The sequence below is a fragment of the Verrucomicrobiota bacterium genome (assembly GCA_016200005.1).
GTDB lineage: Bacteria > Verrucomicrobiota > Verrucomicrobiia > Limisphaerales > PALSA-1396 > PALSA-1396.
Genome location: JACQFP010000087.1, coordinates 1 through 57,671, shown reverse-complemented (window position 1 = coordinate 57,671; position 57,671 = coordinate 1). Strand labels below are relative to the sequence as shown.

At 57.9% G+C, this 57,671-nt stretch carries 54 protein-coding genes and 2 pseudogenes (1 of these 56 running past the window's edge); 16 read left to right on the top strand and 40 right to left on the bottom strand.

Annotated elements, in window-relative coordinates:
* Positions 1–156 carry the 3' end of an NAD(P)-dependent oxidoreductase gene (locus tag HY298_27690; protein ID MBI3854026.1) on the top strand. 1,311 nt of this gene lie to the left of the window's left edge, so 156 of the gene's 1,467 nt are visible here — the last part of the coding sequence; the start codon falls outside the window, past its left edge; it ends in the stop codon at positions 154–156.
* Positions 157–180: 24 nt separating this feature from the next.
* Here HY298_27690 and HY298_27685 read toward each other — a convergent pair.
* Together HY298_27685 and HY298_27680 are read right to left on the bottom strand one after the other, a co-directional pair.
* Positions 181–306: pseudogene (locus HY298_27685) on the bottom strand (serine hydrolase).
* Between the two features lie 237 nt (positions 307–543).
* Complete coding sequence (locus tag HY298_27680) at positions 544–1,500, bottom strand: SGNH/GDSL hydrolase family protein (GenBank protein MBI3854025.1); 957 nt, start codon at positions 1,498–1,500, stop codon at positions 544–546.
* On the opposite strand from HY298_27680, the gene HY298_27675 reads away from it, so the two are divergent.
* Positions 1,487–1,870: a hypothetical protein gene (locus tag HY298_27675; protein MBI3854024.1), complete on the top strand. Its 384-nt coding sequence runs from the start codon at positions 1,487–1,489 to the stop codon at positions 1,868–1,870. The two genes, HY298_27680 and HY298_27675, sit on opposite strands and share 14 nt — an antisense overlap.
* A 170-nt stretch (positions 1,871–2,040) precedes the next feature.
* Here HY298_27675 and HY298_27670 read toward each other — a convergent pair whose 3' ends face one another.
* The 5 genes from HY298_27670 to HY298_27650 form a co-directional block, all read right to left on the bottom strand.
* Positions 2,041–3,420, bottom strand: coding sequence for a PD40 domain-containing protein (locus HY298_27670; protein MBI3854023.1), 1,380 nt, complete (start codon positions 3,418–3,420; stop codon positions 2,041–2,043).
* A 217-nt stretch (positions 3,421–3,637) separates the two neighbouring features.
* Entirely contained in the window at positions 3,638–4,501 is an 864-nt protein-coding gene (locus tag HY298_27665; GenBank protein ID MBI3854022.1) for a prepilin-type N-terminal cleavage/methylation domain-containing protein, read from the bottom strand.
* Between the two features lie 160 nt (positions 4,502–4,661).
* Complete coding sequence (locus HY298_27660; GenBank protein MBI3854021.1) at positions 4,662–7,796, bottom strand: protein kinase; 3,135 nt, start codon at positions 7,794–7,796, stop codon at positions 4,662–4,664.
* Positions 7,797–7,987: 191 nt separating this feature from the next.
* Complete coding sequence (locus HY298_27655) at positions 7,988–8,527, bottom strand: RNA polymerase subunit sigma-24 (GenBank protein ID MBI3854020.1); 540 nt, start codon at positions 8,525–8,527, stop codon at positions 7,988–7,990.
* A 6-nt stretch (positions 8,528–8,533) separates the two neighbouring features.
* Positions 8,534–8,743 carry a hypothetical protein gene (locus tag HY298_27650; GenBank protein ID MBI3854019.1) on the bottom strand — a complete coding sequence of 70 codons (210 nt, stop codon included), beginning with the start codon at positions 8,741–8,743 and terminating at the stop codon, positions 8,534–8,536.
* 160 nt (positions 8,744–8,903) lie between these two features.
* Between HY298_27650 and HY298_27645 the strand changes: the two genes are divergently transcribed.
* Both HY298_27645 and HY298_27640 read left to right on the top strand, forming a co-directional pair.
* Entirely contained in the window at positions 8,904–11,780 is a 2,877-nt protein-coding gene (locus tag HY298_27645; GenBank protein MBI3854018.1) for an aconitate hydratase, read from the top strand.
* Positions 11,781–11,842: 62 nt separating this feature from the next.
* On the top strand, positions 11,843–12,937 hold the full coding sequence (locus HY298_27640) for an RsmB/NOP family class I SAM-dependent RNA methyltransferase (GenBank protein ID MBI3854017.1): 1,095 nt from the start codon (positions 11,843–11,845) through the stop codon (positions 12,935–12,937).
* 10 nt (positions 12,938–12,947) lie between these two features.
* Here the strand turns inward: HY298_27640 and HY298_27635 are convergent, their stop codons facing one another.
* From HY298_27635 to HY298_27605, 7 genes are all read right to left on the bottom strand, one after another.
* The gene (locus tag HY298_27635; protein MBI3854016.1) at positions 12,948–13,358 is read right to left on the bottom strand and encodes a hypothetical protein; all 411 of its coding nucleotides are present in this window, start codon (positions 13,356–13,358) and stop codon (positions 12,948–12,950) included.
* Between the two features lie 53 nt (positions 13,359–13,411).
* Positions 13,412–14,437 carry a LacI family DNA-binding transcriptional regulator gene (locus tag HY298_27630; protein MBI3854015.1) on the bottom strand — a complete coding sequence of 342 codons (1,026 nt, stop codon included), beginning with the start codon at positions 14,435–14,437 and terminating at the stop codon, positions 13,412–13,414.
* Between the two features lie 24 nt (positions 14,438–14,461).
* Positions 14,462–15,202 carry an NAD(+)/NADH kinase gene (locus HY298_27625; protein ID MBI3854014.1) on the bottom strand — a complete coding sequence of 247 codons (741 nt, stop codon included), beginning with the start codon at positions 15,200–15,202 and terminating at the stop codon, positions 14,462–14,464.
* 127 nt (positions 15,203–15,329) lie between these two features.
* Positions 15,330–16,073: a TlyA family RNA methyltransferase gene (locus HY298_27620; GenBank protein MBI3854013.1), complete on the bottom strand. Its 744-nt coding sequence runs from the start codon at positions 16,071–16,073 to the stop codon at positions 15,330–15,332.
* A gap of 65 nt (positions 16,074–16,138) precedes the next feature.
* Positions 16,139–16,612, bottom strand: a complete 474-nt coding sequence (locus HY298_27615) for a hypothetical protein (GenBank protein ID MBI3854012.1) — start codon at positions 16,610–16,612, stop codon at positions 16,139–16,141.
* Positions 16,613–16,615: 3 nt separating this feature from the next.
* Positions 16,616–17,821 (bottom strand): PilT/PilU family type 4a pilus ATPase, encoded by a 1,206-nt coding sequence (locus HY298_27610; protein ID MBI3854011.1) that lies wholly within the window; start codon positions 17,819–17,821, stop codon positions 16,616–16,618.
* Positions 17,822–17,902: 81 nt separating this feature from the next.
* Positions 17,903–18,997, bottom strand: coding sequence for a type IV pilus twitching motility protein PilT (locus tag HY298_27605; GenBank protein MBI3854010.1), 1,095 nt, complete (start codon positions 18,995–18,997; stop codon positions 17,903–17,905).
* 60 nt (positions 18,998–19,057) lie between these two features.
* On the opposite strand from HY298_27605, the gene HY298_27600 reads away from it, so the two are divergent.
* The 3 genes from HY298_27600 to HY298_27590 all read left to right on the top strand — a co-directional run bounded on the left by HY298_27600 (position 19,058) and on the right by HY298_27590 (position 21,545).
* Positions 19,058–20,185 carry an SAM-dependent methyltransferase gene (locus tag HY298_27600; GenBank protein ID MBI3854009.1) on the top strand — a complete coding sequence of 376 codons (1,128 nt, stop codon included), beginning with the start codon at positions 19,058–19,060 and terminating at the stop codon, positions 20,183–20,185.
* Positions 20,186–20,404: 219 nt separating this feature from the next.
* Positions 20,405–20,803 (top strand): hypothetical protein, encoded by a 399-nt coding sequence (locus HY298_27595; protein MBI3854008.1) that lies wholly within the window; start codon positions 20,405–20,407, stop codon positions 20,801–20,803.
* Positions 20,763–21,545 carry an aspartyl/asparaginyl beta-hydroxylase domain-containing protein gene (locus HY298_27590; protein ID MBI3854007.1) on the top strand — a complete coding sequence of 261 codons (783 nt, stop codon included), beginning with the start codon at positions 20,763–20,765 and terminating at the stop codon, positions 21,543–21,545. The genes HY298_27595 and HY298_27590 overlap by 41 nt, the downstream gene beginning before the upstream one ends.
* A gap of 303 nt (positions 21,546–21,848) precedes the next feature.
* Here the strand turns inward: HY298_27590 and HY298_27585 are convergent, their stop codons facing one another.
* The 11 genes and pseudogenes from HY298_27585 to rpsT all read right to left on the bottom strand — a co-directional run bounded on the left by HY298_27585 (position 21,849) and on the right by rpsT (position 34,406).
* The gene (locus HY298_27585) at positions 21,849–22,604 is read right to left on the bottom strand and encodes a 16S rRNA (uracil(1498)-N(3))-methyltransferase (GenBank protein ID MBI3854006.1); all 756 of its coding nucleotides are present in this window, start codon (positions 22,602–22,604) and stop codon (positions 21,849–21,851) included.
* A gap of 98 nt (positions 22,605–22,702) precedes the next feature.
* A complete protein-coding gene (dnaJ, locus tag HY298_27580; GenBank protein ID MBI3854005.1) occupies positions 22,703–23,836 on the bottom strand; it encodes a molecular chaperone DnaJ in 1,134 nt (377 codons plus the stop codon).
* A 4-nt stretch (positions 23,837–23,840) separates the two neighbouring features.
* Positions 23,841–24,425: a nucleotide exchange factor GrpE gene (grpE, locus tag HY298_27575; protein MBI3854004.1), complete on the bottom strand. Its 585-nt coding sequence runs from the start codon at positions 24,423–24,425 to the stop codon at positions 23,841–23,843.
* A 1,800-nt stretch (positions 24,426–26,225) separates the two neighbouring features.
* Positions 26,226–28,412, bottom strand: a pseudogene (locus tag HY298_27570) (DUF2723 domain-containing protein).
* A gap of 399 nt (positions 28,413–28,811) precedes the next feature.
* Positions 28,812–29,360, bottom strand: coding sequence for a sigma-70 family RNA polymerase sigma factor (locus HY298_27565; protein MBI3854003.1), 549 nt, complete (start codon positions 29,358–29,360; stop codon positions 28,812–28,814).
* Between the two features lie 83 nt (positions 29,361–29,443).
* Entirely contained in the window at positions 29,444–31,870 is a 2,427-nt protein-coding gene (gene feoB, locus HY298_27560; GenBank protein MBI3854002.1) for a ferrous iron transport protein B, read from the bottom strand.
* Positions 31,851–32,105: a hypothetical protein gene (locus HY298_27555; GenBank protein MBI3854001.1), complete on the bottom strand. Its 255-nt coding sequence runs from the start codon at positions 32,103–32,105 to the stop codon at positions 31,851–31,853. The genes feoB and HY298_27555 overlap by 20 nt, the downstream gene beginning before the upstream one ends.
* A gap of 16 nt (positions 32,106–32,121) precedes the next feature.
* The gene (locus tag HY298_27550; GenBank protein ID MBI3854000.1) at positions 32,122–32,364 is read right to left on the bottom strand and encodes a ferrous iron transport protein A; all 243 of its coding nucleotides are present in this window, start codon (positions 32,362–32,364) and stop codon (positions 32,122–32,124) included.
* 2 nt (positions 32,365–32,366) lie between these two features.
* Positions 32,367–32,597, bottom strand: a complete 231-nt coding sequence (locus HY298_27545) for a ferrous iron transport protein A (protein MBI3853999.1) — start codon at positions 32,595–32,597, stop codon at positions 32,367–32,369.
* Between the two features lie 172 nt (positions 32,598–32,769).
* Positions 32,770–33,996 (bottom strand): fibronectin type III domain-containing protein, encoded by a 1,227-nt coding sequence (locus HY298_27540; protein MBI3853998.1) that lies wholly within the window; start codon positions 33,994–33,996, stop codon positions 32,770–32,772.
* 146 nt (positions 33,997–34,142) lie between these two features.
* Positions 34,143–34,406 (bottom strand): 30S ribosomal protein S20, encoded by a 264-nt coding sequence (gene rpsT / locus HY298_27535; GenBank protein ID MBI3853997.1) that lies wholly within the window; start codon positions 34,404–34,406, stop codon positions 34,143–34,145.
* Between the two features lie 157 nt (positions 34,407–34,563).
* Here rpsT and HY298_27530 point away from each other — a divergent pair, with 157 nt between their 5' ends.
* The 8 genes from HY298_27530 (at position 34,564) to HY298_27495 (ending at position 44,101) form a co-directional block, all read left to right on the top strand.
* Entirely contained in the window at positions 34,564–34,995 is a 432-nt protein-coding gene (locus HY298_27530; GenBank protein ID MBI3853996.1) for a rhodanese-like domain-containing protein, read from the top strand.
* A 2-nt stretch (positions 34,996–34,997) separates the two neighbouring features.
* Positions 34,998–36,146: a beta-lactamase family protein gene (locus tag HY298_27525; GenBank protein ID MBI3853995.1), complete on the top strand. Its 1,149-nt coding sequence runs from the start codon at positions 34,998–35,000 to the stop codon at positions 36,144–36,146.
* A 200-nt stretch (positions 36,147–36,346) separates the two neighbouring features.
* Positions 36,347–37,798, top strand: a complete 1,452-nt coding sequence (locus HY298_27520; GenBank protein ID MBI3853994.1) for a sulfatase — start codon at positions 36,347–36,349, stop codon at positions 37,796–37,798.
* Complete coding sequence (locus tag HY298_27515; GenBank protein MBI3853993.1) at positions 37,795–39,315, top strand: sulfatase; 1,521 nt, start codon at positions 37,795–37,797, stop codon at positions 39,313–39,315. Before HY298_27520 ends, HY298_27515 begins: the two co-directional genes overlap by 4 nt.
* A 97-nt stretch (positions 39,316–39,412) precedes the next feature.
* Positions 39,413–40,939 carry a sulfatase gene (locus HY298_27510; protein MBI3853992.1) on the top strand — a complete coding sequence of 509 codons (1,527 nt, stop codon included), beginning with the start codon at positions 39,413–39,415 and terminating at the stop codon, positions 40,937–40,939.
* A gap of 31 nt (positions 40,940–40,970) precedes the next feature.
* On the top strand, positions 40,971–41,645 hold the full coding sequence (locus tag HY298_27505; GenBank protein ID MBI3853991.1) for a DUF502 domain-containing protein: 675 nt from the start codon (positions 40,971–40,973) through the stop codon (positions 41,643–41,645).
* Between the two features lie 134 nt (positions 41,646–41,779).
* Positions 41,780–42,055, top strand: coding sequence for an exodeoxyribonuclease VII small subunit (locus HY298_27500; protein ID MBI3853990.1), 276 nt, complete (start codon positions 41,780–41,782; stop codon positions 42,053–42,055).
* Between the two features lie 63 nt (positions 42,056–42,118).
* Complete coding sequence (locus HY298_27495; GenBank protein ID MBI3853989.1) at positions 42,119–44,101, top strand: 1-deoxy-D-xylulose-5-phosphate synthase; 1,983 nt, start codon at positions 42,119–42,121, stop codon at positions 44,099–44,101.
* A gap of 30 nt (positions 44,102–44,131) precedes the next feature.
* Here the strand turns inward: HY298_27495 and HY298_27490 are convergent, their stop codons facing one another.
* The 13 genes from HY298_27490 to HY298_27430 form a co-directional block, all read right to left on the bottom strand.
* On the bottom strand, positions 44,132–44,569 hold the full coding sequence (locus HY298_27490) for an SRPBCC family protein (GenBank protein MBI3853988.1): 438 nt from the start codon (positions 44,567–44,569) through the stop codon (positions 44,132–44,134).
* Positions 44,542–44,907, bottom strand: coding sequence for a hypothetical protein (locus HY298_27485; GenBank protein ID MBI3853987.1), 366 nt, complete (start codon positions 44,905–44,907; stop codon positions 44,542–44,544). The genes HY298_27490 and HY298_27485 overlap by 28 nt, the downstream gene beginning before the upstream one ends.
* Positions 44,904–45,734, bottom strand: a complete 831-nt coding sequence (locus HY298_27480) for a class I SAM-dependent methyltransferase (protein ID MBI3853986.1) — start codon at positions 45,732–45,734, stop codon at positions 44,904–44,906. The genes HY298_27485 and HY298_27480 overlap by 4 nt, the downstream gene beginning before the upstream one ends.
* Before the next feature lie 3 nt (positions 45,735–45,737).
* Positions 45,738–46,847, bottom strand: coding sequence for an acyl-CoA dehydrogenase family protein (locus HY298_27475; protein ID MBI3853985.1), 1,110 nt, complete (start codon positions 46,845–46,847; stop codon positions 45,738–45,740).
* 9 nt (positions 46,848–46,856) lie between these two features.
* Positions 46,857–47,099, bottom strand: a complete 243-nt coding sequence (locus tag HY298_27470; GenBank protein MBI3853984.1) for an acyl carrier protein — start codon at positions 47,097–47,099, stop codon at positions 46,857–46,859.
* A complete protein-coding gene (locus HY298_27465) occupies positions 47,096–47,656 on the bottom strand; it encodes a hypothetical protein (protein ID MBI3853983.1) in 561 nt (186 codons plus the stop codon). The genes HY298_27470 and HY298_27465 overlap by 4 nt, the downstream gene beginning before the upstream one ends.
* The gene (locus tag HY298_27460) at positions 47,643–48,365 is read right to left on the bottom strand and encodes a hypothetical protein (protein ID MBI3853982.1); all 723 of its coding nucleotides are present in this window, start codon (positions 48,363–48,365) and stop codon (positions 47,643–47,645) included. Before HY298_27460 ends, HY298_27465 begins: the two co-directional genes overlap by 14 nt.
* Entirely contained in the window at positions 48,362–49,207 is an 846-nt protein-coding gene (locus HY298_27455; GenBank protein MBI3853981.1) for a hypothetical protein, read from the bottom strand. Before HY298_27455 ends, HY298_27460 begins: the two co-directional genes overlap by 4 nt.
* Complete coding sequence (locus HY298_27450) at positions 49,182–49,439, bottom strand: acyl carrier protein (protein ID MBI3853980.1); 258 nt, start codon at positions 49,437–49,439, stop codon at positions 49,182–49,184. Before HY298_27450 ends, HY298_27455 begins: the two co-directional genes overlap by 26 nt.
* Positions 49,436–50,542 (bottom strand): SDR family oxidoreductase, encoded by a 1,107-nt coding sequence (locus HY298_27445; protein MBI3853979.1) that lies wholly within the window; start codon positions 50,540–50,542, stop codon positions 49,436–49,438. The genes HY298_27450 and HY298_27445 overlap by 4 nt, the downstream gene beginning before the upstream one ends.
* A gap of 1 nt (position 50,543) precedes the next feature.
* Positions 50,544–51,485: a hypothetical protein gene (locus tag HY298_27440; protein ID MBI3853978.1), complete on the bottom strand. Its 942-nt coding sequence runs from the start codon at positions 51,483–51,485 to the stop codon at positions 50,544–50,546.
* Between the two features lie 316 nt (positions 51,486–51,801).
* Positions 51,802–52,137: a DUF5615 family PIN-like protein gene (locus HY298_27435; protein MBI3853977.1), complete on the bottom strand. Its 336-nt coding sequence runs from the start codon at positions 52,135–52,137 to the stop codon at positions 51,802–51,804.
* Positions 52,137–52,466, bottom strand: a complete 330-nt coding sequence (locus HY298_27430) for a DUF433 domain-containing protein (GenBank protein ID MBI3853976.1) — start codon at positions 52,464–52,466, stop codon at positions 52,137–52,139. Before HY298_27430 ends, HY298_27435 begins: the two co-directional genes overlap by 1 nt.
* Positions 52,467–52,620: 154 nt before the next feature.
* Here HY298_27430 and icd point away from each other — a divergent pair, with 154 nt between their 5' ends.
* Positions 52,621–53,982: an isocitrate dehydrogenase (NADP(+)) gene (gene icd / locus HY298_27425; protein ID MBI3853975.1), complete on the top strand. Its 1,362-nt coding sequence runs from the start codon at positions 52,621–52,623 to the stop codon at positions 53,980–53,982.
* A gap of 74 nt (positions 53,983–54,056) precedes the next feature.
* Here icd and HY298_27420 read toward each other — a convergent pair whose 3' ends face one another.
* Both HY298_27420 and HY298_27415 read right to left on the bottom strand, forming a co-directional pair.
* Positions 54,057–57,167, bottom strand: a complete 3,111-nt coding sequence (locus HY298_27420; GenBank protein MBI3853974.1) for a LamG domain-containing protein — start codon at positions 57,165–57,167, stop codon at positions 54,057–54,059.
* Positions 57,168–57,391: 224 nt separating this feature from the next.
* Positions 57,392–57,671: endonuclease (locus HY298_27415; GenBank protein ID MBI3853973.1), on the bottom strand; the 280-nt coding region annotated here is incomplete at its 5' end.

Here is a 57,671-nt window from a genome sequence, read left to right as displayed (position 1 = left end):
TTTGCGGGTGGCGACCTGGTGCGGGGTCCCAGTCTGGTGGTTCATGCCGTGCGGGATGGCCGGAAGGCGGCCCGCGCCATCCACAGCTATGTGTCGCAGCAAACCAAGGACATAAATCAGATTCAAGTGGCGGAGCCGTTAACCAACACGAGTTGAATCTGTCTCTCCCGGAAACGTCACCGGAATTTTAAAGGCTTTGAGATACGTGTTCACATCCGCCTTCAAATCGAGCTTGCCCTGCTCGGCCAGTTGCATCACCGCGGTCCAGGTGAACAGCTTGGTGACTGAGCCGATGCGGAACAACGTTGAAGTGTTAACATGAATGAACAAACAGTAGCAGAGAAGAGAACCCCCAGCCCCCCGAGGGGGGCTCGCGCCGCCCAAAATCGACGGCGCTACACCGTGGCCGAAAAGCTCAAGGCGGTCCGGCTCTACCAGGAGGAGCAGGCCGTACGGAACTGAACGCCGGCGCGGTCGAACTTCGCCGCGCCGGCGATCCAATCCTAATCGGACCACTCCGGCAGTGCAACCGTAGTCTAATCGTCACCTTTTGTCCCAGGCATTCACCAAGCCGTTAAGGGAGTTGATGAGTGGGGCGGGTGTTCCTTCGCCTTGACGCGGCGAGAAGTAGCTGATCAAGGAATCAGCGGCCACTTTGGCAACCACCGCGTGGCCTTTTGTGGTCGGATGGACACGGTCCCAGAACAGGAATTCGTCAGCATTGCCGCCAACCACAATGAGTTGATCCGTTACGTTCGTGAAGCCGAACTGGGCCGGCTGGGCGACCATTTCACGCAGCAAAGCAAAGGCATCCACTCGAATGGTTGGGATGCCCGCGGAGGCGAAGCTGTCCAAAGCCGAGTTCAGCACCTGGTTATAGGCCGCACTGAGTTGGGTTAGGGGGCTTCCAATGCCCAGGCCGAGCGCGAAAGGCGTGAGACCAAGGTCGGGCACATTGACCACCATGATGTGGCGCGCACCAGCTTGCCAGAGTTGTTGAATGGCTTGCACCGTGTTGCCCACACCGTTGCCGATTAGAACTGCCGGGGCCTGACCGGTCGCGAGCGCCAGGAAAAAGTCGTTGGCTCCCGCCCAGACCACGAACAACGCGCCTTGAGCTTCCGCCGCGCTTCGCGTGGTTGTGAAGCTGGCGATCTCATCAAGCAATCCTGGGTAAACCCGTCCGTTGAGACCATCATTCAAGTTGAAGTCGCCCGTCGTGGCCCCGAAGACCGCGTAATTGTCACCGGGGGCGATGCTCATGCCGAGGGCATCGGCCAACTGCTCCACCCAGAGACGGCCGTTGGAGGCCCGGCCCTCGAAATACGGTGGAGGCGGAAACCCGCCGCTGAGTCGGAAAAGGTTGCCGGTATCCGAGAGGCTGTCCCCAAAGACGAAGATCCGGCTGAACGGCGTCGAATCGTCGGCCCGCGTGATCGAAGTTTGGAACAGCAGAGCAATCGCCAGGGTCGCGAATGCGAGGTTTTTGATTGTCTTCATAGGTTCTGTCTTTTCGTTTTTGTTTAACTTTTTGACTACTGCGGAAGGCTGGGTTGAAGACGGAATTCCAATTCCGTCATGCCGCCATTCCGTCGCAGGGTGTTTCGCTGCACGTAATCACCGACTACAGCGCCTTGCCCGCACGAACTCCGGCACCCGCCTCCTTAATAAGCCGGAAATGGCTTCGGACATTACACCCGGAGCGGCGGTGCCCGGAGAGCACCTCAACGGATTCTCCACAAATGCCATTCGTGAAATATTTGGATCGCATTTGGAAATCCTTCGCCAAGCAGGGGCGAGCGGAATTGGTGTAAGTGCAGAAACTCCAGAAAGCGTTCATCGCCCTGGCGCCGCACTGTTTCCACCGTAACGAAACGAGACGGAGTTGCCTCGCCACGAAACGAATCGGCTGGTTGATCGTGATGTTCATAGGCGTTCAGCCTTTCGTGTTCAGTCTCCAGAACGGGCAGGCCTTGGCGCCCGCACGGTGTTGCCAAGACGCGCCCTCCGCTCACGCGAGCGGAAATGCACTGCGCCGCCTCAGTGGCTCAAGGCGCGGTAGAAACGGTGGCCTTCTGGAGCCGAAGCCGGGTCGGAAAGCTCCACGCGGTCGCTGGTGTTGGTCCTGACCCACGGCGTCCATGTGCTGAAGTCCGGCGAGACTTCAATGTCGTAGGTCGCCCCTGCGCGGCCCAGCAACTCGAACTGAAATTCGCCATTCGCGCTCACGCCCAGCGCGGTCAACGCGGGCAACCTTGTCACGCTGATCTGCCAGAGGTCCCAATTGCCCAGGCCACCACTGCGGTCAGAACCGAAGTAGAGTGTGGTTCCGTCAGCGGAAATGGCGTGCGGTCGCGCGCGGACAGTAGGTTCGGCGATGGCGCGAATCCGGACGGGCGGGCCGAACGGCGACGCGGTTGTGGCGCGTTTGGCAACCCAGGCGTTACCGGTCCCGGGGTTCGCGCGATCGGACATGAAGAAGAGCAACAAGCCGTCTGTGGAGAGGCACGGGAATACATCATAGTACGATGTATTCACGGGTGCTCCGAGGTTGCGCGCAGGCTCCCACGGTGCCGTGGAATTTGTCCGCGTGCTGATCCAGATGTCGCCCCCACCCAATCCGCCGGGTCGGTCTATGGCGGAGAAGAGCAAGGTGAGACCGTCCGCCGTAATCGAGGGTCCAAACTCCTCCGAAGCGCTGTTGACCTCCGGGCCAAGGTTCACCGGCGCACCGAATGGATCGGTGGGCGTTGGCCGGGTGGCGACCCAAATGTCGCCGCTCCCGGCGCCTCCGGCTCGGAAGCTCCCGAAGTAGAGCGACAATCCGTCCGGCGAAATCCTGGGACTGCCGTCGTCCGATGCGCTGTTGACGGGAGCACCCAGGTTAACCGGCGCGCCCCAAGGCGAAGCTGCTGTCGGCCGCGTGGACGTCCAAATATCAACCAATCCAGAACCGCCAGGTCTGTCGGACTCGAAAAAGATTGTAAGCCCGTCCGTGCTGATGCTGGACTCATCCTCCAAATAACTGGAGTTCAGCGATGTCAGGTTCGTCGGCACGCCAAAGCGCAGTTCAAGATCACCCAGATTCACGACGTTCGTGGGAAGCACCGAGAGCCAGGCCACCTGGCTGGTGAAAGAGCCGCCATCGTTGCTCACCACCACCGAATACGGGCCGGCGTTGGTGAATTGCACGTTGACCAGGCTGAGGCTGGTGTTGGTTTTGTCGAGGAGCTCGGTGCCGTTGAAGCGCCACTGGTACGTCGGCGTGGGCGAGCCACTGGCCGCGACGCTGAAGGTCGCGGTGCTGCCGACATAGGGCATTTGATTTGTCGGTTGCTGGGTGATGTCTGGTTGGCCAAAGCTGCTCATCGCCATGGCCAAGAGCGCGGCGGACATTAAAAGACTGTTGTTGGTTTTCATGTTCGAGTCTGTTCTGCGTTGTTCGTACTTGTGCGGGAAGCCATCGCTTCCATCTTCGTTCTTCAGCATAATAAGCCGCAAATAGCATCGGACATTACACCCAGAGCGGTGGAGCCCTGCGAGCAAACCAACGGATTCTCCCCAAATGCCATGCGTGAAACACAGTGAAACGCAGGTCGAATGAGTCGAGAAGCTGGGAGATTGGATGAAGCTGGCTCTATTGCCTTCCGGTCGCACGGTCTTGAAGCCACTTTACATCTGGGTTGTTTGGACTGGAGAAGGGGTGATCGAGGGGCTGGTTCGGGCGCAGCGGCGGCCTCGTGCGCGCGTCCAGCCAGCGTTTGGTTTCGGCGTGGCCGTCGGCGAACGACAGCCCGGCGGACCCGTTATGGTAGGCGGCCGGCAGATCAACCCAGTATGCAGTGCTGCCGCGCTGCCCCATGCCGACGTAGAACCCGCAGTCGCCGATGCTGTCCTCGCGCTCGTCAATGAACACGAACGTCTGCACGGGTGGCGGAACCGTGAGATCACTGAGCTTGACGTTGATGCGGTAGGCGCCGTCACCGAAAAAGGGAGGGCCTTCCGGAAAGCCTCCCAGACGGCCGTCGGGCAGGTAGCGACCGAGCCAGATGTTCATGGAGAGGCTGCGAACTCGCGGGTAACGAACGCCCCAGAGGGTCGCGGTGCTGCGGTCGCCGGGACATTTGAAGATGCCGAACGAACGAAAATACGGGAAGAGCAGGCTCTGTTTCAGGTAAAACGTGTTGGTGTTGTCGGCGTTATTGATCCGTTCGCCGTCCAAAGTCAGCCCGCCCATCATCCAGGTGTTGTCCGTGGTCAGGACCCCCTGGTCCTTGAAAAACAGGCCGAGGTTGGGCACCAGCTTGTCGTTGTGGTCACCCGCATACATGAACCAGGCGCGTTGGAGTTGGTTGAGGTTGTTGAGGCAGGCGATGCCTTGGGCCTTCTGCTTCGTCTTCACCAACGCAGGCAACAGCATCGCCGCCAGGATCGCGATGATGGCGATGACAACCAGCAATTCGATGAGAGTAAAAGCACCGGTGGATGATCTACCCGGCATCCTGGAGCCGAGTGAAACATTGCCGGCTTCTCTGAGTTCACCCCGAGCGGCGGACCGTGCAGGACAGTTTGTGCATGCTGTCTCGGCTGAAATGGGAAGCCGTTGTGGAATTCCTATGCCGCGGCGAGTTGTCATATTTCCAGCCTTTCTCATGCTTCATTCAAGGGTGGCTCAGATGTTCAGTCCCAGGGAGTGCGGGTGCGCGCCAGATTTGGATGTAGTGGCCCGCGCCGTCAGAGGTCAGCAGCGTGCTGCCATCGGTGGAGAAGGTCGTGAGAAGGACCCGCGCCGGCTGCTGGTAGGAAGCGACCTCCCGCCGGGTGGCCAGATTCCATAATTTCACCCATTGACGGCTGGCGCTCACGAGAGTCCGTCCATCCGGTGCAAAGGAAACGCGCTCGACGCCGGAAAGGTGGCCCAGCAGCGGGGCCGAAAACTTCTGTCCCGTTTGGCAATCGTAGAGTCGAACCTTCTGATCCCTGCTACCGGTCGCCAGCAACTTCGCGTCCGGTGAAAGGGCAATCGAACGATCACCCTGAATGGCGAATTGGCTGAGGCGTTGCTGCGTCCGCAAGTCCCACAGCAAAACATTGGTTCGTCCGCCGAGGGCCAGGATGTGCGCGACAGCGGCAAATGACACGGTCGCTTCGCTAGGCACCGGCCACGGGATCGAAGCAAGCTGCCGCCCGGTCGTTGGGTTCCATAGCGCTACCGCATCCGCAGATATCGGCGCGGCCAGGATTTGGCTGTCCGGCGAGAAAACAGCGAAGACGCGCCACCCCCCAATGCTGGGGAGTACTCGCAGTGTGCGTTCGCCTACATTCCAGAGCTGCGTCGGTTGATCGAGACGGACGACGACAAGCCACTTCAGATCGGGCGAGATGGTGAGGGTTTCCTCAGCGCGATCTGAATCAACTTGCAGTTCTTTGAATTGGTTTGCTTCCCAGCGGCGAGGGATCATTTCGCTGAACTCTCGCTGGCTCACATCCCAAAACTTGAGCGCACCCTCTGCCAGCGTCACCGCCACCTGACCGTCAGCAGACAAACCAACGGGCACGAGGCGCGGTTCCTTTTGCGAAAGCCATTCGCCCTGGTGCGCCGAACGGGCGGACCACTCGTTTATCGTCCCATCCTCGCTGACGCTGAAAATCTCGCCATTCGTGGTCAGCGCCATGGCCCGGAGTTCAGCCGTATGTCCCCGCAACGTCACCGGCCGTTCCGCAAGCTCCGTTCCCCAGAGGCGAACGCAGCGGTCCGAGCCAGCCGTCACGAGCTGGTGGCTGCCGGGCAGAAAAGCCATGTCCGCAATCCAACTGCGATGATGTTGGACGGATCGGCGATTCGGCAATTCGGTCCGGGTCTTAGCATCCCAAACGCGGACAACGCCATCCCAGGAGCCGGTGAACAACTGGCCCCCATCCGGCGAGAAGCTGATGCACGCGGCGTTCTTCACGGTGTTGGTCGGGAACGGCAGCGCTTTCAGCAAAGGCACCTCCCAGCATTGCAGTTCGCTCGCGTCTGTTCTGGCATCCCCGGCGGCGGTCACGAGCACCGACTCGTCTGGCGAAAAGGCCAGCGCCTTCGCGCCAAAGAGAGGGTCGAACCAGAGGCTCGTGTTGCAGCCGGTCAAGGTCCATGCGCGAGCGTCATACACTTTCAATCCCTGGGTTGGACCGCTGTCGCTCCCAATGGCCAGCCATTGCCCGGACTTTGAGAATGCAAACGCCGACACATTCGTTTCGCCGGGCAGAAGCATTCCTCCGTCACCCGTCAGCAAGTCCCGGCGCTTCAAACCGTCTCGGGCAGCGATGAGCAGAACATAGCTGTGCGGCAGAAAAGCCAAAGCTCTGTCTCCTTCGTCCAAGCTCTGGTCCAAAACCAGTTTCTGCGACGACGCATTCCACACGCGCCGGCCCGCCGCGACGAAGTGGCCGTCCGACGAAACCGCCAGATGGCGGACGTTCCTTACATCAGATTCAATCGTCGCCAGTTGATCGCCGCGGGCACGGTGACTGAAATAGCGCCATTCGAATCCGCGCAAGTCGGTTGCCGCCGCCGTGGGGACATGGTACGCGAGCAGTTCGCGAGCGCGGCCAAGGTCGCCTTCTTCAATCGCCTGTTGCACGACCCGCATGTCTGCCGCGTATAAGAGCTGCCGCGCCGTGCTCCGCTCACGGTTGATGCGGTAGGCGGCGATCGGCGCGCCCACCGCCACCACGATGAGCAGCAACAAAGCACTGGCGAGCGTGCCGGCCAGCGCGGGTTTACGCCGGCACCACCGCACCCCCCGCTCCACCACCCCTGCGGGCCGCGCCCGCGTGGCTTGGCCATCGAGGAACCGCCGCAGGTCCTCGGCCAGCTCCCTGGCACTCGCGTACCGTTGGCCGGCCAACTTCGCCAAACACTTCCCACACACCGCCGCCAAATCCATCGGCACGGCCGGATTCAGCAACCGCGGCGACAATGGCTCCTGCTGCAACACCTGCGTCAGCGTCTCCGCCGCGCTCGCTCCGACAAACGGCGCCCGACCCGTGAGCAGATGGAAAAGCAGGGCTCCCAATCCATACACATCCGCCGCCGGGCCCACCGTGCCGCCCCCTTTGGCCTGCTCCGGCGCGATGTAACCGGGAGTCCCCAACACCTGTCCCGTGAGTGTCAGCGAACTATCGTCATCCATTGGTCGGGCTAGGCCGAAGTCCGTCACCTGCGGCTCGCCTTGTGCATCGAGGAGCACATTCGAGGGCTTGAGATCGCGATGGAGCACGCCTTCCTGGTGCGCGTGCTGCACCGCCTCCGCCACTTTCTCGACCAACTCCGCGCCCCGGCGCGGTGGCAAGGGTCCATCTCGAGTCAACTCAGCGAGGTTCGTCCCCTTGATCAAATCCATCGCGAAGTAATGTTGGCCGCTTTGTTCGCCCACCTCATGCACTGGCACGATGTTCGGATGTTTCAACTTCGCCGCATTGGCCGCCTCGGCGCGAAAGCGTTTGACTTGAATCGGCGTGGCCAGCCAGGCGTCCCGCAAAACCTTGACGGCTACTTCGCGGCCGAGGCTGGATTGACGCGCGCGGAACACGACGCCCATGCCGCCCCGCGCGACTTCTTCCAGCAGTTCATAATCCCCCAAGCGCCGCAGAATTGGAGCCGGCGACGTTTCACCCGGCTCGGGTGTGTCGGGTGACAGAAGCAGCGCGGTGAGACAGCGCGGGCAATTGCCAGAAAGCTCCGCACCCGCCAGCGGCTCACCGCAGCGGCGACAAACTTTCGTTCCTGAATCTGAGGTGGCTGCCACCATCTGATTAAGCCGCAGCGAGGCTGCGGGATTACGTCGCGAACCAGTCTGGACGCACAGACGCGGCAAGTTGCGTCCGGCGCGCGGCGTTCACGCCGCTTCAGCATCCGAATGCCTACGAGCGACAATTTCAAGACGGACGCACGCACCAACCCGGTCGGACCTTGAAGCGGCGTGAACGCCGCGCGTCATGCTCAACGCGACCAGACTTCCAGCAAGTATTTCAACTCCTGCTCTTCCTCGGCGGCGGAAGCGCAAAGCTGCCGGACTTCGGCCCGCAACAGTTCGCGCAGCCGTCCCCGGAGGCGGTGAACCGCCACCGCCACGGCGCCCGGCGTCATGCCCAGTTGCGTGGCGGTGCGCTCGTATCCCTCCGATTCGGTGCCGTCGAGGTGCGGCGCAAGCGCGGCAAACATTTTCTCCTTGTCGCGGGCGCGATGTTCCTCGCGCAGTGTGGCGAAGGCGCGCGTGACCACGGCTTGGGCGAAGCGCCGATCAAAGGCGGCTTCGGGCGAGGTGGCCGTCAGGTCCGGCCCGCAAAGCCGCTCCGCCTCCTCGGCGTTGATCGAAATGGGAATCTGCCCGGCGCCGCGTTTGAGCGCCTTCTCGCGCAAGGCTTGCTTGATCACGAAATTTCGCAGCGAGGTGAGCAGAAACGTGCGGAAGCGTCCCTTCTCCGGCCCCACGCCCGCCAGGTCCTCACGCGCCAGTAAACGGGCCAGAAAGCCTTGCACCAAGTCTTAGGCGTCGTGCGGCGAACGGCCTTGCCGCAGGAGGAACGCATACAGCGGCGGCCAATAGGCGCGGCAAAGTTCCTCCAGTTCCGGCGAATCGCCCTGCGACGCGCATGCGCCCGCGCTCAAGATTCTGGACCAGTGGGTGGGTGGAAATTCCGCGTGCGTGCCCTGGCCCGGCAAGGCTGATTCCGCTTCTGAGCGCGCGACATTCATGCGACGGCGCGACCCTATCACGTTCTTCGCGGAAGGAAAAGCGCGATTCCGTGCAATCCCTGGTCGCTATCCACGGCGCAAGCACCTTGACACAGCTTCCTTCAAGCCGCATTTTTTTGCTTTCGCCGTCCCGAAAGGGCAAGGCAAGCCCAACGATTTTATGAACGAACCGCACAACCTGTTTAATTCACTTCAGAGTTTTGATCCCGGCAACGGCCGCCAGGGAAACTTCTATTCGCTGCCAGCTTTGGAAAAGGCTGGTGTTGGCCGGATTTCGCGATTGCCGGTGTCCATCCGGCTGGTGCTCGAAGCGGTGCTGCGGAATTGCGACGGTAAAAAAGTGACGGAGAAAAACGTCAAGGAACTTGCGCAATGGAAACCCAAGGGCGCGCGCACCGAGGAAATTCCGTTCATTGTCGCGCGCGTTGTGCTGCAAGACTTCACCGGCGTACCGTTGCTGGTGGACCTGGCGGCGATGCGTTCCGCTGTGGCGCGGATGGGCAAGGACCCCAAAATAATTGAGCCGCTAGTGCCAGTGGATTTGGTGGTGGACCATTCCGTGCAGGTCGATTTTGCGGGCAACGCCGATGCCCTGCGAAAAAATCTGGAGATGGAATTCCAACGCAACCGCGAGCGATACCAGTTTCTGAAATGGGGCATGCAGGCATTCGACACGTTCAAAGTCGTGCCGCCGGGAATCGGCATTGTGCATCAGGTCAATCTGGAATACCTCGCCAAGGGCGTGCTCTCAGCAAAATCCGAAATCCGAAATCCGAAATCCGAAATCTTCTTCCCCGACACCCTCGTCGGCACGGATTCGCACACGACGATGATCAACGGACTTGGAATTGTCGGCTGGGGTGTGGGTGGAATCGAGGCGGAAGCAGGGATGCTCGGCCAGCCGGTTTATTTCCTGACGCCGGATGTCGTCGGTGTTCATCTGACCGGGGCGTTACGTGAAGGTGTGACGGCAACTGACCTGGCGCTGACCGTCACTGAAATGCTGCGCAAGGCGAAGGTGGTTGGGAAGTTTGTCGAGTTTTACGGCCCCGGCGCCGCGGCTTTGCCGGTGGTGGATCGCGCGACGATTGCGAACATGGCCCCGGAATACGGCGCGACGATGGGATTTTTCCCGATTGACGGCGAGTGCGTGAATTATCTGCGCGCCACCGGTCGCAGCGAGGAACATTGCAAGCTCTACGAGAATTACTATCGCGCCCAAGGTCTCTTTGGCATTCCGCAAAAGGGACAGATCGACTACTCGACCGAATTGGAGTTGGACCTGGGTGGCGTCGTTCCCAGCGTGGCCGGTCCAAAGCGCCCGCAAGATCGCATCGAGTTGCCGAAGTTGAAAGAAGCGTTTCTCAGTTCGCTGACCAGACCGGTGACCGAAAGCGGCTTTGGCAAACGGGCGGAGGAATTGCACGTCATGGCGCGGGTCAACACCGCCCGCGAAGTGCATCCGTTCATTGACCACAGCTACGGCCATCGCAAGCTGGGCATCGACGCGAGCGAATCCGAGATGCGCGACCAACATCCCGTGCCGGACACGCCGGAGCAAGTGCCGGCCAGCGCGTTTCCAAAAGCCGAGAGCGAGATTCACCACGGCAGCGTCCTCATCGCCGCGATCACCAGTTGCACCAACACCTCCAATCCCAGCGTGATGCTCGCCGCCGGACTGCTCGCCAAGAAAGCCGTCGAACGCGGGCTGACCGTAAACCCGGTGGTGAAAGCCTCGCTGGCGCCCGGCTCACGCGTCGTCACCGATTACCTGAACCGCACCGGCTTGCAGCCGTTTCTCGACCGGCTTGGGTTCAACCTCGTCGGCTACGGTTGCACCACCTGCATTGGCAACTCCGGCCCGCTCGCCGCGCACATCGAGGACGCCATCAACAAATATGATCTCGTCGCCGCCTCGGTGCTGTCGGGCAACCGCAATTTCGAAGCCCGCGTGCATCAAAGCATCAAGGCGAATTTTCTCATGTCGCCGCCGCTGGTGGTGGCGTTCGCGCTGGCGGGTCGCGTGGACCTCGACCTGAACACCGAACCACTCGGCAACGGCAAGGATGGCAAACCTGTTTACCTGCGCGACCTCTGGCCCAGCCTGCGCGAAATTCGCGACCTCATGCAGACCGCGTTGCAACCGGAAGTTTTCCGCAAGCTCTACCAGGATTTCGCCGCGCAGAACCCGAAGTGGAACGAAATCCCTTCTTCGGTGGGTAATGTTTATGAGTGGGACAGCCAGAGCACTTACATTCAAGAGCCGCCGTTCTTCGAGAACTTCTCGATGCAGACGGGCGAAATCCGCGAGATCAAAGGTGCGCGCGCGCTGGCAATTTTTGGCGACAGTGTCACGACTGACCACATTTCACCCGCGGGTTCGATCAAGAAGACTTCGCCGGCGGGTGATTACCTGATCAAGCACGGCGTGCAGCCGGCGGACTTCAACAGCTACGGCTCGCGCCGGGGCAACGACCGGGTGATGACACGCGGCACGTTTGCCAATGTGCGCATCAAGAATCTCATGGTGCATGGTGTTGAAGGCGGCGTGACCCGGTTTCAACCCGCTGGCGAACAAATGAGCATCTATCACGCAGCCACCGAATACGCGAAGACCAGGACGCCGCTGGTGGTGGTGGCCGGGCAGGAATATGGCACGGGCAGTTCGCGCGACTGGGCAGCGAAGGGGACGGCGTTGCTTGGTGTGCGGGCGGTGATTGCGCAGAGTTACGAACGCATTCATCGCTCGAACCTGGTCGGCATGGGAGTGCTGCCGCTGCAATTCAAGGATGGCGTGACGGCGCAAACGCTGAAACTCGACGGGACGGAATTTTTCGATGTGCTGGGACTGAGCCAGAACCTCAAACCGCAACAAGACCTCACCGTTCGGATCACCCGCGCCAGCGGAAAAGCGGAAGAAGTTTCCGTGCGTTGCCGGATCGATACGCCGATTGAGATCGACTACTACCAGCACGGGGGCATCCTGCCTTATGTGCTGAGGCAATTGGTGGCGACGCCGACTCCGAGCCGGGGTTAGCCTTGAGCCCTCAGCCTTCAGCCTTCAGCCGGCAGACGCGCCTTCTGCGAATTGCTGAAAGCGTGGTTGGGCGGAGCGACCGCGCGCATCCGGCGGATGTCGTGCTGCGGGAGGAGTTGAGGCGAGCGGGTGGTCTTTCGCGCGCTGACAGCCGGGAGATCAGCCGGGCGGTGTTCGCTTATTACCGTTGGTTGGGTTGGTTGGATCAACAGGAGTCTGTGGTCGATCGGATCGAAAAGGCAGTTGAGCTTCGGGAGCGGTTCAGCGCGCAGCCGAATATTTTCACGGACCAAGAGTTGGCGGCCAAGGCGGTGCCGGTCTGGGTCGCCGATGAAATGGAAGTTTCACCCGCCTGGGCCAAGAGTTTGCAGACGGAACCGCCGCTTTGGTTGCGCGCCCGACGCGGTCAGGCGAGAATGCTGGCGGAACGATTGGGAGAGTGTTGGGTGGGCGACGGGGTGTTAAACGACGCAATTCGTTATGAAGGCTCGGAGGATTTGTTTCGCACGCCGGAATTCCACAATGGCGAGTTTGAGTTGCAGGACATCAACTCGCAAGCCGTCGGACTGCTATGTGATCCGCAGCCGGGAGAAACGTGGTGGGATGCCTGTGCCGGCGAAGGCGGAAAACTGCTTCACCTTTCAGACCTGATGGAGAATCGAGGATTGATCTTGGCGAGCGACCGCGTCGAGTGGCGACTGAAGAAGCTCAAACAACGTGCGGCTCGCGCCAAAGCTTTCAATTATCGGGTCGCGATATGGAATGGCGGCGAACGGCTGCCGACCAAAACAAAATTTGATGGGGTGCTGGTGGACGCGCCTTGCACGGGCGTTGGCACCTGGCAACGCAATCCACACGCGCGTTGGACGGTCACGCCGGACGATGTGAGGGAGCTCAGCGAAGTGCAAAAGCAGATGCTGGCAAATGCGGCGGCGGCGGTAAAGCCCGGCGGGAAACTGATCTACTCAGTCTGCACGATGACTCGCGCCGAGACTGACGAAGTGGCTGAGGTGTTTGGAGAACAATTTCCGCAATTCAAATCTTTGACTCTGGCGAATCCCTTTCGTGCGAAGGAGTCCGCGCCCCGGCTTTGGTTTTGGCCTCAGGAAACCCGCGGCAACGGAATGTTCCTGGCCGCCTGGCAGAGGAGAGGATGAGTTCACGGGCTCAGTTCGAACGAATATAGTCGTCCGCATTCAGGACAGTGGTGTCATCAAATCGTTTGTTGGGTCCCGCCGAGCGGATCAGGACGCCGAGGTCGGAAAAATAAATCCGCAGCGGGGTTCCCCACGGATCGACGAATTCACCCTTTTCGTTCAGCTCATTTTTACGCCCCACAAGAATAATGACATTCTTTGGGTTATGACCCAGCAGCGCCTTGGCAATTTCGGAGTTACTGCCACTGGGGTAAGTGCCCACATGCTCCTTGTATTGTTGCAGGCCGACGAAGAGATTCTCGACATCCTCGTTGAATTTGGCGGTTTTCAAATTGGTCTGCCACTTTGTCCAGGCTTGAACTGTCCAAGCCACACCGGCCAAACAGGCCACCAAACCGATCAATAAAAGTATTCTTTTCATACGAGGAGGTTTTAGCAGACCGGATGCCAAGACACTCGCGGCCGAGGTGCGGATCAAGACTTTGGATGCGCGCTGAGTGGCGGCGCGGTGCTCTCCCGAATAATCAAGTCAGCAGGCAACCGTTTCGGTTCCGGGCGTTCGCCGCGCAATAGTTTCAGCATGGAATCCATGGCGGCGGAGCCGAGGCGAAACTTGGGTTGACGGACCGTGGTCAAGGGCACCCGAAAGTATTCACTTGTCAGAATGTTGCCGAAGCCGACCACGGAAAGGTCCTGCGGGATTTTAATGCCCTGATTCAAAAACGTGTTCGCGGCACCGATGGCCACCAGGTCGTTGACGGCTTGAACCGCCGTGGCTTTCACATCCTCGTTCATCATCTGCAACGCCGCTTTGGCGCCGTCTTCAATCGTGTTGCCGGCTTGAAAAACCAGCCGGTCGTCAACCTCCAACGAGGCTTCGCGCAGCGCACGACGATAACCCTCAAAGCGTTCTTGACCCGAAGGATTGGCCAGCGGTCCGGCAAAGAAAGCGATTCGTTTATGCCCAAGCTGGAGCAAATGTTGGGTGGCCCGGTAGCTGGCAATCAAATCATCAGTTTCCACGTTTACAAACTGACTGCAAAACGCCGCGCAATGTCCGAGAATGACCGTCGGGACTTTGCGGTGCCCCAGCTCGCGATAAATCGGCGCTTCCGGCGACATCCGATAAACCGGCGATATGAAAAGTCCATCCACCCGACGGGACAGCAATCGGCGAATGCAGGCGTCCTCGCGTTCGGGGATGTTGAGGGTGTGGGTCAATATGATTTCGCAGCCCAATTCATGCGCCCGCTCTTCAAGCGCCAGCAGGACCCGAGAGAAGATGGGATCCGTCGGGCTTGATAGGACCAGCCCAAACAGTTTGGTGGTGCGGCTGCGCAAACTCTGCGCCATGGAGTTGGGAACGTAACCCATCTGCTGCGCGAGCAGCTTGACGCGGGTTTTTGTGGCGGCGGAAACATCCTTCGCGTCGCGCAAGACTTTGGAAACGGTCATGACAGAGACCCCGGCGCGTTCGGCAATGTCTTTCAAACGAACCATGGCAAGATTGGCGTCTTTCTTTGATTAAACGTTCGTCCCGCTCCAATTGAGTTTGTGCCGCAAGGTCTGGAAAAAGGAACTGCCCGCAAGGTGCAGCAAGCGGACCGTATGCCGGCTGCGCCGGACGGTAACGACATCACCAGCGGCCAATTCGCTCACGCCCTGTCCGTCCGCGCTCAAAATGGTTTCCGGTTTCAAGCTGATTAATTTGACCTGGATCCTGGAAGCAAGGCTGACGATGACCGAACGGTTCGAAAGCGTATGAGGGCAGATCGGCGTGATACTGAACACGTCGGCGGTGGGGGAAACGATGGCGCCGCCGGCTGCCAAGGCATAGGCCGTTGAGCCGGTTGGCGAACTCACAATCAAGCCATCGCAGCGATAGCGTGTCAGCAGTTGCCCATCGACGCCGACTTCCAGTTCGATCAGGCGGGCGACGACGCCACGGCTGATCACGATATCGTTCAACGCGCATTGCCGGATCGGGCGACCGTTACATTGGCCGCTGGCTTCGATCAAGGCGCGGGATTCGAGCGTGAAATCGTTGTTCCAAACCTGCTTCAGCGCGCGCGCCAGTTCCGGGGACGACACCGCGGTGAGGAAGCCGAGTCCGCCAAGGTTGATGCCCAGAATCGGCGTTCGCGAGCCGGCCACTTCCCGCGCCACGCGCAGCATCGTTCCGTCCCCGCCGAAAACCAGAAGCAAGTCCACGGCCTCGGTCAGGGCGGCGGCGTCGCGACACACGGTTGCTCTCAGACCGGCCAATCGGGCGGTGGCCGCATCGCTGAACGCAACGCGTCCGCTGCGGGCGATTAGGCGGGCGGCGGCTCGGACCACGCCACTGCACAAGGGCTTTTCGGAATTGCCGATGAGTCCGACCCGCTTGATTTTGTCAGCCAGTTTTTTCAATCCAAACAAAGAATTCCTTGTTGCCTGCCGGCCCGCGCAGCGGGGACTCAGTCAACCCGCGCCACGTCAACTGCGGCTGTTGGCTGACGAACTGTTCCAACTCACCGATCACGCGGGCATGAATGGCCGGGTCCGAGATGACGCCTTTGCCCCGGTCCGCCTCGGCCTTGCCAGCCTCGAACTGCGGCTTGATCAGCGCCACGATGTTACCTGAACGGCGCAGCAATGCAACGGCGGGAGGAAGAATCTTGCGCAGCGAAATGAAGGAACAGTCAATAACCACCAGATCAACGGGTGAAAAAGGCGTTGGGAATCCCGTCGCGGTCAATTCGCGGGCATTGGTTTTTTCCATGACGACCACGCGCGGGTCCTGGCGCAGTTTCCAGGCCAGTTGCCCTTGCCCGACATCGACGGCGTACACCTTGTCGGCGCCGTGTTGCAGCAGGCAGTCCGTGAATCCGCCGGTGGACGCGCCTAGGTCCAGGACCCTCAGACCCGCGACTTGGAGTTGAAAGTGCATCAGGGCGTGCTCGAGTTTGGTGCCGCCCCGGCTGACGTATTTTGCTGGCGTCAGCAAAATGAGTTGATCACCCGGCTTGACGGTTTGACCTGGTTTTTGGGCGGGCTGCTGATTGATTTGAACCTGACCGGCCATGATGGCGCGCCTGGCTCTTTCACGGCTTTCACAAAGGCCGCGTTCGACCAGCGCCTGATCAAGTCGGTTCATGAAACAAGACTAAAGGCCGAAGGCTGCCTCCGGCCTGGATCGGCCTACGGCCCGGAGGGAAAACTTTAGCCTTCTGACTTCCCTCGCAGGACGCGCGCCTGGGTTTCGCGGTAGCCGTGGAGAAAGCGGGTGTTGTCCGCCACAGCTTTTTCAATGAGCTGGCCGAGCAGCAGCAGTTCGGAACTGTTGATGATGGCGTGGACGCTTTGTTGAAAGGCTTGCAGGGTGTTGAAGGTTTGAAAGGAGTCTGCCAGCAGAATCACCGTGGCATGACGCCGCTGACCCATCGACATGGTCTGCAGTGACTTCAAGGTGGAGTTTTCCTCGAGGGTGTTCGCTGCAAACAGTTCCTGAACGACGACGACTTCGTACTGAATCTGGCCGAAGCGTGTGAGGAAGTCGCTGTGGGTGGCGGCGGTGTGGACCTTGTAACCCAGTTCGTTGAGGGCGGTCTTGGAGGCTTCCATCCAGTCGGGTGTGGAGATGGCGAGCAGGGCCGGTTTGTCCGACGCGCCGATGAAGTCAAATTCGTCCGCCATGATTCATTTCAATTTGAGGGTTTTGGGGATGGGTGGGCCGCCGGATTTGCCGACCTCCTGTCCTTGTTTCATCCGCAAGTTGCCGACGCTGGTGGTGGATTCGCCCCGGGATTTCTTGATGTTGTCAATGCCGCGGGTGACGGGGCCGCGTTTGGTGCAGTAAAGCAGGGCCGTTTCCTCGGTGATGACTCCTTGCTCATAGGCTTCCAACGCCGCCGCGTCGAAGGTGCGCCAGCCGAAGGGTTGGCTGGCTTCAATGATTTCATAAAAGCTTTTGCCTTCGCTCTCCCCTTGGGCAATGGTTTCGCGGATGCGGAGGTTTGAGCCCATGATTTCGAGCAGGGCGTAACGGCCGCCGCCGACCTTGGGGGCGAGGCGTTGACTGATGACCCAGCGGAGGGTGTCGGCCAGGCGGATGCGGACTTGCTCTTGTTCTTCCAGTTCAAACATGCCCAGGATGCGGTTGATGGTCTGACCGGCATCGACGGTGTGGAGGGTGCTGAGGACGAGGTGACCAGTTTCGGCGGCGCTGAGGGCGATCTGAACGGTGTCGCGATCGCGCATTTCGCCGACGAGGATGACTTTCGGAGCCTGGCGCAGGGCGGCGCGCAGACCGTTGGCGAAGCTGTTGAAGTCCAGACCCAGCTCGCGCTGGTTGAAGGTGGCTTTCTTGTGGGAATGGACGAATTCAACGGGGTCTTCCAGGGTGATGATGTGGATGGCCTTGGATTCGTTGATTTCGTTGAGGACGGCAGCCAGCGTGGTGGATTTGCCCGAGCCAGTGGCGCCGGTGACCAGGACGAGGCCGGTTTTTTCCTTGGGCACTTGCTTGATGACGTCGGGAAATTTCAGGTCATCAAGGGTGGGGATGGTGGTGTTGAGTTTGCGCAGGACGATGGAATAATTGCCGCGCTGGGAAAAAATGTTGATGCGGAAGCGGGCCTTGTCGGCGACGGTGTACGCGGAGTCGCACGACCCCATGCGCAACAAGTCTTCGATGAGCCAGGGGTTTTCCCCAATGAGGTTCAAGGCGATGGTTTCGGTCTGGAAGGGAGTCAAGGTATCCAGTGGGGGATCACAGGCCACGGTGAGGAGTTCCCCGTTGGATTCGACTTGGAGGGATTTGCCCACGGTGAAGAGCAAGTCGGACACCTCATCTTGGGAGTCCAACATCGTCGATAGGATGTAATCAAGCTCGTGGCGGCGCATATTCAAAAGGCTGAAAGCTGCAGGCTGAAGGCCAAAGTTTTTTGGCTCTCAGCTCTCAGCCAGCCATTCCCAACTGGTTCGTCAGATTTCATCTTCATCGGGTGGGTGGGGAAGAAAGCCGCGAAATTTCTTCTTGTCGAGGCATTTGTCATAGGCTTCTTCGGGGGAGATGCGTTTCATGCGGATGTGCTCCATGATGGAATCATCGAGGGGCTGGTTGCCTAGTTTCTTGCCGACCTGAATCATGCCCGGGATCTGGTGGGTCTTGCCTTCGCGAATCAGGTTGGCCACGGCGGTGGTCACGGCGAGAATTTCCATGGCGGCCACACGGCCTTTTTTGTCCGTGCGTTTGAACAGGCCTTGGGCGACGACGCCTTTGAGGGATTCCGACAAGGTGGCGCGGATTTTATTCTGCTGGTCGGCGGGGAAAACGTCGATGATGCGGTCCACGGTTTTGGCGGCGCTCTGGGTGTGCAGGGTGCCGAACACCAGGTGGCCGGTGTTGGCGGCGGTGATGGCCAGTTCAATGGTTTCCAAATCGCGCAACTCGCCGATGAGAATGATGTCGGGGTCTTCGCGCAACGCGCCGCGCAGCGCCGAGGCAAAGGATTGGGTGTGGACGCCGACTTCGCGATGGTTGACCAGGCAGTTCTTGCTTTCGTGGACGAATTCGATCGGGTCTTCGACGGTGATGATGTGGTCTTTGCGATTCTTGTTCGAATAATCCACCATGGCGGCCAGCGTGGTGGATTTGCCCGAGCCGGTCGGACCGGTGACGACGATCAATCCCTTGTGCAACATGGAAAACTTTTTCAGCACCGCGGGCAGGGGCGCGTCAAATTTTTCGAAATCTTCAAAGGAAAGGACTTTTGTCGGAATCTGACGGAACACGGCGGCGACGCCGTTTTTCTGGTTGAAAAAGTTGGCCCGGAAGCGAGAGACGTTGGGAATCTCGTAGCCAAAATCCACGTCGCCGGTTTCTTCAAAGACTTTGATTTTGTATTCGGGCGTGATTTCGTAAATCATCGTCTTGAGGCTGTCATTTTCGAGCGGCGGAAAATCGACCCGCTGCAATTCGCCGTTGACGCGCAGCATGGGCGGGTTGCCCGTGGACAGATGGAGGTCCGAAGCTTTTTGCTCGAACATTAAATTGAAGAAAGCGTCGATCTTAGCCATATATGATCCTCAATAGAAACTGCTGCGATTATTAACCACATTCCCGTTTGTCTGCAAGCAATGAACTCACTGAACGAAACCATCCGTCAAGCGATTGTTTCAGAAGGGGCCATTTCCTTCGCTCGATTCATGGAGCTGGCGCTCTATTGTCCTGTTTATGGTTACTATGAACGGGAAGAAGACACCATCGGACGGGCCGGCGATTTTTACACCAATGTCAGTGTCGGCAGCCTCTACGGTGAACTTCTGGCCTTCCAATTCGCGCGCTGGTTGTCTGAAACAGCACATGAGAACAGGCAATCAGCAAAATCGAGACCAGTACAACTGGTGGAGGCCGGAGCGCACGATGGCCAACTGGCCGCGGATATCCTGACCTGGCTGCAAAAGCATCAGCCTGAAGGTTTCGGGAACGTGGAGTACTGGATCATCGAGCCTTCCCCCAGACGGCGGAACTGGCAGATGGGAAACTTGCGCGCTTTCGCGGAAAAAGTTGTGTGGTTTGATTCGTTGGAAGCGCTCCCACAAAGCGGCGTCTGTGGAATTATTTTTTCCAACGAATTTCTGGATGCCCTGCCGACGCATCGTTTCGCGTGGGAGGCGAACAGTCGGAGTTGGATGGAATGGGGCGTCACGCTCAAGGACGACGCATTTGTCTGGACCAGCATGCCGGGAAAAGCATTTCAACCGGGGAATGGAAAACTTCCAACGGCCTGGCCCGATTTATCGGCCGAATTGCTCGCCGTCCTGCCGGACGGTTTCATGACGGAGGTTTGCGTGCTCGCCGAGAACTGGTGGCGCCAAGCCTCCAACCTATTGCGAAGCGGGAAACTGCTGACCATTGATTACGGTTTGACGACCGAACAATTCTTCCAACCGGCACGAATGCAAGGAACGCTGCGCGCGTATCATCGCCACCGCGTGAGCGGCGATGTGCTGGCGAAGGTGGGCGAACAGGACCTTACTGCGCACGTCAATTTTACCCCGCTGCAATGCGCAGGTGAAGCCGCCGGCCTGATGACGGATTCATTTTGCTCGCAGGCGCAATTCTTGACCCGGATTGCGGAACAGATCTGGCGCGCGAATGGCGCGCGGAACAGTTGGACCCCGGCCCAGTTACGCCAGTTCCGAACGCTCACCCATCCGGAACATTTAGGCCGGCCGTTTCGGGTATTGATCCAATCGCGTTGAAGCGCGCCCGCATTTGTTCTGGAGCGACAACGCGGTTGGCAACCTCACCCCGGCAATTACCCGATCCTGCCCGACCTCGCATCTCACATTGAAGCGCTTGATCACTTGAGGAACATTTTAGGCGATGCGAGGAGAACTGCGTTTGCCTACGCGATTTCGGCGCGTTGCGCAGTGCAGGCAGTCCGAAACGCGGCGAGCGGGTCAGCAATGCCCTGCCGCTTGAAACTCCTTCGATTTCAAGGGACGATTGCGTGGCACCAGATTAATGGCCCGGTAAAATCAACCGATGCTCAATGCGTTTTGTCTGATGATAATCCGCGGGCGGCAGATCAGTCGGTGTCGGCGATTCGGTCTCATTCAAGATTTCTCTGGCAACCTTCTGTAATGCGCGCCAACACGGCCAATCCACTTTCGTCGCTTGCTCAAGACTTTGATCTTCACCACAGGGGGTCGCGATCTACCCAGCCTATCCAATTGATTTTTTGTTTGCGCCTGGAGTTAATTCTGATTAAACGAAAATCAATCGCGATTTCGCAGGGATATGAAAACGGAAAGCGGGGAACCAACGCTGGATTCAATGACAGCAATACAAGCGAAGCCGGAATTGGATTTCTGTGACCGTAAACACCGCCTCAACCCGCCGACTGGTCTTGGTGGTCGAAGTTTGCTGGTCTTTCAGGATTGGTTGGAAACGCGGGTCGCCAGGCTTTCGCTGCACGGCGACCCGCCGATCTATCCGAATGCGCTGTTCCCGTGGGCCGCACAAATCGAGGCGGAGTGGCGAAAGATCCGCGCCGAGCTCGACGCCGTGATGCAGTATCGCGACCAGATCCCCAGCTTCCACGAAATCCTGAAGGAAGTCTCCACCATCACGACTGATCAAAATTGGAAAACCTTTTTCCTGGCCGGCATTGGCATGGACTGCGAGGAAAACGCGCGGCGTTGCCCGGAAACCATGCGGCTGCTGAAAAAAATCCCGGGAATGAAGACGGCGTTCTTCTCCATTCTCTCACCTCACAAACACATTCCCGCCCATCGTGGCGCCTACAACGGCATCCTGCGTTTTCACCTTGGTCTGATGGTGCCGGAACCGCGGGAAAGATGCCGTATTCGCATCGGCAACGAAATCCGTCATTGGACCGAAGGGAAAAGCCTGATCTTCGACGACACCTTCAATCACGAAGTTTGGAACGACACGGACGGCTATCGCGTCGTGCTCTTTGTAGATTTCGCGCGACCGCTGAAGCCGCCGTTCCATCGGATGAATGAAGCGTTTCTGGGCATCGGCGCTTTGGCGCCTTTCCTCCGCGAAGCAGGCGCCAAACAGAAGCAATGGGAAAGGAAGTTTTACAGGAAATGAAACCAACTCCAACCCTTCCGAGCCGGGGAACCGCCCCTCTTAATTTCCGGATTTTCCCTCAACCCTTCTCTCTCTTCATCCGATGGGAAGAGAATTCACCGAAAAAGATTTTCGCGCTTTGAACCCGAACCCCGCCTCCGAATCGGGGCTGGCTGTAGCAGCCGACGTCAGTCGGCTCTGACTTTCATCGAATTCAGATGGAACGGACTCACGTCCGCTGCTACGAGGTTCATGGATAGGGTGGCTGAAGGCCGGGTGAGGGGTTTGCGTATTTCGGTTGGGAAATGTATTCTGGCAACAGCTCTAACCCTTTTGACATTGGAGTTCGTAATTGAGCACGGAGAGGCAGTAAATGGCCGCAGTTTCACTGCGCAAAACAAGCCGCCCAAGAGTGATGGGAAGCGCGCCGGCCGATTTAATGGCACCAAGCTCCGCCGGCGTGAAATCGCCCTCCGGTCCGACCCAGACGCAAACGGATCGGGGCAGCCGTTGATGCTCCGCGTAAAATGCCTGGAAATATTCCCGCGGATGCCGGCGGTCGCTTTGCAATGACGCGATCAACGGCAATTCAAATTTTTCTGCGCGGGCCAGGAATTCTTTCGGCGTCATCGGAGCTTCCACGGTTGGCAACCAGACCGCACCGCATTGTTTGATGGCTTCAATCGCCGTGAGCCGCCATTTTTCAACTTTGGCGACCGCACTTTCGTCGTCCAGTTGAGTTGCTACGCGCTCGGAGAGTAAGGGCACGATCCGCGTTGTCCCCAACTCCGTGCCCTTTTGGATGATGGATTCGATGATTTTCCCCTTGGGTATCGCTTGGAGCAGTGTGATTTGAGAGGTCGGCAGGGGAAAGAAGTTCTTTTGCACGACGGAAAGTTTAACTTCTTCACGCTCCGGCTCTCCGGCTTCGCAGAGGTATTCATTGCCCACGCCGTCGAGGACAATCACCTTTTCCTTGGGGCGCAGTCGCAGGACATGGAGCGCATGGTGAGCTTCACGACCCGTCAGCCACAGTGGCGGGCTTTCACATTCTGTCGGCGGCAAATAGAAACGGTGCATCGGCGCGTTCTAGGAAAGGCTGAAAGCTAAATGCTGAATGCTAAGAACGACTCTAGCCGTTTGCCTTGAGCCTTTGGCCTTTGGTTCTCGCCCGGTCTTCAACTGAAGAAATTCTTCGCTTTGTCGAAGAAGCCCTGGCTCAACGGATTCACGGATTCGTCGCACAGGTCGGCGAATTCCTGCAGCTTGGCCCGTTGCGCGGCGTTCAGATGCCGGGGCACTTCCACGGAGATGCGGATATGCAAATCACCATGGCCATAGCCCTGAATGTTCTTTACGCCTCTGCCTTTGAGTCGAAAGGTGGTGCCGGGCTGGGTGCCGGCCGGAATCTTGATGCTGGCCTTGCCATTCAGGGTCGGCACTTCAATTTCTGCACCCATCGCCGCCTGCACAAAGTTGACGGGCACATCGCAAAGCAAATCATCCCCATCACGCTGGAACAGGGCATGCGTCTTGACATGCAGCACGACGTACAAATCTCCCGACGGCCCGCCGCGCAATCCGGCTTCTCCATTGCCAGATGAACGCAAACGCGCGCCGGTGTCCACGCCGGGCGGGATTTTAAGTTTGATCTTGGTGGCGCGTTCCCGCCGGCCGGAGCCGTGGCAGGTTCGGCACGGCTTCTCAATGACGCGCCCGGCGCCCTCGCACCGGGAGCAGGTCTGCGCGATGCTGAAGATGCCACGGGAACTTAGCACCTGTCCCCGTCCGCCGCAGGCGGGGCAGATTTTGACTTTGGACCCGGCTTCCGCTCCGGCGCCTTGGCAGACATCGCAGCGTTCCTGTTTGGAAAAGGAAATCTCCTTTTCGCACCCTTGAGCCGCGTCCTCCAAACTGATTTCCAAATCGTAGCGGAGGTCAGCGCCTCGCTGCGCTTGCGTGGGGTCGGAGCGGCCGCCGCCAAACAAGTCTTCGAAAATGCTGCCCGCGCCACCGCCGAAAACCTCGCGGAAAATATCCACTGGATCGTGGAAGCCGCGTCCGCCGCCGGGCCAGCGCGAACGCGAATCAAACGCCGCGTGGCCATACTGATCGTAGGCCGCGCGCTTTTGAGGGTCGCTCAGGGCCTCGTACGCCTCGCCGAGTTCCTTAAATTTCTCTTCACACGTTTTGTCGCCCGGGTTCTTGTCGGGGTGAAATTTGATCGCCAGTTTGCGATAGGCTTTTTTTATTTCTTCGTCGTCGGCATTGCGATCCACGCCGAGGACCTCGTAATAATCGCGTTTGGCCATGGTTCTAGTTGGCTGGTTTCTTGGCGACCACCACGCTGGCCGGGCGAATCAGGCGGTCGCGCAGTTTGTAGCCGGCGCGATGCTGCCGGAGCACTTGTCCTTCGGGCAATTCGCTGGTCTCTTGCTGGGCGACCGCTTCATGCCAGTTCGGATCAAACGGCTTGCCGGTGGCGTCAATTTCCTCCACGCCAGCCTCCGCCAGCAGGTTCTTGAATTGTTGATGGATCAGGCCGACGCCTGTCTTGAAGGATTCGACGGAATCGACGTCCTTGGCGGCGGACACCGCCATGTCGAAATTGTCCAGCACCGCGATGAATTTTCGCAGCAGCGACTCGTTGGCGAACTTGATCGCTTCCTGACGTTCCCGCGCCGCGCGTTTCTTGAAATTCTCGAAGTCCGCCATTGTCCTCAAAAGGCGGTCCCAGTTTTCATCGGCTTTGGCCGCCTTTGTCTTCAAGTCTTCAACTTGTTCCGGCGTCAATGTCGGTGGCTCGACCGGTGTTAGCGCCTCGGTCGGAGACGTCGCCGCCTCTTCCGGCGGTGGATCAGCATCAGGTGGCGGTTTGTTCATCGTGTTGGTCCGTGTCATTCCAAAATCCAATGCGGCACAAAATATACGATTGTTGGGCAAGGGGCAACAAGGTTGTGCCCCGTGATCGCCACGGACGGCTCGAGGGATTTATTTGTGCGTGGTGAGCTGCTGGAATTCAGGCATCGCGCGCAAGGGATTGAAGCGGGGGTCCTTGAGCGCTTCAGCCCGCAGGTCCCGCTGTTTGGGATCGCGAGTCAGTCGCTGCGTGCTCAGTTCCAATGCCCGGCGAAGATTCGTGACGGCTTCAGGTGGTTTGCCGAGTGAAGCTTTCATGGCCGCGAGGTCGTACCAGGCTTCGGGGCTGTCCGGTGCCACCTTCACGAGTTTTTCGAGCGTGGCTTCGAGCTTGAGATAGTTGTTCAAGTGCACGTAAGCCTGAGCCACGGCGAGGATGGCGTTGACGTCGGCACGCGGATTGTTCAATACGCCGTCCAGTAGTTGAATGGCGCGGTTGGTCTGTTGCATGCCCAGATAGGCTGAAGCCAAATTGAAAACTCCCTGGAAATTGGTCGGATTGTCGCGAACCTCCTTTTCCAATTGTTGCAAATTGGTTTGAGTCTGCACCAGTTGCGCCTGCCGCTTCTTCATTTCGCCGAGTTGCTTGATCAAGCCATCCACCTGGCCGTTGTAGGGGTCGAGTTTCTTGCAGGTTTCGGCAACTGCCAGCGCGTCATCGATCCGACTCATACTCAGCAACAGGTTCACGTAGCGAAAAACGGCCTCCGGACTGTACGGGCAGAAGGCGAAGGCCTGCCGGTAGGTAAAATCGGCTTCCTTGATCATGCGTTGTTGCTCGACGGGATTCTTTGAATTGTTGATGCGCCAGCTATAAATACCGCCAATGGAGCTGCGCAGTTTGGAGAAGGCTTTTTGCGCCTGGTCGTCACGGACGAATTTCCGGTCGCCTTTGAACCCGCTGAAATCCCGGCGAAGATAAACCTTCTCGATGAAGTCATTGATTTCTTTCAGCGTCGTATCGTACGTGATCCAGTTGCCAATGAGGCGCTCGGAATAGCGGCTCCAGAACTCATGGTCCTTCTTCACCATGTCCTCGCTAATCTCCGGCAACGGCTGGCGATTGATCTTCATGATGACGCCGAAGGGCGAAAGATAAGGATACATCCAATCGAGCGGGAAACTTTCTTCGACGAAGAACTCGTGGTCGGGATTTTTGTCGAAGATCACCTTGGTCAACAGGCCGTTGATGGACATGACGGCCACCTGGCCGGCCACCTGCACGCGGTTCTCGATCAACTTGATGTCCTCGCCCGGCTTGATCTGTCTTGGCTCGTTGGGAAATTTATTGTCGTGTTCCAACCGGCGTGAAGCATCTTGAAGGTATTCCTGGAAACAACGCTGTGAATCTTCCGGTGTCGGGGTGTGGATTTCGCGGTCGGGATAAACGCCGCCGAGGCTCTTGGCAATTTTACCAGAATAGGCCTCCTCCAAAAGCAGCCGATTGAGGCGGATGCGCGTGTGACTCTTCGGATTTTCCTTGATGAACGCCAGCGTCGTCTCGGAGAGTTTTATGTCTTTGAACCTCTCTGGAGTGTAAAGCGGCTGTCGCTGGTCGGGGTTCTTTTCAACCAGTTCCTTTTCCAAAATCTGGTTAAGTTCTTTAGCCAAGCCACGCCGAACCGCGGGCGTGTCCGCGTTGCGCGAAAGCAAATCCTGCGTCTCTTTGGAAAAACTGTCGAAAAGATACCTGGACAAAGCATCCTGTTGGTCGCCTTTCCGGAGTTTGGCGATGAGGCCGGGTAGGTCTGTGAAATCCTTTTCTGTGAAGTAAGAACTACCCGCGCGCCGGTGTTTCTCAATGTAGTCGCCCAGCGCCGTGAATGGCTTGTCCAACAGGTTGTAGGCGATGCGCGCCAGCAGATTCGTGGTGTAATTCTGTTCGATTTCCTTCTTGCTGCGAAGTAATTCCTGGAAGAAGGGAGGATCGATTTGAGTGCTGCGATTGTAGTGTGCGCGGATATAGCTCAGGTAGGTTCCGTCAGCCAGGGCGTTTTGCGTGATGATGTAAACATCGCGCCGGTCGAAGTTGGGATCGCTATACTCATAAATCGGAGTTTTGATATAGGTCTTCTTCTTCTCCGGCGGAATGAAGCTTTCGCAAAAAATCATATACGTGGGACAAAAACGTCCCGGGTCCGTGCCGCCAAACAACACGGTGTCGCGTGTCATCTCAGGATAAAGCGGTTTGCCGTCGGTGCCGTTGAACGGGGGAGTGAACATGTCGTGGCCAAACCAATAACCGAACAGATGATTCCGCTGCTCGTTATCCGACCAATGGGAGAGGATGGAATTGGACGGCATGATCGCAAACAGGGTCAGCAACAGCGACAAACGCGGACGCGATCGAAAAACCAGAATGGACAACAGGAATACCAGCGCCAAACCGACCACGATCATGCCGGCATGAATGGGCAAACCGTATTGGTTCTTTTCAAATGACTTGCTGATGGCGTACGAAAACAGTTTAAGGCCGCTCATTCCGGGTTGGTCGCCAAAAAAGGTTTCGGTCGTTTTGTCGAGTGAGTATAATGCCAGCGCCGTGGCCACCGCTCCGCCGTACAAGCCCCACCTCCGAAAACGTTCGTAGTGTGTGGCCATGAACGCGGCGATCAACGTCAGGCCATAGCCCACCCACATCGCAATCATGACGTACGACGCGGTGAAGAAGACCCGGATGAGTTCCTTGCTCTGGCGGTCCGGGTTGGGATTAAGGAGGATCAAGAGCAGTATGGCGAGACAGACCCAAAAGCCGAATATACCGGTCATCCAGGACCGTTCGCGTTTCTGCATTTTTAGGAAAAACAGAAACGGGACCAGTGCTATGAAAAGATAAACCAGGCTGAACTCCTCCACCGCTCCCTCAAAATACGAACCCAATTGTTGAAAGAAACGCAGCGGATCCGTCAGGAAATTGGTGGGATTGGCCTTCTCATATTGGCCGCGAGTCAGCGCATGAATGAATCCTTCCACGGTCCGTGGGTAACCCCATTGCATCGGCGGGTCGGACATTCCTGCCAAAGGCATGTAGAGGTAGAAGCCCGCACCAACCAGGAACAAAAACCCTGATAGCAAAACAGGTTTCCACTCGGTCAGAAATCTTTCAGTTTTGAGGGTGAGCCAGAAACAGGCCACCAGTGAGGCAACTCCCACAAGGTTGAAAATTACGAACATCATGTTTATCTGGCCCGGCGCACTGTCGAAAGTGGGCAGCTTGTGATTCAATTTCAGCAAGAGTCCGACGAGGTAACAGAGACTATTGGCGACCATGAAATCACGGCCCAGTTTTGGTTGCGTGGCAATAATGGCCACTTCAATACCCATCGCTGCGACGAGCAGGCTTTGATGATTTGTAAAGCAGATGCCAAAGAGGAACATCGCCCAATAAACGTAGCGCCTCTGGTGCGGCGCGTAGATCCAGCGCAACAGACAAAGCAATACTCCCATCAACGACAGCACACTGAATGGATAGACCTCCACGATCACCGATTGACTCCACATGTACCCGTTGAAGGCGAGCAACATTCCAGCGACAAAGCCGGAGACGACACAGATGGCGTTTTCCCATCGCCGATCCATCGTCTTCAAATCGGCAATGCCCTCGATCATCATGCTGCTGCCGCGCGAGACGATGAACGCCAGAAACCCGCTCGCCAGCGCGGCGGAAACCGCGGACGCGACCGCCACGCGATAGGCAATGTTGGCCACCGGGAACAACACCGTGAACAACCAGGTATAAACTGTCCACACAGGATAGCCGGGAGGGTGGGGGACACCCGCATAGAAGGAACCGGTGGCCAATTCGCCCGAATCTTCCAGCGTCAGATCCGGCGCCAGCGTGAGGTAATAACCGATGAACACCAGCAACGTCGTCAGACCAAACGTCAACCAGTCGATCTTTCGAAAAAGCGGCGGTGTGGCCGGTTTGAGAGGCGCCACGGGGTTCGTTGTGGTCGTTTTGGCCGGCATCGCCGGTTTGATTTTACCATCCGGCGATTTCGATTTGTCGTTACTCATGCTTAGCGAATCAAACTATTTGTCATCCCGATCAGAAAAGAGCCTGTAGTTGAAGGGGAACGCGGTGTATTTGTCCATTCAAAAGTGCCCACCGATTTGACGATTGACCAGGCGTTCTGGCGGCTGTGACGGTTCGGCAGGCTATAGGAAGAATGGTTTTCGTTGCTCAAAGAAAGGCCCGCGAGAAGATGGCTGCAGCGTGAAGTTGAAGCGTGACCAGCGCCAAAGTAGGATTGGCTCAATACAATCACGGCCAACAACGCGAACGAACTCGCCACCGCCAGCCAGCGCCAGGATACCGCCCAAGGCAACTCCGACTTGACCGTCGGTGCGGACGGAAAGACCCGTCGCTTAACTCTCGGCGAGGGGCGGCGTGGCACCCAGCCACTCAATTGATTTTCCCACTGATTCCAGTCGTTCATAACTTACTCCTTTCAAACAGGCCCGCAGTTTTTGCAGACCGTAGCGGTAACGTCCGGCGACGGTGTTGGGCGAAAGTCCCAGCAACTCCCCGATCGCCTCGAAGGTGTGCTGATGCCAGATTTTGAGGACGATGACTTCGCGTTGTTCGAGCGGGAGTTTCGCCAGGCAACGCATCGCCGCGCGTTCCTGCGGCGTTTCCTCCTCGCCACGTTCGAACCAACGATGCGATTCCAATTCGCGCGTTAACCGTCGCCAAAGACTGCGCCGGTAATTGAGCGCCCGATTCCGAAAGCTGCGCAGACAATAATGGAGCGGTTGTTCGGGCGGTTTGGCTCGCTGCATCAAACCTAGGAACGTCTCCTGCAAAACGTCTTCAGCCTCGTTATGGCTCAAACCCAGCGCCCGGCCATAGAGAATCATCTCCGCGGCCTTCGCTTCGTAAAGTCGCCGACACCAGTCGAGGTTCGAGTTGCTCACAATTAGATTCCAACCAATAGACACCGGAGAAGCAAGATTTGTATAAAAAACAGTCCGCGACCGTTCGTCTCGTGGGGTGACTGCTAATTCCAGCCAAACAGCCGACCCCCGTGATACGTGATGAAAGCCAGTGACCAGGCCAGCAAACCCATGTAAACCCATTGAAAAATGGGCCATTTCCAAGAATTGGTTTCCCGGCGCACCACGGCGACCGTGCTGACACATTGCAACGCGAATACATAAAAAACCATCAAGGTGACGGCCACCAGCGGCGTGTACACCGGCGAGCCATCGGGATGCTTTTGCTCCTGCAAGGTCTTGGCCAGACTCGAAGTCGCTGCGGCGCTCTTGTCGTATTCCCCGACGTTATAGACCGTGGACATGGTGCTCACAAACACTTCACGCGCCGCAAACGAAGCGACGATGCCGATGCCCATCTTCCAATCGAAACCAAGTGGGGCGATGACCGGTTCAATGATCCGACCCAACCGCCCGGCGAAGCTTTGGCGCAGTCGCTCGCCTGCATGTTCCTTCGATATCGAAGCAACTTTTTCCTCAAATACTCTGTGTTGCTCTAATTGAGCAGGCGAATTGTCAGTGATTGCGAATGTACCACGGAAACGACCTTCAAGGATGTCAGACAGTTTGACGTTCGTATTCGGAAACGCCTGCTGAAATGCTGTCTGCATTTTATCTTGGTAACTCGTTTCAATTTCAGAACTCCTCGGATACGTCGCCAGAAACCAGAGCAGAATGTTGATCCCCAGGATCACCGTGCCGGCGCGGCGAAGAAATAGTTTCGAGCGGTCCCACATGTGCCGCAGCACGACATGTAGCAACGGACGCTTGTAGGGCGGCAGTTCCATGATGAGCATCGGCGTCGGGCCTTTGAGCAGCGTCTTCTTGAACAGCCACGCCATCAACAACGCCACCACGATGCCGAGCAGATACATCGACAGCATCGTGATGCCGGAGAGTTTCCAAAAACCAAACACGCGAATATCTGGAATGCACGCGGCGATCAGCACGGCGTAAACCGGCAACCGCGCCGAGCAACTCATCAATGGCGCAACCAGAATCGTCACCAGGCGGTCCTTCGGGCTTTCAATCGTGCGTGTGGCCATGATGCCGGGGATCGCGCACGCAAACGAACTGAGCATCGGGATGAAGCTCTTGCCGTGCAACCCCACCTTGCTCATCAACCGATCCATCAAAAACGCCGCGCGCGCCATGTAGCCGGTGTCTTCCAGAATGCTGATGAACAAGAACAGCAGCAGAATTTGCGGCAGAAACACGATCACCGCGCCGACACCCTTGATCACACCCGCAACCAGCAGCGAGTTCAAATCCCCCGGCGGCAGGAACGCGCCGACCAAACCGCCAAAGGCATCAACCCCCGTCGTTAATAAATCCATCGGCCACTTGGCAAAAGTGAAGATGCTCTGAAACAAGAGCGCCATGATGACGACGAAGATCAGCACGCCCCAGACCTTATGGGTCAAGATGCGATCCAGCTTGTCGCTAAACGTCTCCTTTGGCGCCGCAGTTTCCGTCGTCACCGCATGCTCCATTTCCGCCACGCGCGCATAACGCCATTCGATGGGCGCGCCGCGCCAGTCGATTTTGTGCGCGTCCAATCGCTTGCGCGCGGCGGTCACGGCGTTCTGTATTGCGGGTGGATAATGTGTGCTGCTCGACGCCAGTGCGTTTTCGTTGCTCAGAATCAACAACGCCTCCGCCGTGGCTTGCAATCGCCGCTCCTGAAAAGTTTCCGCCAGCAAATTGGCCAGTCCGGTCGCTTCGATCCGAAACAATCCCGGCAACTGACAGAACAACTGCGGCTTCATTTCGGGCGGGTTCTGGATGAACGCAACAATCTTGGCGCGCAACTCCGGCACTCCCTGTCCGGTGCTGGCCACAATCGGCAGAACCGGCACGCCGAGGGTTTCAGAAAGCTTCTTCTCGTCGATCCGATGGCCGTTGGCTTCCGCCACATCGACCATGTTGAGCGCGATGAGGGTCGGATGGCCGAGTTCGACGACTTGCGTGGCGTAGTAAAGGTTTCGCTGAAGGTTTGAGGCATCCACCACGACGAGGATCAGATCCGGCGGCGGCAGTTCGGGAAGGCGATTCAACAAAACGTCGCGCGAAATCTGTTCATCGAGCGAGTTCGGACTCAAACTGTAAGTGCCGGGCAAATCGAGGACGCGGATGTTCGCGTCGGCCGGCTTGCCCCGCGGAATAGCAGTGTGCTCAGCGTCCGAAGTGGGCGAGGTGTTTATTCCACGGGGCGCGCGGAGCAGACGACCCTCCTTGCGCTCGACGGTGACGCCGGCGTAGTTGCCGACCTTGGCGCGCAAGCCGGTGAGTGCATTGAACAAAGTCGTTTTGCCGCAGTTCGGATTTCCGGTCAACGCGACGTAAGCCGGCGCGGAGATTTTCCCGGCGGGTTTCTTTTCGACCGATGCGACTGCGGGGTTCATCGAGGCTTCATTTCCGAGCAATGACATCCCGTTCAATGATGTCAGCTATCTGCTGCAACTGACTCAGCGCCGCCCCAACAACTGGGTCTGCGTGCTGGGCAAGCCGTTGTCGAAGACCTCGGATACACGAGAGGATAGAGATCGCCGTATCGCCGCGCAGGAACAAACCTGGCCAGTCATCTTGGAGTTGTATCGCCCCAGTTGGCACGTTTCCCGAACCGCCGGGAAAAGGAATTTGAGTAATCTTTGAATCAGTGTTCATAAGATGCCAAAGTTGATTACGAATTCGTCCTCACCAAAATCTGCTCCGCCTCGCTTTTGCGCAGGGTGAGATTGTAGCCGCGCACTTTGATTTCAACCGGGTCGCCGAGTGGCGCGAAGCGGACGAGTTCCACGGTCGTGCCGACAAGCAAACCCATTTCCAGCAACCGGGATTTGTTTGCCGGAGCGACGTTGATTTCGGTGACCGTGCCGGCGCTGCCGACCTTGAGGGAGGTCAACGGTTGGCTTTCAGCGGGCATACTCACTCTGCGTTTTCGGTCGCAGGAAGAGGCTCAACCAAAATGATGTCTGCCAGTTCCGCGCTGAGACCGAGGCGCGCGTTGCAAACCAGGCAGATGAGATTGGGGTAGCAACTGAGAAGCTTGATTTGTTGCTCTTCACAAAAACCCATTTCCCGGAGACGGGAAATAACGGGCGCGGGAGCTGAAAGGCGTTTGATACGAACGGCGGTACCCGCAATGACACGACTCAATGGGCAAAGGAAGGGTTCTCCGCTACATCCATTCTTGCTGGCACACGTTGGCTTCTGCCGTTTCACGTGGCGCAATCTAGGTTAATTGAGACTTGGTTGCAAGACGGATTTTGAGTGCGTCCCGAAACTTTTCTTTAGCGGAGCGGTTGGCCGCGCCAAACCCGAAGCCCGCTCAGTTGTCGATGAGAGAATTCGTGATGACTCCCGCTGGCTTCGTCACAAAGGTGAAGTTGCTGGAAACGGATTGACGGAAAGCTGCGTCCGTGGATTTGACGCGGAAACGATTCGTAGTCGCAGCGTCCAAGCCGCTCAAAGTGATTGAATGCGCATAAACGAGTGCTGCGTTCGTAATCGAGCTGGCGGAGTCGGTTGTCGTTCCAATTTCAACCACGCTGTCAGAACGCGTATCCGTGTTCCAACTGATGATGGCGCTGGCATTCGTGATGTTGCTGACCACAAGATTAAAAATCACCGGCGGATTGGTGTTTGGATCGCCAATGCTGTTTGTGGCGATGGCCGTCCACATGTCGGCGTTGTGCAGGTCGGCCCGCCAGTAACTCGCTCCTTTGTAGCCGCCAGCCGTTGGCGGATTGGTGTCATTCTTCAAGGCATTGACGAACGCGGTGATTTCCGCGCCAGTCGTAATTTCTCTCGCCGAGGGACTCCAACCCTGGCCGACCGGCGCGAGCGGCTTGATGGCATTCGTCCATTGTCCGGTGAGTGAATTCTGCCAGTTGCGCCATTCGATGTCCATCCAACGAACCATGTAAGCCGGCGATACTCCAATGCTTTTCCAATAAGCCTGCGGCATGACGGCGTCGCAGTGGAAGCCGAATTCTTTGTAAGGAAACGTGGTGTGATTGCCGATGATCGGGAATGGCGCGTGAGCGAGAAATCGCGTGGGGAAATTGGTTTTGATTCCCGCACCCAGTTGCAGCGCCTTGTTCAGGTTGTCCGGCAAGTTTGCGGATTCCCATTCGGCCTCGGCGTCGATGACAAAGCCGTCCGCGCCCAGATTGTATATTCTGGTCGCCAGGACAATCTCACCCGCGACATCGGCGCCGTCCGAGCGCGTGTAGCCAAAGATCCTCAGTCCCGCCGCATGAGCTTCATTCACAAGATGGGCGGTGAATTGGGGATTGGTTGGCGAGGGAAAGTCGGCGGCGCCCGTTCCGGCCTTGACGACAATAAAATGCATCCCCTGGCTTTTTTCAAACGCCATCAGGCTGGGGACATCGCGCACGCCGGGCACATGACCGCCGAGCTGGTTTGTGGCCTGGGAAAGAAAGTAAATCCAATCACCCTTGCCGAGATTGGCAGGGTCAATGCCGTTGTCCAATGCGCGCACACTTTCCCCGGTGCATTGCCAAAGCAGAATAACGGCTGACGTGGCGAGCAAGTTTCGACGCGCGCGAAATGCCATGATGGCGGAGCATAACGCGTAAAGCTTGAACGTCAACGCGTGGCGACGTGGAAACCCGTATCAGTGGAATGAGACACTGCAATTTGATGACGTGGCCCTGGCAACCTGTCACCAGACCCCGCTCACTTGATCTTCTTCAAATACAAGGCCAGGCGGGATTTTTTGCGGTTGGCGGTGGCCCGGTGCACGACGCGCGTCTTGGCGGCTTTATCGAAAGCGGAATTGACGGTCCGCAAGGCTTGCACCGCCTCATCCTTTTTGCCCGTGTCCACAAGCGCCAGGTAATTTCTTTCCAACGTGTGCAGGCGCGAGGTGATGCTGCGATTGCCCAGTTGTTTGCGGGCGCTGTTACGCATCCGGCGTTCGGCTGATTTGGTGTTCGGCATAGTTTACTCGGTTAAATCTTTCAGAGCGGGCAACGGTATCGGAACGCCCGGCTTTGTCAACGGCTTCTTCCGCGCTCTTTACCGCGCTCCCGGCCGGGGTTTTTCTTTGACGATCGGTGCCGATTGGCGAATGATTCAAGACCAAAACCACGAACCCATGAGAAATCTGTTCACACTGATTTGTGCATCCGCCCTGCTGCTAGGCGGCGACAAAATCCACGCCCAAGGCAAAGACGCTCCTTCCAACAAACAATCCGACCAGAAAGTCTCCGTCAAGAATCTCGATGCTAACGAAGCGGAAAAACTTCTGAAAGAGAACAAGAAAGTGGTTGTGCTCGATGTCCGCACCCCCAAGGAATTTTCCGCCGGGCACATTGCCGGCGCCACAAACATCAATTTCTTCGACACCGACTTTGCAAAGAAGCTGGCGGCGCTCGATAAAAGCCAGCCGTACCTCGTCCATTGCGCCGTCGGCGGCCGCAGCGCCAAAGCGCGCGAATTGATGAAGACCCAGCAATTCAGGACGATTTACCATCTCGAGGGCGGCATCAAGGCGTGGGAGAAAGCCGGCAAACCGGTCGAGCGTTAGGCATGAGCGTCGCGTCTTCACGGTGGGCCGCCCTCCCTCTTTGCACTGCTCTCCTCGTTCCACCTTTTTCGTCAGGCGCAGCCGAGACACAGTCCATCGACAAACTGCTCGAGTTGATTCGCAAACAACACGACCTGCCGGCATTAGCGGCGGCGGTCGTGAAGGGTGGACGCACGGTCGCCCTTGGCGCAGTCGGATTTCGAAAATACGGCGAGACTGTCAAGGTCACGAGCGCCGACCAGTTCCACATCGGATCGTGCACAGAATCCATGACCGCAACGTTTGTGGCCATGCTGGTGGAACAAGGCCGGCTCTCATGGGACACAACCATCGCGAATGTTTTTCCGGACCTCGCTGCGTCGATGCAGCCGCAGTACCGGGACGTGACGCTGGAGCAACTTCTATCGCATCGCGGCGGCTTTCCAAATGAGACAGCGCCACCGGGCAAAACACTTTTGGATCTGCACAAACTTGCCGGCACACGGCGCGAGCAGCGACGAGCGTACCTCGAAATGGCGTTGCGCACACCTCCAGAGGCCAGGCCGGGAGAAAAATTCATTTATTCCAACATGGGTTATGTCGTCGTGGGTGCGATGGCTGAGAAAGTCATGAACGCTTCATGGGAAGACTTGACGACGCGAATGTTGTTCAAGCCCCTTGGAATGACGAGCGCGGGATTCGGCGCCATGGGCACGCCGGGTAAAATCGATCAGCCCTGGCAACACGCGCTCGAAGCCACGAACCACCACGCCATCGGTCCCGGCCCGCGCAGTGACAACCCTCTCGTCATCGGTCCGGCCGGAACTGTGTATTGCTCGCTGGGTGACTGGGCGAAATTCGTCGCCATCCACGTGCGCGGCGAGACGAACTGGGTAGGCCTGTTGAAACCGGAAACTTTCAGGAAGCTGCACACGCCGATGTTCGGCGGCGATTACGCGTTCGGGTGGGCGGTCGCGAATCGCAAGTGGGGTGGTGGTCGCGTTCTGACTCACAACGGCAGCAACAACCAAAACTTCGCCGTGGTGTGGATCGCGCCGTTGCGCGACTTCGCGGTGCTCGTGGCGACCAATCAAGGCGGCGACGAAGGCGCGAAGGCTTGCGACGAAACGGCGGCAGCGCTCATCAAGGAGTTTCTCAGCAAGAGCCAATAGCAATATTGGGCGATGCACTTGATTCCCTTTGATGCAGACAGGAACAACCTGAAGGTTGAACTTCAACGCAAACGGCCCGTGCGCGACGTTGGAGTTCACGCTTTAGCGTGTCCGATGGCCCAAAGGAAATCAGGTACAAAGCCCAACAGAATTAGACAGTGACAAAGAAGAAGCTCGCGGAATAATATTTTTCCACACCTATGAAATTCGAATCATTTTGGCGGCAATACCGCTGGATTGCGACTGCCCTGTTGATGCTGCCGATGATTTTCTGCACCGAAGAAAGTTCAAGCGCTGCGGCGCGCCTGCCGAACGTAATCATAGTTTTTGCCGACGACCTCGGCTGGGGTGATCTCGGTTGTTACGGCAACACGAAATTCAAGACGCCGAACATCGACCGCATGGCGAGTGAAGGCGCGCGGTTGACCCAGTTCTACAGCGCATGTCCCTACTGCGCGCCGTCGCGGGCGTCGCTGATGACGGGCCGCTATCAGTTCCGAAGCGGTGTGGTGAACAACCCATCGCCCGACTCGGGCATCAACGACATTGGCATACCTGCTTCGGAAATCACTTTGGGCCAGGCGTTCCAGAAGGCGGGTTACAGAACCATCTGCATAGGCAAATGGCATCTCGGTCACAAGCCGGAGTTTTATCCGACGCGCCACGGTTTCGATGAATATCTCGGCATCCTTTACAGCAACGACATGCGGCCCGTGCAAGTGCTCGACGGCGAGAAGGTCGTGGAGTATCCGGTGGTTCAGGCAACGCTCACCAAACGCTACACCGAACGCGCGCTTTCATTCATTGAGCGCAACCGGAAGAAACCATTTTTCCTCTATCTACCCGGCGCCATGCCGCACAAACCGCTGGCCGCCTCGGAAGCATTTTACAAGAAAAGCGGCGGTGGACTTTACGGCGACGCCGTGGCGGAACTCGATTGGTGCGTCGGCCAGGTGCTGGCGAAACTCAAGGAGCTTGGATTGGACGAGAACACACTGGTCTTCTTTTCCAGCGACAATGGCCCGTGGTACGGCGGCAGCACGGGCGGATTGCGCGGCATGAAAAGCAACACTTGGGAAGGCGGCATTCGCGAACCGTTGATCGCGCGCTGGCCCGGGAAAATTCCCGCAGGTCACGAGAGCCGTGAACCGGCTATCATGGTTGACCTCTTTGTGACGGCATTGACTGCCGCCGGGATTCCGATTCCCCAAGATCGCGTCATCGATGGCAAAGACATTTTTCCGTTGCTGACCTCCGAGGCCAAGACCCCGCACGAGGCGTTATTCGCGATGCAAGGCGCGAAGCTTTACACCGTTCGCAGTGGTCCGTGGAAGTTGCACGTCATTGCGCCAAACAAACCCCGGGTCATGAAACCGGACGAGAAATGGATCGACGCGCGCGCGCCGGACGGCGTGACGATTCTGGCGCCGTATGAGCAAGCTCATCCCAGTCAATATCCCGGCGTGTTGACCGGCGACGAAACCAAGGCGATGTCGCTTTTCAATCTGGAAGATGATCCCGCAGAGCAACACGACGTCGCGGAACAACACCCCGATGTGGTCAGACGATTGAAGGCGCTCTATGACGCGATGAACCAACAGTTGCTACTCGCGAAGCCAGGCCAACCGTCTGGCACCACCGGGAAATTATGAAGCGGCCGATAACTTGTAGCCGCCGCCGCGAGCAGGCAGACTCTCGCGACGCGCGCCAACGTCCATCCGCCTCGTTACTTCGGCGGCTACGTTCGGCGCATGGATTGTGTGCCTCGCTCATCGTGCTCCTCATCGCGTGTTCTTGCTGGTTTGCGATAACGCACGCCGCCGAATCGCGTCCGCCCAACGTTCTCTTCATCGCCATTGATGATCTCAACGATTGGATCGGCGCGCTCGGCAAACGCCCTGACGTCCAGACACCCAATCTCGACCGGCTCGCAAAGCGCGGCATGTTGTTTACTCGCGCTTATTGTTCCGCCCCCGCGTGCAACCCGTCGCGGGCCAGTCTGCTCACTGGCGTCCGCCCTGCATCGTCCGGTGTCTATCACAATAGCCAGCCGTGGCGGCCAGTGCTGCCCAACGTCGTCACGTTGCCCCAAAATTTTATGGCCAACGGCTATTACGTCGCCGGTGGTGGAAAGATTTTCCACAACTCATTCAACGATCGAAAGTCGTGGGAGGTTTACCTCAAACCGCAGCCGTCGCCCGAGCCAGCCAATAAACCCGTCAACGGTTTGCACGCCGCGCAGTTCGATTGGGGTCCAGTCAACGTCGGCGATGACGAGATGGGCGACTTTAAAGTGGTCGATTGGGGCATCGCCCAGTTGAAGGCGAAACATGATAAGCCCATGTTTCTGGCAGTGGGTTTGATTCGTCCGCACTTGCCCTGGTATGTGCCGCAGAAATATTTTGATCTTTATCCGCTGGGACAAATTACTTTGCCCAAGATCAAAGCCGACGATCTCGACGACATTCCACCGATCGGCCGTCAAATGGCCAAGCCCGAAGGTGATCACAAAAAAGTCGTCGAAGCGAAGCAATGGGAGAAAGCGGTGCAAGGTTATCTGGCGAGCATCACTTTCGCCGACGCGCAAGTCGGTCGGCTGTTGGACGCGTTTGACGCCAGCGCTTATGCGACGAACAGCATCATTGTTCTGTGGAGCGATCACGGCTGGCATCTCGGCGAGAAGCAGCACTGGCGCAAGTTCGCGCTTTGGGAGGAAGCCACCCGTGTCACGTTCATGATTGTTGCACCCGGTGTCACAAAACCAAACCAACATTGCGAGCGGACGGTCAACCTCATGGACATTTACCCTACGTTGATCGAACTGTGCGGGTTGCCGAAGAAGGAAGGCCATGAAGCGACCAGCATCATGCCGTTATTAAAGAATCCTGCACAGGCTTGGGATCATCCATCAGTCACGACTCATGGACGCAACAACCACGCCGTTCGCAACGAGCGCTGGCGCTACATCCGTTATAGTGACGGCACCGAAGAACTTTACGATCACAATGCCGATCCACTCGAATGGACAAACCTCGCGAGCAACGCCAAATACGAAGTTACCAAGAAACAACTCGCCGTTTGGTTGCCGACAACCAACGCGCCGGATGCGCCAACCGCTGGGAAAAACTCCGACGACGGCGACAACGTGAAGCCGAAGAAATCACAGTGACCGTGCTGCTTCCGATGACGAAAAACGGCGTTTGCTCGGGGAGCACACTCGCCTCGAGTGTTGCCAACGACGCCCTCGTCGTTGGCTTGGTTTGGTAATGAAAAGAGCCAGAGCATTTATAAAAGGCGTTTTGGGTTCGGCGCGAGGGCGCGCCGAATTGCAGCCGGGGCGGCTGCATTCCCCATTCTCGAATGCATCGTTGCGGCTGAAATTGAGGACATGGGTGATAACGCTCATCATCGCATGTTGTTGTTGGGTCACAACAACGCGATCTGTTGAAGCACGCCCGCCCAACTTTGTTTTCATTCTTATCGACGACCTCGGGTGGACGGATCTCGGCTGTTTCGGAAGCACATTTTACAAGACGCCGAACATCGACCGGCTCGCCGAGCAAGGGATGAAATTCACCGCTGCTTACGCCGCCTGCCCGGTTTGTTCACCGACACGCGCCAGCATTCTGACGGGCAAATATCCGGCACGGTTGCACCTGACCGACTGGCTGCCCGGCCGTGGCGACGGACCCTCGCAAAAACTGTTGCGTCCCGATTTTCTCCGCCAGCTCCCGCTCGCTGAAGTGACCCTGGCCGAGGCGCTGAAACCTGCGGGTTACGTTTCGGCAAGCATCGGCAAATGGCATCTCGGCGGCAAGGGGTTCAGCCCGGAAGATCAGGGATTTGATCTGAACATCGCCGGCAATGACGCCGGTTCGCCCGCTAGTTATTTCCATCCCTATCGCAATGCGAATCGCAGCATTCGATCGCTCGAAGACGGCATGCCGGGAGAATACCTCACGGATCGTCTCACCACTGAAGCGGAAAAGTTCATTGAGCGCCACAAAGGCAAACCGTTCTTTCTCTACCTCGCGCACTATGCCGTCCATATTCCATTGGCCGCCAAATCGGAACTCATCGCCAGATTTCAAAACGCTGCCAACCCCGGCCAGACGCACACCAACGCAGTTTATGCGGCGATGATTCAAAGCGTGGACGAAAGCGTCGGGCGCGTGATGGAAAAACTGGAGGAGCTCAAGCTCGCCGACAACACAGTCATCTTTTTTATGTCCGACAACGGCGGCCTGGCTGTGAAAGAAGGGCCGAACACGCCATCGACCTCCAACGCGCCGTTGCGGGAAGGCAAAGGCTATTTGTATGAAGGCGGCATTCGTGCGCCACTGATCATTCGCTGGCCCGGCGTCATTCAAGCCGGCAGTATTTGTCACACGCCGGTTTGCAGCATCGATTTCTTTCCGACGATTCTCGAAATGGCCGGCGTGAAATTCCGGCAGTCTGTCGATGGCGTCAGCCTCGTGCCGTTGCTGAAGCAGATCGGCGACTTCAAACGCGACGCGCTCTACTGGCATTATCCGCACTACGCGAACCAAGGCGGCAAACCGGGCGGGATCATTCGTCAAGGCGACTACAAGCTGATTGAGTTTTACGAAGACGGACACCTGGAGCTTTACGATCTCAAGCAGGACATCGGCGAAAAGCATAATCTGGCGGACAGAATGCCGGACAAGGCGATGGCCTTGGAAGTGAAACTCGATGCCTGGCGTCGGGATGTGAAAGCTCAAATGATGAATCCGAATCCGAATTACGATGCTGGCGTAAAAGCGGGAAAGTGACTTTTGGGGGAGAGCAGGCTAAAGTGGCGGGATGAAAAATCTTTTTGCCCGCGGTCGGGCCAACTTCTTGACCGGGCTGGCGGTCGTGCTGCCGGCCGTGATTTCCCTGGCCGTGGCCAAGTGGCTCTTCGGTACCGTTTCCAGCCTCACCGACACGTTGCTCATTTTCCTCCCCAAAACCCTGACGCACGAACGCAGCGGCGACGGTCCGATGTATTGGTACTGGAGTCTCGTAGCGCTGGTGCTGGCGATTCTCCTGATCAGTCTGGTCGGACTTTTGGCGCGCTATTATCTCGGCAAAAAAATGATCCGCTGGGTGGACACGGCGCTCCTGCGCGTCCCGTTGCTCAACAAGATCTACGGCGCCATCAAGCAGGTCAACGAGGCCTTTTCCTCCGGCAGCAAATCTTCCTTCAAAACCGTCGTGCTGATCGAATTCCCGCGCACCGGCATGTATTCCATTGGTTTCATCACCAGCGAACAGCACGACGAAGTGCAGACGAAGACGAAGGAGAAGGTGGTTTGCGTCTTTGTCCCGACGACTCCGAATCCCACAAGCGGCTTCCTCGTGCTCGTGCCGGAGGACAAGGTGACCAAACTGGAAATGTCCGTGGCCGACGGCATCAAGTACATCATCAGCCTCGGCTCGATCTCGCCGGAATACGCGCCGCCCGGCACAGAAGCGCTTCAATCATTGAAGCGTTAACCGATTCCACGTCCCATATCTCTCCATCTTCCGCATCTCTGGGGATCGACCGGCCCTGTGAACACAACTTGAACCTGGCAACCTCTGTGAAAGTCGGACTGGACGGGCAAGGGGGCTTCATTTAGCTTGCCGGTATGTCGAAGGCAGTCAAAACCGTGGATGCGGCGAAGCCGGAGAATCTGCCGTTTGAAGCGGCGCTAAAAAAACTCGAAACCATCGTCGAAGCCATGGAGGCAGACAATTTGCCGTTGGAAACCCTTCTGGCGCGCTACGAAGAAGGCACGCGACTGGCCCGGATTTGCCAGGCCAAACTGGCGGAGGCGGAGGTGAAAATTCAACAATTGGAAAAAAACGCGGCGGGCGAATTGAAATTAAAGCCAATTGCCTTGGGCGACAATTCCAACGAATAATTAACCAAAGTGTTGGGCGTTCCGTTCCAACACTCCAACACTCCAGTAAAACATTACTGAATTATGAGCCGATATCTCGACATGGTGGACGATCCCGTCCACGTCAAAAAGCTGACCCTGGTTCAACAGTTGCAACTGGCGCAGGAGATCCGCCAGGAACTGATCCAGGTGCTCTCCAAAACGGGCGGTCATCTCGGGCCGAATCTCGGCGTGGTGGAGTTGACCATCGCTCTGCATTACGTCTTCAGCACGCCCAAGGACAAATTCGTCTGGGACGTGAGTCACCAGTCCTACGTCCATAAATTGCTCACCGGTCGGAAAAACCGCTTTCACACCATCCGCATGACCGGCGGCCTGAACGGGTTCGCGTTGCGGACGGAGAGCGAACATGATTGTTACGGCGCGGCCCATGCGGGGACGGCCTTGTCCGCGGCGCTTGGCATGGCGGCGGCGCGCGATCAACGGGGCAGCGACGAAAATGTGATTGCGATCTTCGGCGACGCCGCGTTGACGAACGGCATTTCATTCGAGGCGCTCAACAACATCACGCACACGACGAAACGGTTCATCGGCATTCTGAACGACAACGAGTGGAGCATCGCCAAGAACGTCGGCGCGATTGCGACTTATCTCAACAAGCTGATCACGCACCCGTCGTACAACCGGTTACAAAAGGATTTTGAACGGTTCATTCGTTTGCTGCCGAAAGGCGAGGTGGCTTTGAAACTGGCGCACAAGGCCGAAGAAGGTTTCAAAGGCGCGATGACCGAAGTGGGGCTGCGACCTAGCGGCACTCAGGTTGAGTCAGATGGCCGTGGCGGCTACGGCAGCAGCTTGATTTTCGAGGAAATGGGACTGCGCTATCTCGGGCCGATTGACGGTCACAATCTCTCGTTGCTGATCGACACGTTGAAATTTGCCAAGACGTGCGACAAACCGGTCGTGATCCATGTGTTGACGAAAAAAGGCAAAGGCTACGATATCGCCATCAAACAACCGGAGAAGTTTCATGGCACTGGGCCGTACGACGTCGCCACCGGCGCCGCGCCGCCACCCAAACCGGGCACGCCGCCGAACTGGCAGGATGTCTTTGGCGAAACCATGGTGAAACTGTGCAAGAAGGACAATTCCGTTGTCGGCATCACCGCGGCGATGCCCAGCGGCACGGGTTTGAAGGCGTTGGAGAAGGCGATGCCGAATCGCTACTACGATGTAGGCATTGCGGAGGAGCACGCGGTGTTGTTCGCCTGCGGCATGGCGACGATGGGATTTCATCCGGTGTGCGCCATTTATTCCACGTTTCTCCAGCGCGCCTACGATTGCATCATTCACGACGCGGCGTTGCAGGACCTGCCAGTGATGTTTTGCATGGACCGCGCCGGGCTGTCGGCCAATGACGGCCCGACGCACCACGGCATGTTCGACATCGCCTATCTGCGTTGTGTGCCGAACATCATCGCCATGGCCCCGAAGGATGAAGATGAACTCGTGGACATGATGTTCACCTGCACACACACCAAACATCCCACGTTCATCCGGTATCCGCGCGGCGCGGCGGAAGGCGTGCCGATCAAAGACCAGCCCCGGCTGCTGGAAATCGGCAAGGCCGAGATCATCCAGAACTTTTCCAACAACGGCGGACGCAAGGTCGCGCTGTTCCCGTTGGGCAACCTGATGAAACTGGGACGAAAAGCGGCGGCGCAACTCGCAGAGGACGGATATGACGTTGCAGTGATCAATCCGCGCTTCACCAAGCCGATTGACGAAGGGGTGACGGAATTCTTTGCGCGCGGCGCTGATCTCGTCGTAACAATGGAAGACCACGTGTTGCCGGGTGGCTACGGCAGCACTATCATGGAGTTTCTGAGCGACAAACGGATCAGCACCCCGGTGGTACGCATCGGCTGGCCGGACCAATTCATTGAACACGCCTCCACTGTGGACGACTTACGCAAGAAGTATGGTCTGACCGTGGAGAACACAGTGGCAAAGGTGAAGGCGGAGTTCCCGGAAACGCCAGCCGCGCGGGTGAGTGTCGTGGCTTGACGTCGGACGGATTCTACCTCCCGGCTTGGCTTACGATTCGACCAGCGCTTTGAGATTGGCGAGAGTTTCGCGCGCGCGGCTCTGGTTCATCTTTTCCAAAACCGGCTGCGCGGCGAAACGGGCGAGCAAGTTCTGCGGCACTTCGTATTCCACTTCCAACGCGACGCGCGTCTGGCTGCCTTCGGGTTGAAAGCGGTAAGTCCAGGTGCTCAGGGAGCCGGTGACGGTTTGGAATTGATACAAACCGGGAGGCTCCAAGCGTGAGCACTTGCTCTTGCCCGAGATGATCAGCCCGAACCAGTCGAACTCAAACTCCCACTCCTGACCGACTTTGGCCGTGGGCGTGGAAAGGTTGCTGATCCGGTTGAGGCCGGGGATGAAGGTGGTCGCCCGTTTAGCGTCGGCGATATACTCGAACACTTTCTGTGGCGGCACGGCAATCACAATGCTTTCGGTCGCGGTTGGCATGGTTCCTTTTCGATTTGATGGTAGCGAGCGGCTTTTCCCAACGCCGCCGCCACCAGGTTTTGTTTTCGCGGGGAGAATTTCTCCAGCCGCAGGGAAATCGTCGTGCCCCAGGCGCGCGGTTGCCACGTGACTTCGCCCGCGCCCGCTTCCAGGCGCAATCCATGGGCTTCGTCTTGTGCGTCCAAGGCCATCAGGGTGAGACTCTCTCTAAAAACCGTCCGCCAATCCACTGTTTTTCGATGGCACGCCAGCCACGTTTGCGCCAACTGTCCCGCCGACTGCCGGCATCGCCAGCGCCAGACCCAGCGCGCGTTTCGTTGGAACAGGCGCACATTCATTTGCGCGCGTTCAAAATGGTCTGGATGCCGAACTCATCCACCCGCGTGCGCACCTCGGCGAACGGCACGCGGCGGGCGATGGCTGCCAGTTGCGGCGGGGTGCGATAGTGGGTCTTGAGCTCCGCCAGCCGCAGCAAATAATCGGGCAGCCGCTTGCGCTTCATGCCGCTGGTAACCAGCAATCCGTCGGAACGCAGCACGTCAAAAAAAATGCGATACAACCGCTCCAACAGTTCATCGCTCAAAAATTCCGCCAGCCCGGTGCAGGTGATGAAGTCCGCGCCTTCGGGATACGTGGCGCGGTCGAGGGCGTCGCCGTGATGCGCGATGAAATTCGGCAGGCTGTTTTCTGCTGCGAAGCGCTTGTCTTGTTCCAACAAATCTGCATCCAGGTCAACACCATGAAACGTCACACCCTCCAATGTCTGCCCCGTTCGTTCGCGAAACAGCCGCGCTCCCTCTACCAGTTCGCGCGGGATGCCGCAGGGTGCGCTCACGACATCGAGCGGTTTGCCGTGGCCGACGCGCTCGGTGAGAAACCGGCACAGTTCATCGCGCGCCGCTAGGTAGCGATTGCGGAAGGATTGAACGGCAGGCATCGCCAGGAATTTCGCATCGAGCCAGCGACCAAAACGTCCGCGGCCCGAAGGGACATTACGATAGATGTGGTCGGCGAAGCGATAACTGCCCGAGTGTTCAATCCCTTCACGGCCGAGGTCGCTGGCTTGCACGAGCCAATAGACCAGCACGCTCAGTGGCCGGCCCTGTCGGAGCAGCTTCAGCGTGATGGATTTCGAGACCCGGGTGCGGTTGAAGAATTGCGCCATTGCTTAGAGTCGCAAATAAGCTGCGATCAGTTCCTTCATGATTTCGGGTGTACCGGCGGCGATGGTCAACGCCCGCGCGTCGCGGTAAAAACGGCTGATCCAGTGGTCGGCGAGATAACCCGCGCCGCCGTGCAATTGCAAACAGCGTTCGATCACTTGCTGCGCCGTTTGATAACTGAAGAGTTTGACCATGCCGATCTCTTTGGTGGCGTCCTTGCCGGCGATCCAGCGATTCAAAGCTGCGTAATTGAGTTGCCGCGCCGCCTCGAGTGTCGTCGCCATCTCGGCAAACTGATGTCGGATCGCCTGAAATCTCGTCAGGGATTTGCCGAATGCCTGTCGTTGGCGGGCGAACGCGACGGTTTTTTCCATCGCGTAATCGGCCCACGCCACACAGGCCAGGCCGCCGAACAAGCGCTCGCGATTGAGAGCCTGCTGCACGTAGCTAAACGCCGCGCCTTCGTCGCCGAGGAGACTGGACCGGGGCACGCGAACATTGCGCAGCATGATTTCGCCCATCGCCGAACTGTTCAGGCCGAGTGTGGCCAGACGCTTGACCCGCACACCTGGGGTGGCGGTAGAAATCAGCAACAGGCTGAGCGCACCCAGCCCGGGTTCGTCCCGCGTTCGCGCGGCCACGATCAAAAAATCCGCGCACGCACCGTTCGTGATGTAGGTCTTGACGCCGTTGACGACCAGGTGTTCGCGCTTCCGTTGCGCCGTGGATTGCAACGCGGCGAAGTCCGACCCAGTCGCCGGTTCGGAAACCGCCATCGCGCCCATGATTTTTCCTCTCCGCAACGGCGGCAAAAAGATTTCTTGCTGTGATTTCGTTCCAAGTTCAGCCAGCAACGGCGCGATGAGGTTGGACTGCACGAAAACGCTCAACGCCAGCCCCAGCGACTCGCTGCGCGGCAGTTCCTCAGCCAGCACCGCGTTGCCTTGCGGGTCGAGCGCGAGCCACCCGCGCTGGCCGAATTCTTCAAGCACCGTGCGCGGAAAGCGGCCGACGCGTTCCCACTTCGACGCGTGGGGCTTCAGTTTGCGTTCGACAAACGCGCGAACGTCAGCGCGAAACCGTTGATGGGTGTCGTTGAAGAGCGCAGTTCGCATGGCGCAACATCACGCGCGGGCGGCGACCGCGGCTTCAACCGCATTGATCACGTCCTGCACGGTTCGCAGTCGCCAAAGAGCCTGCGGATCCACCTCGATCTGAAACGTTTCTTCGACCGCCATGACACACTCGACCTGGTCCAGCGAGTTGACACCCAGCTCGGACAATTTGGCGTCAGGTCGCACGTCGCTCACCGGGATATGGGCGGCGCGGCTGATGATGCGGGCGATTTGTTGCTCAATAGATTTCATTCGAGGATCGCTTCTTCGGAGAATTGTTTCGCCACCATCTGTTGCAGCGCAGCGACTACGCGTTCGTCCACGGAGCGCCACCTGGCTTCGGCGGCTTCAACTTTTTCGTGCGGTTGCTGTTGCAACGTCTTTTCGATCCAGCCGGCGTGCTCGCCATTTTCCTCCTCCTCCATTTCGTGGAGGATTTGCGCGAGCGTGGCGCGCACTTGTGGATGAACATCCGGGCGGGCGAGATGGGCGCGATAGCTGGTGAGCACGCGCTTTTCGAGCGTTTCGGAAAGCACCAGCAGATCCACCAGTTCCTTCGGCAGGCCGCCTTTCGCTGCGTAATGGTTCTGGATCGTTTCGGTTTGAGGATCGAGCGGCACGCCGAGGGCGACGATGGTTTCACTCAGGAGCGCGGCGTGATGCGCCTCGGTCGCGCAATGTTGCGTGAGATGGACGAGCAACTCCGGATCGCGGTAGTTGCGCGCCAGCTTGCCCATGAACAGCGCGCCGTGCAGTTCACTGTTGCGGTAAAAATTCAACAACCAGATTTCCCGTTCAGTAACCCTCATGCAATGTTCCCTTCGCAAATTCCGTGAGACTGACGCCGCAAAGCCGATGCATCTTTTTGTTCAGCGTCAGAATCGCTTGCAAGTCATTTTTCTCCGAAACCGGAACTTTGGTCAGCACGTCCGCGCCGATGTGCCGAAAATTCAATCCCGCAGCCAGCACGCGTTCACGGCTGGCGGGTTCGCTCCGGAGGCGCGTTTCCAACAGATCAAACGCGAACTGCGAATGGCGGAATTCGTCCTTGGCGATGAACTCGACGATCTGCCGCAGCACCGGCTCGTTGACCTGGCGCGCGAGCCGGAGAAAAAAGTAAGCCGCGAAATGCTCGCTCACCATGTAACGCGCCAGTTCGCCGACGCCGTCCGCGACTTCGCGATCGCGGTTGCGCCGTCGCACCTCGATCAGTTCCGCTTCCGAGATTGGCCGATATTCCACAACTTCAAGGTAACGATTCAACACGTAAAAATGTTTGTAGGATTCGTAGAGCTGGATGGAGAAGACGGCGGTGGCATCGACCTGGTCCCACAGCGCGCGCATGAGTTGAGTGGTGTAGATCGGGAAGTACGATTCGATGAGGGCGGAATCGCGTAACTCGTCGAGCAGTTCGGGTTGGCTGCGGGCCAGCGCGGCATCGACACGGTTCCAGGCCACGTCCGACTCCAGAATCCAGCGCTGCAACTCCGCCTGCGTAAGATATTCGTCGTAAATCATAGCGTGTCTTTAACGCAAACTTCCGCCGCGGCCTCAACGCCACGTTGCGTCAGGAACGCGAGGACCCAACGCTCCAGCCCAAACGCAACGCAGCCGGAATGGGCGGTCGTTCCATCGGCCAGCGTGATTCCAAAGCGGCGACCAAAAAATGTCTCATGCAAATTGAACGAGGCCACGGCCAGATTTTTCTCGCCGTCGAGTTCCAGACGCAGTTCGTATTTTAATTGTTTGAGTTGCTGAAGCAATTTTTTCCCACGCCCTTCACCCCCGAAAAACGGATCGGTCGCCAGAGCGATTTCCCCAACCAATCCCAGCGACTTTGTGAATGTGCTCACCCGCCCCTGCCATTCGCTCCGTCGTTCCGCGACCCAGCCGGCTGGACCAACAAAGACCACTTCGCGCATCGTGAACTCCCACAGCCGCGCAAGCGATTCAAATCCGTCCGGTTCGCGACGAAAGCATTTGCCTACGCAAGTGAGTAGAAGCGGCTGTTCCAGACGCTTGCCCGCAAATTGCGCGTAGCAGTGATAACACACCGCCGGCGTCAAGGCGTGCGATTGTTCCGCACCGTTTGCGGTCACCCGCGTTGCCGTTTCGTCGAACGCGTCGAAATAGCCCGCGCGCTCCAGGGTTTTGCGCTCAATCAACGCGGGGAACTGAATTTCCATAGCGCCGGTTTCGCGGGCCAGCCGGACAAATTGCGCATCGAACCAATGCCACAACGCCAGGGGCTGTCCGCTGAGGATGACGCGGCCATCCCCGGCAGTGCGCAGCTCGCCGCGCCGCAGCAGTTCGGGCACGGGGTCAATGAACACTTTACTGGTTGGCGATTGGCTCGGCATCGTAAAAGTGTTCGATAATCGTTTGGACGGTGCGGAAGTTTTCCATCACCACGTCGCGGTCGGAAATGTTCTGACCCGTTTTCATTTCGACAAAAGCGATCAGTTGCAAAATCTTCAGCGAATCCACCAGTCCATCCGCAAACAGCGGGGTGTCCGCGTTGACGCGCTGCGCCGAGTCCGGCAGCAATTCGCCATTCACAAATTCCAGGAGCGAGGTCGTGGCGGTGTTCATGCTGCGACGCCCTCCATCTCCGGCAACGCGCGCGGGCCCCAACGGTGTTCCATGAGCCACTGAATGACGCGCGGATAAAATTCCCGCAAGCCGGGCCGCGTCACGCCGCTGTTCGCCAGAGCGCGAGCGCATTCCGTGTCGTCAAACTGCTTTGGAAACGCCAACTGCGGGGCGAAATGCTTTACCAGCGCGACGCTCTGGACGAGCGGTGAATCGCCGATTTCCTCGACGGACCGGGCGAATAATTCAAACGTCGGCAAATCGACAATGGCCGGCTTCTCAATCCCACGCTTGCGCCAGGCGGGTCGATGGCGCATGAACACTTTGAGTGTGAGGTCGAGAAATTCGTCCAGCGGCAGGGCATCGTCTCCCGCGCACACGTGAAAGGTCTGCCCCGCCGCAAACCGATGGCAAAACAACTCACATATCGCCGCCACTGCGTAATCCTGCGAGATCAAATCCACCGGACTGTCCGCCTGGCCGGGAATCATCGGCGCGAGACTACCGTAAAAGAAACGGATGGCGTGGTGAACCGCCGCGAGCTTGTTCACCGCACCTGTGGGCGCATCGCCAAGGATGGTGCTAAGGCGATAGACCGCGATGGGAAGCGCCGGGTAAGCCGCGCGCAGAAGTTGCTCAGCTTCGTGCTTGGTTTGCTCGTAGGCGTTGACGAAGCCACAGGCGTGTGTGAGTTCGGATTCGAGAATTTTACCGCAGCGCTTGCCAGCGACGTGGCAGGTGCTCAAAAAACCAAAGCGTTCCAGCCGCCGACAGCGCGTCGCCAGCGTGAGCAGGTTTTGCGTGCCGGCGACGTTCACGTGACGCGCCAAGTCCAGCGGCGCATCAAAGCGGGTGTGGGCCGCGCCGTGCAGGATGGCTGTCACCTCGCCGGCGAGTTCGCGCGCGGTTTCCGGCGACAGCCCGCAATTGTTGGGATTCGTCACGTCGCCCGGCACGAGTTTGACCTTCGGCAACTCGAAGTTGTCAGGTAAGTGACGCACTAGGACGTAAATCTTTTCGACCTCACCGACCGCCGCGAGCGCGGCCAGCAGCGGTCGGCCAACTGCGCCGCTGCCGCCGGTGATGAGGAGCATCTGTTTCATGTCAATGTTCCAATACCATGCAACTCCAGTTTGCGCCGAAACCAAAATTGAACAGCAAAAGTTTATCGCCGGACTTCAAGACACCACGATCCGTTGCGTCTTTGAGATTGATGAAATTGTCGGCGGCGATGACGTGGCCCTTGGTGGCGATATTGTCCGCCCAAAGCTTTTCCGGCGGCAAAGCCAGCAATCCCAGCAGGATGTCCCAGCTTCGCCGTGAGACGTTGTGCGGCAAAATCCACGCGAGTTCCTTTGATGCAACGCCGGCGCGGCCAAGCGTGTCACTGACAATATGCCGGGAGGTGGGAAAGTACGCGGCGATGATTTCGTTTTTGCGGGCGATGCTGTCCCAGTAGTAGCCCTTGGTGATTTGCTGGTGGGCAAGGATGCGATTCGTGTCCACGTCCTTTTCCACGAGCACCGCGCAGGCGCCGTCGGAAATCACGTTGTAAATGACTTCGCGTTTGACGGAAGGCGGAAACACGTCGGCGCTCACGCAAAGCGCGCGGTGGGCATCCGGGTTGGCCCTCAGAAAATTCGCGGCCGCCTTTACCGCGCTCATCAAACCGAGGCAACCCACCTGGCCGATGCCCAGCACCGCCGCGTTCAGCAACCCGAATTCATATTGCAGCTTGCTGACCGGATAATTGAAACCGCTCAGGAAGTCACCGGGATGGTCGTCCACAAAATGACTCTGCGGGAGGGCGCCGGCGTAGAAGAGCGCGTCGATTGATTCGGGCGGGATGGGATGGTTCTGCAAAAGTTGGCCGAGCGCTTGGGTGGCCAGGGCGACAGCCGGCTGCTCGCTCACGTGCGCGAATTCAAAACCGAACTCCCGCAGGCGCGCGGCGGGAGTATCCAGTTGTCCCGCCGCTTCCAATTCGGTCAGGCTGACACGCCGTTCCGGCAGCGCGTATTCGATGGCTGAGATTCCAACCTGCATGATTCGCGCGGCAACCTAAAGAATCGGTTGTGCGCTCACAAGCGGCAATTTGTCCACCGCCGCTTCCCGCTGTCGCCAAATTATCTTCCAACACTTTGGATTTGCCCGACGGCGGTTCGGCTTCATTTGCGCACGGCGCGGCGTCCCAGACCTTGATCGGCTCGTAAAAAGTATTTCGTTGCACCGGCGTGCGGCCGGCTTCGCGGATGGCTTTGATCATTTCGGTTTCAGTTTGCAACACCGACTTCGTCGCCTGCAGGCACCGACTTGGTCGCGTGCTCGCGCTGGTGGAGTTGCGGAGAGGTCGCGCCGGTTTTCATGGCCGATTTACGCGAATCAACTGCCCGTTCAGTGAGCTTTGATCACCGATGGCTTTGTGAATCCTCTCCGCCTGGCCCGCAAAATCCGCATCAAAAGTGCAAACGATAATGCCCGTGTGCGTTTGATCATTTCGATGTAGCCGAATGAAGTGGCGGCGATTCAATGTAAGCACAGCGCGATTGTCGCCTGTTGCAGTTTTGAGGACTTCATCATCCGGCAGAGCTTGGTCTGCCTTGCCAGCTTCCTGAACGGTCAAAACGTCGTGGCCGAGCGTGCGCAGCTTCTCGACGGCGGGAAGCGGAAAGTTTTCGTTGGAATAGAGCCGCGCCATCAGTCGGCTTCGTTGTCCTCAATCTGGCGGTTGATTTCGTCGCGATGCGACCGCACGTAAGCCCAGGCATTGGCCAGGTCTTCCGCGCGCAAAGTCGGATAGGAACGTAAGAGTTCCGCCTCGGACACACCCAATCGGCGTGCCTGTTCCAGCACCCACACCGGAATCCGCGTGCGGACGATGCACGGCTCGTCTCCGCAAACGCCGGGACGGCTCTCGATGCCGGGAAAGGCATCACTCAAATCACTGGCCGCCCAACGCAGCAATTGCGCCTTCTCCGCCCGCGTGAGCTTGGCGAGAATTTCTTCGGCTGCTTCCAATGCGCTCATAGAACGGTGGCAATGTAAGAGGGGAAAGTTCCTTCTGCAAGGACGCTTCACGCCGTGGCAATTTGTCCGTTCCACACAATTTCTACCCTTGCCGCGTGGCGCCAAAACAGATAAACCCCTGGCCTGAATTTTGAACGCTTAACAAAATCAAATCATGCCCTACCAAGACATCACCCCTCCCACCGGCGGAAAAATCTCCATCACGAACGGCAAACTCAACGTTCCCGAAAACCCAATCCTTCCGTTCATTCGCGGCGACGGCACGGGCCCGGACATCTGGGCCGCCAGCCAGCGCGTGTTCGACGCCGCTGTGCAAAAGGCTTATGGTGGCAAGCGCAAGGTCGCGTGGTTCGAGGTTTTTGCCGGGGAAACGGCTTTTAAGAAATTCAACAACTGGCTACCGGACGATACGGTGGTGGCGTTCAAGGAATTTTTGGTCGGCATCAAAGGGCCGCTCACCACGCCGATCGGCGGGGGCATCCGCTCGCTGAACGTGGCGCTCCGGCAGATGCTGGATCTCTACGTTTGTCTGCGGCCCGTCCAGTATTTCAAGGGCGTGCCGTCGCCGGTGAAGCACCCGGAGAAAGTGCAGATGGTCATCTTCCGCGAAAACACGGAGGACATTTACGCGGGGATCGAGTACGCCGGCGGCTCGCCCGAAGCGCAGAAGATTTTGGATTTTATCGCCAGGGAATTTCCGAAAGACTTCGCCAAAATCCGTTTCGGCACGAAGGAGGCGATTGTCGGCTACATGAAGTTGGCTTCGCCTGATCACGACGCGTCGCACATTCCGGTGCAGGTCGGCATCGGCATCAAGGCGGTTTCCAACGTCGGCACCATTCGGCTCGTCAAGTCGGCGATTGAATATGCTCTTCGTTTCAAACGCAAAAGCGTGACCATCGTGCACAAGGGCAACATCATGAAGTTCACTGAGGGCGCGTTTCGCGATTGGGCTTACTCGGCGGCGGAACGGATTTTCGGCGACCGGGTTTACACTTGGGCCAAGTGGGAACGGACGAAGAAGGAGAAAGGCGAAGCCGCGGCGAATGACGAACAGAAGGCGGCGTTAAAAGCCGGCGCGGTTCTCATCAAGGATGCCATTGCCGACATCACGCTTCAGCAGGTCCTAACGCGACCGGACGAGTTTGATGTCATTGCCACGCTGAACCTGAACGGCGATTACCTCAGCGATGCGCTCGCGGCGCAGGTAGGCGGCATTGGCATCGCGCCCGGCGGGAACATCAATTACGTCACCGGTCACGCGATCTTCGAAGCGACGCACGGCACCGCGCCGAAGTACGCGAACCTGGACAAGGTGAACCCTGGCAGCGTCGTCTTAAGCGGTGAGATGATGTTCCGCTATCTAGGTTGGACCGAAGTGGCGGACTTGATTTTGAAAGGACTAAACGGCGCGATTGGATCGAAGCAAGTCACCTATGATTTCGCCCGGCAGATGGAAGGCGCGACGGAGATCAAGTGCTCCGAGTTCGGCGACAACATCATCCAGCACATGTGACCCAAGCGAGGGGTGAAATGTGAAAGGACCGCAGCGGTCACGCTGCGGTCTTCTTGCATTCAAAAACCGTTCCATCAATCCGATCGCACGCGGAAGAAGCGGATGGGCGGATTCGTGGTTGGGAACGTGAATTGTGTGAGTGTTCCGTCGCCCGTGATGTTGGTCAGCACAATCCACACACCGCTGCTCAGGTTGGTGCGCGCTTCAACAATGTACGGCCGACCGGCCGCGGCGGTGAAGGCGAACTGGAGGTTGTTGCCGGATCGCTGCGGATTGACCAGTTGAACGGGCATCGGCGCAGACACCACGAACTCAGACGTGGCTTCGCTGTTGAGGTTGGCCTGCGCGCTCCAACTGTACAACGGGACGGAATTGCCATCCACGGGCGCACCGATTGTGATGTTAGGAACATCGTTGGTGAAGTAGTTAAGGTAAAATTGATTTGTGCCCGTGCTCAAAGCCGTGGTGAATACCCAGTTGGTGGCAGTGCCGGGCAGGTTGGTGGTGCCGATGGAGGAATTGGTGCGACTGACGTTGGCAAAAATTCCTTCAAAGGTGGCCGGGCCGCTCCAATAATAAGTCGGGATGCTGGGGACATTCGTGTTGCCGTTGGCGGGCGACAGGATGGTGACTTTTTGGAGAAGGTTCGTGGTCAGACCGGTGATGGAAACACTGAACTTGAATTGCTGTTCGCTGGGATCGTTCTTGTTGACGTAAATGGTCCACTGCCCATTGGTGCATTCGCTCACGAGACTGTCGAGGGAGGTCAGGTTGTCGGATCTCGACGAAAGCAACTCGCCCGCAAACTTGTCACTGGGCGAGTGGATTTCGTGCGTGGTAATCGGCGACGGACTGATCGCCGTGAATGACGGGAAACAGTAATAAACGTCGCCCAACGTCAGGTTCTGGTCGCGGACGATGTTCAAGAGGAACGTCGCCTCAATGTTGTTCGTCGGGGGCACGCCGCCGGTCGAGTCGGCGACTTGCGCGCCGGGGTTGTTGTGCAGGTAAGCAACTTCGCTGGCGGACAAAACGCCGGAGTAAAGCTGCACATCATCCACCAGTCCGCTGTAGCTGGAATAGGTCGTGCCACCGAGTGAGAAATAGTAATTGTTCCCGTTGAGCAGGTTGGTCGTCGCCGTCTGCGTCCCCTCCAACACACCGTCCACGTAAATCTTTTTTTCGCCGGTGCCGCGGTTCCGGGTGACGACGATGTGATGATAAAACCCATCGTTGACGTCGTTCGTTGAGTGAAGCGTGTCGATGTTGCCGAGTTCATCGCGGGTGGTGAAGGCGGCTTTCGCGCCGGTGAGAGCGACGGGTACGATGTCGTTCGTATTGCCAAGATCGTTATACGCCCAGACGATGGTCGCGCCATCAATCGCGTTGTCAGTGTCAACGCCAACCGAGTCACTCGTTTGGACCCAAAGAGAAAGTGAGAACGTGTCCGCCAGAACGCTGGTGATGTTGCTGAAGGCGTCACTCGGTGGTGTCATCGTCATGCTGCTCACGCCTGCGAACAAGACAGCCGCCGAGCCGGCAATGGCGTTCGTATCTTGCGAGTGGACAGGCGTGCCCCAAGAACTGCCACCATTGAAATCGTTGCCGTTGCCGGAATCGTCGTGCTCGAGCGGATTGCCTAGGTCGAACCGGTAATGCGCCACGTTCGTATGCGCGCCGCTTGGAGTCGCGGTCGTGTCCACGACGTTGGAACCGGGGTTGTTGTAGAGGTAGGCCACCTCGCTTGGAGACAGGACGCCGGAATAAAACTGAATGTCGTCCATCCGGCCGTTGAATCCGGCGCCATTGTTATAGCCAATGTCCAGAGCGTCAGGGCCGGTCAACATGCCGGTCGCGGCGAAAACGGAGGAATCAAGCGCGCCATTGAAGTAGATCCTTTTCTCGCCGGTCCCCTGATCGCGCGTCACCACGAGGTGAACGTATAGTCCGGTGTTGATGTCCGCCTGGGAATGGAGAATGTCGTGTGACGCGCCGCCGGTGTAAAAGGCCAGTTTGCTGCCGGTCAGACCCATGGGCATGACAGCGGTGTCCGTGTCGCCGTTCAAGGCGGAGACGATGCCTTCAGCGGAGAATTCCCCATCATCGTTGTTGCCGTGGACCTCCGAGGTTTTCAGCCACAACGAAACGGTGAAACTGCCGGCGAACGTGGCCAACAAGTTGGTGGGCGCATTGAGCCAACCGGCTCCACTTCCGCCATTGTTGTCGAAGTTTGCCGCGTAGGGACCGGCGAGAGCGTCATTGGTGGTGCTGGCATTGCCGCTGCCAAACCCGGAGATGGTCGAAACGTTGTTGCCGTGGCCGGAAACATCGGTCGCGAAGATGTCGTTATCATCAAAGGTGTAGTGCGCCACATTTGTGTGCCCGACGCTGGGAATGCCGGGCAGCCCGACGAAAAATTGCAGCGTGGCGTAATCAATCAACTGCGACGCAGAAACCCAGCCGGAGATGGCGTTGGACGAGTCGTCCCGCGGCACCGAAGCGACCACAACAGCGGTTGAGTTGCTGTTGTAGTTCACCGTGAAGTAGTTGGTGCCGTTCAAAAGCACGCCGGTACCCGGCCAACTGGTTTGTGCCGGTGGCAGAGCGGCGTTCTCACTAAAGATGCTGTCGATATCGCCAGCGAACACGCTGAGCGCAGTGTAATTGGACGGCCCCTGCCAGGTGAACAAAGGCTGGTTCGTGACATTCACCGCGCCGTTGGTGGGGAAGGAGATGCTTACCGGAGGAAAGGAGTTGCTGCTGACGCCTCCGGTATTCACGCTGAAGTTATAAACGTTGGTGGTGGTGGCGTTGGTGACGAAAATGGACCAGTTGGTCTGCGTGAGTCCTTGCAGGAACGAGGCAAAGTCCGGGTAAACCCAACCTCCGTTGCCGCTGACAAAGTGAAAACCATTGGTGCTGTCTAACCGATAGAGGATGGCCAGGCCGTTGGAAGGAGATTGCGGTGATGCCAGATAGTAATCGCCGACGCTTATGTTCGGTGGCGTGTCGTTCGTGGTCAAATCCGAAGAAAGAAAATAATATTGGCTGTCCCCGTAGTGGACGTTCCAGAGTGTCAATTGGAGCGTCAGACCGGCTCGCGCCGCGGGTGAGATAAGGATCAAGCCCAGCGCAAGTAAACACAGTTTCTTGGGAGCCATCATGGTGAGGAGAGTTTTCATCATCCTAGTCGGGTTGGTTTCTTGAGCGGGTGAAGCGTTGCCTGTCGTTGAGGGGTGATTGGGGAAAATGCGGCACATAGGAGTACGAAAGCAACTTGGCAAGCATGACATTTATGCACCCTGCAATTCTGGGAACTTCTTGCGTCGTTGTTTAGCACGAGCCGCCTTCAAATGCCAGCAGAATTTCCAGCGCCTTGAGTGACAAAAGTGGAACGCCACCCCGCGACTCACCCTTGAATAATCTGTTCGAGCTGCTGGCCGTCGATATTGGTGTTGATCTGCATCCAGAGCGGCAGGTGGTCGGAGAGTTGGAAGGTGAACTTTTCCTTGGTCAGACCAAGGGGAAATAATTCCTTGATGTGCGCCTCGTCAATGTAGAAATCCAGTTCGCCGCCGGCGTTGGTGAAGTTCTCCGGGTAGATCGCGTAATGCAGAATTTGATCGTAACGTTTGTCCTTCTCCAGGTTGCTCCCATGCGCGCCGAGCAACGCCTTGGGGACTTGCAGG

Coding starts and splice junctions, on each gene's coding strand:
- HY298_27485 (MBI3853987.1), bottom strand. CDS start 44,907: ATGAATGTGCGCCTGTTCCAACGAAACGCGCGCTGGGTCTGGCGCTGG.
- HY298_27650 (MBI3854019.1), bottom strand. CDS start 8,743: ATGAATGTCGCGCGCTCAGAAGCGGAATCAGCCTTGCCGGGCCAGGGC.
- HY298_27480 (MBI3853986.1), bottom strand. CDS start 45,734: ATGGCGCAATTCTTCAACCGCACCCGGGTCTCGAAATCCATCACGCTG.
- HY298_27590 (MBI3854007.1), top strand. CDS start 20,763: ATGACAGCAATACAAGCGAAGCCGGAATTGGATTTCTGTGACCGTAAA.
- grpE (MBI3854004.1), bottom strand. CDS start 24,425: ATGACACGGACCAACACGATGAACAAACCGCCACCTGATGCTGATCCA.
- HY298_27495 (MBI3853989.1), top strand. CDS start 42,119: ATGAGCCGATATCTCGACATGGTGGACGATCCCGTCCACGTCAAAAAG.
- HY298_27660 (MBI3854021.1), bottom strand. CDS start 7,796: ATGGTGGCAGCCACCTCAGATTCAGGAACGAAAGTTTGTCGCCGCTGC.
- HY298_27555 (MBI3854001.1), bottom strand. CDS start 32,105: ATGAACACTGATTCAAAGATTACTCAAATTCCTTTTCCCGGCGGTTCG.
- HY298_27465 (MBI3853983.1), bottom strand. CDS start 47,656: ATGAGGGTTACTGAACGGGAAATCTGGTTGTTGAATTTTTACCGCAAC.
- HY298_27620 (MBI3854013.1), bottom strand. CDS start 16,073: ATGAACCGACTTGATCAGGCGCTGGTCGAACGCGGCCTTTGTGAAAGC.
- HY298_27530 (MBI3853996.1), top strand. CDS start 34,564: ATGAGAAATCTGTTCACACTGATTTGTGCATCCGCCCTGCTGCTAGGC.
- feoB (MBI3854002.1), bottom strand. CDS start 31,870: ATGTCATTGCTCGGAAATGAAGCCTCGATGAACCCCGCAGTCGCATCG.
- HY298_27515 (MBI3853993.1), top strand. CDS start 37,795: ATGAAGCGGCCGATAACTTGTAGCCGCCGCCGCGAGCAGGCAGACTCT.
- HY298_27630 (MBI3854015.1), bottom strand. CDS start 14,437: ATGGTTCGTTTGAAAGACATTGCCGAACGCGCCGGGGTCTCTGTCATG.
- HY298_27510 (MBI3853992.1), top strand. CDS start 39,413: ATGAAAAGAGCCAGAGCATTTATAAAAGGCGTTTTGGGTTCGGCGCGA.
- HY298_27435 (MBI3853977.1), bottom strand. CDS start 52,137: ATGGCGCGGCTCTATTCCAACGAAAACTTTCCGCTTCCCGCCGTCGAG.
- HY298_27505 (MBI3853991.1), top strand. CDS start 40,971: ATGAAAAATCTTTTTGCCCGCGGTCGGGCCAACTTCTTGACCGGGCTG.
- HY298_27440 (MBI3853978.1), bottom strand. CDS start 51,485: ATGCAGGTTGGAATCTCAGCCATCGAATACGCGCTGCCGGAACGGCGT.
- HY298_27615 (MBI3854012.1), bottom strand. CDS start 16,612: ATGGCGGACGAATTTGACTTCATCGGCGCGTCGGACAAACCGGCCCTG.
- HY298_27665 (MBI3854022.1), bottom strand. CDS start 4,501: ATGCCGGGTAGATCATCCACCGGTGCTTTTACTCTCATCGAATTGCTG.
- HY298_27525 (MBI3853995.1), top strand. CDS start 34,998: ATGAGCGTCGCGTCTTCACGGTGGGCCGCCCTCCCTCTTTGCACTGCT.
- HY298_27445 (MBI3853979.1), bottom strand. CDS start 50,542: ATGAAACAGATGCTCCTCATCACCGGCGGCAGCGGCGCAGTTGGCCGA.
- HY298_27455 (MBI3853981.1), bottom strand. CDS start 49,207: ATGCCGAGCCAATCGCCAACCAGTAAAGTGTTCATTGACCCCGTGCCC.
- HY298_27645 (MBI3854018.1), top strand. CDS start 8,904: ATGAACGAACCGCACAACCTGTTTAATTCACTTCAGAGTTTTGATCCC.
- HY298_27670 (MBI3854023.1), bottom strand. CDS start 3,420: ATGAAAACCAACAACAGTCTTTTAATGTCCGCCGCGCTCTTGGCCATG.
- dnaJ (MBI3854005.1), bottom strand. CDS start 23,836: ATGGCCAAACGCGATTATTACGAGGTCCTCGGCGTGGATCGCAATGCC.
- HY298_27420 (MBI3853974.1), bottom strand. CDS start 57,167: ATGATGAAAACTCTCCTCACCATGATGGCTCCCAAGAAACTGTGTTTA.
- HY298_27550 (MBI3854000.1), bottom strand. CDS start 32,364: ATGCCCGCTGAAAGCCAACCGTTGACCTCCCTCAAGGTCGGCAGCGCC.
- HY298_27520 (MBI3853994.1), top strand. CDS start 36,347: ATGAAATTCGAATCATTTTGGCGGCAATACCGCTGGATTGCGACTGCC.
- HY298_27610 (MBI3854011.1), bottom strand. CDS start 17,821: ATGCGCCGCCACGAGCTTGATTACATCCTATCGACGATGTTGGACTCC.
- HY298_27470 (MBI3853984.1), bottom strand. CDS start 47,099: ATGAAATCTATTGAGCAACAAATCGCCCGCATCATCAGCCGCGCCGCC.
- HY298_27460 (MBI3853982.1), bottom strand. CDS start 48,365: ATGATTTACGACGAATATCTTACGCAGGCGGAGTTGCAGCGCTGGATT.
- HY298_27500 (MBI3853990.1), top strand. CDS start 41,780: ATGTCGAAGGCAGTCAAAACCGTGGATGCGGCGAAGCCGGAGAATCTG.
- HY298_27600 (MBI3854009.1), top strand. CDS start 19,058: ATGAACTCACTGAACGAAACCATCCGTCAAGCGATTGTTTCAGAAGGG.
- HY298_27475 (MBI3853985.1), bottom strand. CDS start 46,847: ATGCGAACTGCGCTCTTCAACGACACCCATCAACGGTTTCGCGCTGAC.
- HY298_27605 (MBI3854010.1), bottom strand. CDS start 18,997: ATGGCTAAGATCGACGCTTTCTTCAATTTAATGTTCGAGCAAAAAGCT.
- rpsT (MBI3853997.1), bottom strand. CDS start 34,406: ATGCCGAACACCAAATCAGCCGAACGCCGGATGCGTAACAGCGCCCGC.
- HY298_27430 (MBI3853976.1), bottom strand. CDS start 52,466: ATGAGCGCATTGGAAGCAGCCGAAGAAATTCTCGCCAAGCTCACGCGG.
- HY298_27680 (MBI3854025.1), bottom strand. CDS start 1,500: ATGAAGACAATCAAAAACCTCGCATTCGCGACCCTGGCGATTGCTCTG.
- HY298_27490 (MBI3853988.1), bottom strand. CDS start 44,569: ATGCCAACCGCGACCGAAAGCATTGTGATTGCCGTGCCGCCACAGAAA.
- HY298_27635 (MBI3854016.1), bottom strand. CDS start 13,358: ATGAAAAGAATACTTTTATTGATCGGTTTGGTGGCCTGTTTGGCCGGT.
- icd (MBI3853975.1), top strand. CDS start 52,621: ATGCCCTACCAAGACATCACCCCTCCCACCGGCGGAAAAATCTCCATC.
- HY298_27585 (MBI3854006.1), bottom strand. CDS start 22,604: ATGCACCGTTTCTATTTGCCGCCGACAGAATGTGAAAGCCCGCCACTG.
- HY298_27450 (MBI3853980.1), bottom strand. CDS start 49,439: ATGAACACCGCCACGACCTCGCTCCTGGAATTTGTGAATGGCGAATTG.